Source organism: Bacillus sp. RC251 (genome assembly GCF_044908765.1).
Lineage (GTDB): Bacteria > Bacillota > Bacilli > Bacillales > Bacillaceae_G > Bacillus_A > Bacillus_A wiedmannii.
In genome coordinates, this window is the sequence record NZ_JBIYDP010000010.1 from 113,266 (window position 1) to 162,330 (window position 49,065).

The 49,065-nt window shown below is 35.1% G+C and carries 54 protein-coding genes and 7 pseudogenes (1 of these 61 only partly in view); 47 read left to right on the plus strand and 14 right to left on the minus strand.

The window, feature by feature from the left end; all coding sequences use genetic code 11:
- Together ABH961_RS23395 and ABH961_RS23400 are read left to right on the plus strand one after the other, a co-directional pair.
- Positions 1-682 carry the 3' portion of an amino acid ABC transporter permease gene (locus tag ABH961_RS23395; protein WP_033657688.1) on the plus strand. 17 nt of this gene lie to the left of the window's left edge, so only the last 682 of its 699 coding nucleotides appear in the window; its start codon lies beyond the left edge, outside the window; its stop codon occupies positions 680-682.
- 28 nt (positions 683-710) lie between these two features.
- Positions 711-1,445, plus strand: a complete 735-nt coding sequence (locus ABH961_RS23400) for an amino acid ABC transporter ATP-binding protein (RefSeq protein WP_000623593.1) — start codon at positions 711-713, stop codon at positions 1,443-1,445.
- A gap of 51 nt (positions 1,446-1,496) precedes the next feature.
- Here the strand turns inward: ABH961_RS23400 and sasP are convergent, their stop codons facing one another.
- Positions 1,497-1,700 (minus strand): small acid-soluble spore protein, SasP family, encoded by a 204-nt coding sequence (gene sasP, locus ABH961_RS23405; protein WP_000013339.1) that lies wholly within the window; start codon positions 1,698-1,700, stop codon positions 1,497-1,499.
- Between the two features lie 438 nt (positions 1,701-2,138).
- Here sasP and ABH961_RS23410 point away from each other — a divergent pair, with 438 nt between their 5' ends.
- A complete protein-coding gene (locus tag ABH961_RS23410; RefSeq protein ID WP_151631788.1) occupies positions 2,139-2,384 on the plus strand; it encodes a hypothetical protein in 246 nt (81 codons plus the stop codon).
- A gap of 16 nt (positions 2,385-2,400) precedes the next feature.
- Here ABH961_RS23410 and ABH961_RS23415 read toward each other — a convergent pair whose 3' ends face one another.
- Complete coding sequence (locus ABH961_RS23415) at positions 2,401-3,861, minus strand: YheC/YheD family endospore coat-associated protein (RefSeq protein WP_098079871.1); 1,461 nt, start codon at positions 3,859-3,861, stop codon at positions 2,401-2,403.
- 20 nt (positions 3,862-3,881) lie between these two features.
- The gene (locus ABH961_RS23420) at positions 3,882-4,934 is read right to left on the minus strand and encodes a YheC/YheD family protein (RefSeq protein WP_404520125.1); all 1,053 of its coding nucleotides are present in this window, start codon (positions 4,932-4,934) and stop codon (positions 3,882-3,884) included.
- A 134-nt stretch (positions 4,935-5,068) separates the two neighbouring features.
- On the opposite strand from ABH961_RS23420, the gene ABH961_RS23425 reads away from it, so the two are divergent.
- Both ABH961_RS23425 and ABH961_RS23430 read left to right on the plus strand, forming a co-directional pair.
- Positions 5,069-6,205, plus strand: coding sequence for a DUF445 domain-containing protein (locus ABH961_RS23425; protein WP_142330292.1), 1,137 nt, complete (start codon positions 5,069-5,071; stop codon positions 6,203-6,205).
- 143 nt (positions 6,206-6,348) lie between these two features.
- Entirely contained in the window at positions 6,349-6,705 is a 357-nt protein-coding gene (locus ABH961_RS23430) for a YlbF/YmcA family competence regulator (protein ID WP_000164619.1), read from the plus strand.
- A 41-nt stretch (positions 6,706-6,746) separates the two neighbouring features.
- Here ABH961_RS23430 and ABH961_RS23435 read toward each other — a convergent pair whose 3' ends face one another.
- Together ABH961_RS23435 and ABH961_RS23440 are read right to left on the minus strand one after the other, a co-directional pair.
- Positions 6,747-7,343 carry an NDxxF motif lipoprotein gene (locus ABH961_RS23435; protein ID WP_098079876.1) on the minus strand — a complete coding sequence of 199 codons (597 nt, stop codon included), beginning with the start codon at positions 7,341-7,343 and terminating at the stop codon, positions 6,747-6,749.
- 24 nt (positions 7,344-7,367) lie between these two features.
- On the minus strand, positions 7,368-7,925 hold the full coding sequence (locus tag ABH961_RS23440) for a DUF1700 domain-containing protein (RefSeq protein WP_404520127.1): 558 nt from the start codon (positions 7,923-7,925) through the stop codon (positions 7,368-7,370).
- A 359-nt stretch (positions 7,926-8,284) separates the two neighbouring features.
- On the opposite strand from ABH961_RS23440, the gene alsS reads away from it, so the two are divergent.
- Together alsS and alsD are read left to right on the plus strand one after the other, a co-directional pair.
- Complete coding sequence (alsS, locus tag ABH961_RS23445; protein ID WP_048545630.1) at positions 8,285-9,973, plus strand: acetolactate synthase AlsS; 1,689 nt, start codon at positions 8,285-8,287, stop codon at positions 9,971-9,973.
- Between the two features lie 16 nt (positions 9,974-9,989).
- Positions 9,990-10,748 carry an alpha-acetolactate decarboxylase gene (gene alsD, locus ABH961_RS23450; protein ID WP_098847886.1) on the plus strand — a complete coding sequence of 253 codons (759 nt, stop codon included), beginning with the start codon at positions 9,990-9,992 and terminating at the stop codon, positions 10,746-10,748.
- Between the two features lie 214 nt (positions 10,749-10,962).
- Here the strand turns inward: alsD and ABH961_RS23455 are convergent, their stop codons facing one another.
- On the minus strand, positions 10,963-11,580 hold the full coding sequence (locus ABH961_RS23455) for a DNA-3-methyladenine glycosylase (protein ID WP_098079884.1): 618 nt from the start codon (positions 11,578-11,580) through the stop codon (positions 10,963-10,965).
- A gap of 134 nt (positions 11,581-11,714) precedes the next feature.
- Between ABH961_RS23455 and ABH961_RS23460 the strand changes: the two genes are divergently transcribed.
- The 4 genes from ABH961_RS23460 to ABH961_RS23475 all read left to right on the plus strand — a co-directional run bounded on the left by ABH961_RS23460 (position 11,715) and on the right by ABH961_RS23475 (position 19,752).
- Positions 11,715-12,587, plus strand: a complete 873-nt coding sequence (locus tag ABH961_RS23460) for a Cof-type HAD-IIB family hydrolase (RefSeq protein ID WP_404520130.1) — start codon at positions 11,715-11,717, stop codon at positions 12,585-12,587.
- A 392-nt stretch (positions 12,588-12,979) separates the two neighbouring features.
- Entirely contained in the window at positions 12,980-16,249 is a 3,270-nt protein-coding gene (locus tag ABH961_RS23465; protein WP_404520132.1) for a SpaA isopeptide-forming pilin-related protein, read from the plus strand.
- A gap of 142 nt (positions 16,250-16,391) precedes the next feature.
- Complete coding sequence (locus ABH961_RS23470; protein WP_002007015.1) at positions 16,392-17,882, plus strand: coproporphyrinogen III oxidase; 1,491 nt, start codon at positions 16,392-16,394, stop codon at positions 17,880-17,882.
- A 313-nt stretch (positions 17,883-18,195) separates the two neighbouring features.
- A complete protein-coding gene (locus tag ABH961_RS23475) occupies positions 18,196-19,752 on the plus strand; it encodes a fatty acid--CoA ligase (RefSeq protein WP_404520134.1) in 1,557 nt (518 codons plus the stop codon).
- Between the two features lie 584 nt (positions 19,753-20,336).
- On the opposite strand, the gene ABH961_RS23480 is transcribed toward ABH961_RS23475, so the two are convergent.
- Positions 20,337-20,534 (minus strand): hypothetical protein, encoded by a 198-nt coding sequence (locus ABH961_RS23480; protein ID WP_048545620.1) that lies wholly within the window; start codon positions 20,532-20,534, stop codon positions 20,337-20,339.
- A 479-nt stretch (positions 20,535-21,013) separates the two neighbouring features.
- Complete coding sequence (locus ABH961_RS23485; RefSeq protein WP_048545619.1) at positions 21,014-21,484, minus strand: hypothetical protein; 471 nt, start codon at positions 21,482-21,484, stop codon at positions 21,014-21,016.
- Positions 21,485-21,671: 187 nt separating this feature from the next.
- Between ABH961_RS23485 and ABH961_RS23490 the strand changes: the two genes are divergently transcribed.
- Positions 21,672-23,150, plus strand: a complete 1,479-nt coding sequence (locus ABH961_RS23490; RefSeq protein ID WP_048545617.1) for a SulP family inorganic anion transporter — start codon at positions 21,672-21,674, stop codon at positions 23,148-23,150.
- Positions 23,151-23,406: 256 nt separating this feature from the next.
- Here ABH961_RS23490 and ABH961_RS23495 read toward each other — a convergent pair.
- Positions 23,407-24,018: pseudogene (locus ABH961_RS23495) on the minus strand (O-antigen ligase family protein); the annotation flags it as partial.
- A 242-nt stretch (positions 24,019-24,260) separates the two neighbouring features.
- Here ABH961_RS23495 and ABH961_RS23500 point away from each other — a divergent pair.
- From ABH961_RS23500 to ABH961_RS23525, 6 genes are all read left to right on the plus strand, one after another.
- Complete coding sequence (locus tag ABH961_RS23500) at positions 24,261-25,049, plus strand: enoyl-CoA hydratase (protein ID WP_000454176.1); 789 nt, start codon at positions 24,261-24,263, stop codon at positions 25,047-25,049.
- A 113-nt stretch (positions 25,050-25,162) separates the two neighbouring features.
- Positions 25,163-25,480, plus strand: a complete 318-nt coding sequence (locus ABH961_RS23505) for a hypothetical protein (RefSeq protein WP_048545615.1) — start codon at positions 25,163-25,165, stop codon at positions 25,478-25,480.
- Between the two features lie 17 nt (positions 25,481-25,497).
- Positions 25,498-25,824, plus strand: a complete 327-nt coding sequence (locus ABH961_RS23510; protein WP_048545611.1) for a nucleoside triphosphate pyrophosphohydrolase — start codon at positions 25,498-25,500, stop codon at positions 25,822-25,824.
- A gap of 147 nt (positions 25,825-25,971) precedes the next feature.
- The gene (locus ABH961_RS23515; protein WP_048545609.1) at positions 25,972-27,021 is read left to right on the plus strand and encodes a M42 family metallopeptidase; all 1,050 of its coding nucleotides are present in this window, start codon (positions 25,972-25,974) and stop codon (positions 27,019-27,021) included.
- A gap of 69 nt (positions 27,022-27,090) precedes the next feature.
- Positions 27,091-27,804, plus strand: a complete 714-nt coding sequence (locus ABH961_RS23520) for a hypothetical protein (protein WP_048545607.1) — start codon at positions 27,091-27,093, stop codon at positions 27,802-27,804.
- A gap of 229 nt (positions 27,805-28,033) precedes the next feature.
- The gene (locus ABH961_RS23525; RefSeq protein WP_098069047.1) at positions 28,034-28,987 is read left to right on the plus strand and encodes a TRM11 family SAM-dependent methyltransferase; all 954 of its coding nucleotides are present in this window, start codon (positions 28,034-28,036) and stop codon (positions 28,985-28,987) included.
- Positions 28,988-29,189: 202 nt separating this feature from the next.
- Here the strand turns inward: ABH961_RS23525 and ABH961_RS23530 are convergent.
- Positions 29,190-29,390: pseudogene (locus ABH961_RS23530) on the minus strand (YflJ family protein); the annotation flags it as partial.
- A gap of 131 nt (positions 29,391-29,521) precedes the next feature.
- Between ABH961_RS23530 and ABH961_RS23535 the strand changes: the two are divergent.
- The 9 genes from ABH961_RS23535 (at position 29,522) to ABH961_RS23575 (ending at position 36,336) form a co-directional block, all read left to right on the plus strand.
- On the plus strand, positions 29,522-29,983 hold the full coding sequence (locus ABH961_RS23535; RefSeq protein ID WP_048545603.1) for a VOC family protein: 462 nt from the start codon (positions 29,522-29,524) through the stop codon (positions 29,981-29,983).
- A 186-nt stretch (positions 29,984-30,169) separates the two neighbouring features.
- Entirely contained in the window at positions 30,170-31,222 is a 1,053-nt protein-coding gene (locus ABH961_RS23540; protein ID WP_098069046.1) for a proline racemase family protein, read from the plus strand.
- Between the two features lie 19 nt (positions 31,223-31,241).
- Positions 31,242-32,219 carry an ornithine cyclodeaminase family protein gene (locus ABH961_RS23545; RefSeq protein WP_098079896.1) on the plus strand — a complete coding sequence of 326 codons (978 nt, stop codon included), beginning with the start codon at positions 31,242-31,244 and terminating at the stop codon, positions 32,217-32,219.
- A 179-nt stretch (positions 32,220-32,398) separates the two neighbouring features.
- The gene (locus ABH961_RS23550; RefSeq protein WP_088093062.1) at positions 32,399-33,028 is read left to right on the plus strand and encodes a hypothetical protein; all 630 of its coding nucleotides are present in this window, start codon (positions 32,399-32,401) and stop codon (positions 33,026-33,028) included.
- Positions 33,029-33,222: 194 nt separating this feature from the next.
- Positions 33,223-33,519, plus strand: a complete 297-nt coding sequence (locus tag ABH961_RS23555) for a WXG100 family type VII secretion target (RefSeq protein WP_000918588.1) — start codon at positions 33,223-33,225, stop codon at positions 33,517-33,519.
- A gap of 186 nt (positions 33,520-33,705) precedes the next feature.
- Positions 33,706-33,981 (plus strand): TIGR04197 family type VII secretion effector, encoded by a 276-nt coding sequence (locus ABH961_RS23560; RefSeq protein WP_107134398.1) that lies wholly within the window; start codon positions 33,706-33,708, stop codon positions 33,979-33,981.
- Between the two features lie 41 nt (positions 33,982-34,022).
- Positions 34,023-34,385: a DUF3958 family protein gene (locus ABH961_RS23565; RefSeq protein WP_044440348.1), complete on the plus strand. Its 363-nt coding sequence runs from the start codon at positions 34,023-34,025 to the stop codon at positions 34,383-34,385.
- Complete coding sequence (locus tag ABH961_RS23570; RefSeq protein WP_044440346.1) at positions 34,382-35,932, plus strand: HNH/endonuclease VII fold putative polymorphic toxin; 1,551 nt, start codon at positions 34,382-34,384, stop codon at positions 35,930-35,932. The genes ABH961_RS23565 and ABH961_RS23570 overlap by 4 nt, the downstream gene beginning before the upstream one ends.
- A gap of 11 nt (positions 35,933-35,943) precedes the next feature.
- On the plus strand, positions 35,944-36,336 hold the full coding sequence (locus tag ABH961_RS23575; protein ID WP_000566919.1) for an immunity 50 family protein: 393 nt from the start codon (positions 35,944-35,946) through the stop codon (positions 36,334-36,336).
- A gap of 57 nt (positions 36,337-36,393) precedes the next feature.
- On the opposite strand, the pseudogene ABH961_RS23580 reads toward ABH961_RS23575, so the two are convergent.
- Positions 36,394-36,657, minus strand: a pseudogene (locus tag ABH961_RS23580) (tyrosine-type recombinase/integrase); the annotation flags it as partial.
- 127 nt (positions 36,658-36,784) lie between these two features.
- Here ABH961_RS23580 and ABH961_RS23585 point away from each other — a divergent pair.
- From ABH961_RS23585 to ABH961_RS23670, 18 genes and pseudogenes are all read left to right on the plus strand, one after another.
- Complete coding sequence (locus ABH961_RS23585; RefSeq protein ID WP_098048642.1) at positions 36,785-37,456, plus strand: hypothetical protein; 672 nt, start codon at positions 36,785-36,787, stop codon at positions 37,454-37,456.
- Between the two features lie 253 nt (positions 37,457-37,709).
- On the plus strand, positions 37,710-37,973 hold the full coding sequence (locus ABH961_RS23590; protein ID WP_001160636.1) for a DUF4176 domain-containing protein: 264 nt from the start codon (positions 37,710-37,712) through the stop codon (positions 37,971-37,973).
- 10 nt (positions 37,974-37,983) lie between these two features.
- Positions 37,984-38,192, plus strand: a pseudogene (locus ABH961_RS23595) (ornithine cyclodeaminase family protein); the annotation flags it as partial.
- A 184-nt stretch (positions 38,193-38,376) separates the two neighbouring features.
- The gene (locus tag ABH961_RS23600) at positions 38,377-38,673 is read left to right on the plus strand and encodes a WXG100 family type VII secretion target (protein ID WP_048545585.1); all 297 of its coding nucleotides are present in this window, start codon (positions 38,377-38,379) and stop codon (positions 38,671-38,673) included.
- 159 nt (positions 38,674-38,832) lie between these two features.
- Positions 38,833-39,108 (plus strand): TIGR04197 family type VII secretion effector, encoded by a 276-nt coding sequence (locus ABH961_RS23605; protein WP_404520143.1) that lies wholly within the window; start codon positions 38,833-38,835, stop codon positions 39,106-39,108.
- 40 nt (positions 39,109-39,148) lie between these two features.
- On the plus strand, positions 39,149-39,511 hold the full coding sequence (locus tag ABH961_RS23610) for a DUF3958 family protein (RefSeq protein ID WP_404520137.1): 363 nt from the start codon (positions 39,149-39,151) through the stop codon (positions 39,509-39,511).
- The gene (locus tag ABH961_RS23615) at positions 39,508-41,145 is read left to right on the plus strand and encodes a T7SS effector LXG polymorphic toxin (protein ID WP_404520138.1); all 1,638 of its coding nucleotides are present in this window, start codon (positions 39,508-39,510) and stop codon (positions 41,143-41,145) included. Before ABH961_RS23610 ends, ABH961_RS23615 begins: the two co-directional genes overlap by 4 nt.
- A 27-nt stretch (positions 41,146-41,172) precedes the next feature.
- On the plus strand, positions 41,173-41,625 hold the full coding sequence (locus ABH961_RS23620; RefSeq protein ID WP_098080352.1) for a YrhA family protein: 453 nt from the start codon (positions 41,173-41,175) through the stop codon (positions 41,623-41,625).
- A gap of 18 nt (positions 41,626-41,643) precedes the next feature.
- A complete protein-coding gene (locus ABH961_RS23625) occupies positions 41,644-42,105 on the plus strand; it encodes an SMI1/KNR4 family protein (RefSeq protein WP_098080350.1) in 462 nt (153 codons plus the stop codon).
- Between the two features lie 218 nt (positions 42,106-42,323).
- Positions 42,324-42,674: a CdiA family toxin C-terminal domain-containing protein gene (locus ABH961_RS23630; protein ID WP_098080348.1), complete on the plus strand. Its 351-nt coding sequence runs from the start codon at positions 42,324-42,326 to the stop codon at positions 42,672-42,674.
- A gap of 27 nt (positions 42,675-42,701) precedes the next feature.
- A pseudogene (gene cdiI, locus ABH961_RS23635) lies at positions 42,702-43,081 on the plus strand (ribonuclease toxin immunity protein CdiI).
- 221 nt (positions 43,082-43,302) lie between these two features.
- Complete coding sequence (locus ABH961_RS23640; protein ID WP_048545574.1) at positions 43,303-43,971, plus strand: hypothetical protein; 669 nt, start codon at positions 43,303-43,305, stop codon at positions 43,969-43,971.
- Positions 43,972-43,984: 13 nt separating this feature from the next.
- A pseudogene (locus tag ABH961_RS23645) lies at positions 43,985-44,074 on the plus strand (DUF4176 domain-containing protein); the annotation flags it as partial.
- Positions 44,075-44,088: 14 nt separating this feature from the next.
- Complete coding sequence (locus tag ABH961_RS23650; RefSeq protein ID WP_001147551.1) at positions 44,089-44,280, plus strand: hypothetical protein; 192 nt, start codon at positions 44,089-44,091, stop codon at positions 44,278-44,280.
- A 110-nt stretch (positions 44,281-44,390) separates the two neighbouring features.
- A complete protein-coding gene (locus ABH961_RS23655) occupies positions 44,391-44,525 on the plus strand; it encodes a hypothetical protein (protein WP_255258504.1) in 135 nt (44 codons plus the stop codon).
- Positions 44,526-44,554: 29 nt separating this feature from the next.
- Positions 44,555-45,076: a SecY-interacting protein Syd gene (locus tag ABH961_RS23660; protein WP_404520139.1), complete on the plus strand. Its 522-nt coding sequence runs from the start codon at positions 44,555-44,557 to the stop codon at positions 45,074-45,076.
- Positions 45,077-45,113: 37 nt separating this feature from the next.
- Positions 45,114-45,176 (plus strand): hypothetical protein, encoded by a 63-nt coding sequence (locus tag ABH961_RS23665; RefSeq protein WP_404520144.1) that lies wholly within the window; start codon positions 45,114-45,116, stop codon positions 45,174-45,176.
- 14 nt (positions 45,177-45,190) lie between these two features.
- The gene (locus ABH961_RS23670; protein WP_098080341.1) at positions 45,191-45,646 is read left to right on the plus strand and encodes an SMI1/KNR4 family protein; all 456 of its coding nucleotides are present in this window, start codon (positions 45,191-45,193) and stop codon (positions 45,644-45,646) included.
- Positions 45,647-45,800: 154 nt separating this feature from the next.
- On the opposite strand, the gene ABH961_RS23675 is transcribed toward ABH961_RS23670, so the two are convergent.
- On the minus strand, positions 45,801-46,085 hold the full coding sequence (locus ABH961_RS23675; RefSeq protein ID WP_048545566.1) for a hypothetical protein: 285 nt from the start codon (positions 46,083-46,085) through the stop codon (positions 45,801-45,803).
- Positions 46,085-47,179 (minus strand): annotated as a pseudogene (locus tag ABH961_RS23680) (response regulator aspartate phosphatase). Before ABH961_RS23680 ends, ABH961_RS23675 begins: the two are co-directional and overlap by 1 nt.
- Before the next feature lie 451 nt (positions 47,180-47,630).
- Between ABH961_RS23680 and ABH961_RS23685 the strand changes: the two are divergent.
- Positions 47,631-48,281, plus strand: a complete 651-nt coding sequence (locus tag ABH961_RS23685; protein ID WP_098068699.1) for a Yip1 family protein — start codon at positions 47,631-47,633, stop codon at positions 48,279-48,281.
- Between the two features lie 73 nt (positions 48,282-48,354).
- Positions 48,355-48,501, plus strand: a complete 147-nt coding sequence (locus ABH961_RS23690; protein ID WP_000620647.1) for a hypothetical protein — start codon at positions 48,355-48,357, stop codon at positions 48,499-48,501.
- 88 nt (positions 48,502-48,589) lie between these two features.
- On the opposite strand, the gene ABH961_RS23695 is transcribed toward ABH961_RS23690, so the two are convergent.
- The gene (locus ABH961_RS23695; protein WP_098080337.1) at positions 48,590-48,928 is read right to left on the minus strand and encodes a hypothetical protein; all 339 of its coding nucleotides are present in this window, start codon (positions 48,926-48,928) and stop codon (positions 48,590-48,592) included.
- Between the last annotated feature and the right edge of the window lie 137 nt (positions 48,929-49,065).

A 49,065-nucleotide genomic window follows, 5' to 3' on the forward strand; every position in this document is an offset into this window, starting at 1 on the left:
GTTGGTTTCAGATCGATTGTCTACTTGGATAGATATTATGCAGTCTTCCTTCATGCCTATGCTGAAGGAAGCTGTATTTACGACAATTCCATTAACGCTTATTACATTTATTATCGGGATTATACTTGCGACGTTAACAGCGCTTGCACGTATTTCAGGTAGTCGTATTTTACAATGGATTGCTCGTATCTATGTATCTATCATTCGCGGAACACCACTTCTTGTACAGTTATTTATTATTTTCTATGGTCTTCCAACTCTTAATATTGAAGTTGAGCCATATACAGCAGCAGTTATTGGATTTTCGTTAAATGTTGGTGCGTATGCATCTGAAATTATTCGTGCTTCTATCCTTTCAATCCCGAAAGGACAGTGGGAAGCAGCTTACACAATTGGGATGACATACCCGCAAGCATTAAAACGTGTTATTTTACCGCAAGCAACGCGAGTATCTATTCCGCCGCTTTCGAATACATTTATTAGTTTAGTGAAGGATACTTCATTAGCATCGTTAATTTTAGTAACAGAAATGTTCCGAAAAGCGCAGGAAATTGCGGCAATGAACTATGAGTTTTTAATTGTTTATTTCGAAGCAGGTCTAATTTATTGGGCAATTTGCTTCTTATTATCTATTGTGCAACAAATATTAGAAAAACGTTCAGAACGTTACACTCTAAAATAACCCTTTCATAAAAGGAGTTTTTGTTTTTATGATTTCAATTCAACATTTACAAAAAAGTTTCGGAGATAATACCGTACTAAAACATATAGATTTATCAGTTGAGAAGGGGGAGGTTGTTGTTATTATCGGTCCATCTGGATCTGGTAAAACGACATTCCTGCGTTGCCTCAACGTGTTAGAAACGCCGAACGCTGGTAATATTCGCATCGGTAATAAAGAGCTCGACTTCTCTCAAAAAGTATCGAAGAAAGATATTGTCAATCTTCGTACGCAAACAGGTATGGTATTCCAGCACCATAATCTATTCCCTCATTTAACAGCACTTCAAAATGTAATGGAAGGGCTCGTTACAGTGAAAAAGATGGGGAAAGAAGAAGCGAAGAAAAAAGCAAACTATTTCCTTGAAAAAGTTGGTCTTGCGGATAAAGTAGACTTATATCCGTTCCAATTATCAGGCGGACAACAACAGCGCGTTGGAATTGCTCGCGCGCTTGCGATGGAGCCGGAAGTATTACTATTTGATGAACCGACGTCAGCACTTGATCCTGAACTTGTTCAAGAAGTTCTGAAAGTAATGAAAGAACTTGCTAAAGAAGGCATGACGATGGTCATTGTAACGCACGAAATGCGTTTTGCGCATCAAATTGCGAACCGCGTTATTTTCATGGATGGCGGTGTCGTTGTCGAACAAGGTACACCAGAAGATGTATTTACAAATCCAAAAGAAGAACGTACGAAGAAGTTTTTACAAATGTTGCAATAAATGAAGGAAGGTCTCAAGGCATATGCCTTGAGACCTTTTTGCCATATATATTTATTTTTGGAATCCGCCAAGGCTTTGCTCAGCCATTGCAACTAGACGTTTTGTAATTTCTCCACCAACAGAACCGTTAGCACGAGCCGTAGAATCTGCTCCTAATTGTACACCAAATTCTTGAGCGATTTCGTACTTCATTTGGTCGATTGCAGCTGTTGCTCCTGGTACTACTAATTGATTTGAAGAGTTTTGGTTTGCCATAGGAATATATCCTCCTTAGAGTTATAAAAATTTTTTTTGGTTGGACTAGCTGGATTTGAACCAGATTATCGCCCCGTTTGGCGCTAATCCATCGGTAATTAAGTTTGTACTCATAGTATGGATGTTACCTAGAAAGATATACGAAATAATAATTTGTAAATTTTGTAAAAAAATCTTAGTGATTTCGTAAATTATGAAATAAGAGTAATCGTTGTATTTTTTAGAAAGAAGGCTAAACTAAGAGCGATATGAAATATGTTTTTCTTTTTGTATCCCGCTATTGTGGGGCAAATCATTAACTTCTTATTTATGACTTACTAAAATTAAATCGGTAGCAACTTTATAGTTCTATTTTAAGTAGGGGGACAGGACGCTCCTATGCACGGCTAGATGCTCTCTTCAATCTGCTTGTAAATGATAACGTATGGAGGAATCGTGATGGGAATTTGCCCGCTTTGCAACGCATTAGAATCACAAACATATTCTTGTCAAAATTGCCAAGGTATACTCCAAGATTATGGAAAAACTGTAGATTACATAGACGATTATAGTGCGTATATGGATCAAGAATTATTAAGTGTAGTAGATGGTTTAACACATAGTAATTCACAAGAGTACTGCAATCATGTTTTTTATTGCGGGATGTGTAATGTGGAAACAGAGGTTGTAGTGAAACTTGTGTAAATAGAAAACTTCCACCTTATGAATGGGGTGGAAGTTTTTGTTTTCGTATTTGTGAGTGAATCATAGGGGATGGGATATGTTCGGTGTTTGATGGAGTTCCGGATTTTATTTGAGCCATTTTTTCTTTTGCATCGCGCAAAGAATGTTCAGTTAAGTAGATGGCATATTCGTAAAATAATTGGCGCGTCAGTTCACTTTGTTCTTTTAACTTTTCATCTTGGAATACAGTTCGCCCAGGTTTAGAGTTTGCTTCAAAGAGCCATGGGTTTTCCTGCGTGTCTAAACCGATATCAAAACCAATTTCTCCAATATTTCCGGTTACTTGTTCATCGAGCGCGTAACTGATTTGTAAGGCTGTATGTTTTAATTTATTTTCAATTTGAACTTGTTTCGTTGAATCTGGAAAAAGTTCTTGAAGTAATTTTGTATCGCCACCGCTATTTACATGCGTTGTTAAGCTACCTTTGCCAGCAATTTTTGCAACGATTGCACTGACCATCCATTGGCCGAAATGATTTTTATTTGTATGAATGCGAAAATCAACAGGTTGCCCATCGAAGCGAAGTAAGGAAATACCTTGTTGTACGATAAACTTTTTTAAATCATGTCCTTTTAATACATGGTTCAGAAGCGTTTCTAATGATTGGTACTTTCTTAGTTTATTTTCTTCATTTTCGCGATAACGACAGTAGTAGCAATTCTCTGTTTGAGAGTAAAATATTTGATGAATGTTTCTACCAAAGCTGCCGTGTATCGGTTTCATGTAAACAGATTTATACGTGCCGAGAAATCGTTCTACTTGTTCGAAATGTTGAAAAGCTTCCGTATTTGGTAATAAGGGAATAATGGATTCATCTTTCATAAGAAGTTGATGCACTTCCCATTTATTGAAAAACCCAGGGTTAAACCACGGAATGGAATAGTCATGCTCTAATTTTCTTTTTGCTCTTACGATCGGTTTATAATTTTCGGCTTTCCGATTTGGTAATCGATCATAAATGACATTCGGTAAAGGGACTTTTTTCTTAATCCATTGCCCTTCTTGAAAGAAATATCCTTCAATTGTTTCGTCTGCCCAGTCTATATGTTGCACACCAAAAACGAATACAAATGGTCGCAAGGTGAATGGCGGCGTTAGTAACTCGCTGAGAGAAGTTGAACGGTTTCCTAAAGGATTAGAAGAGTCATCGTTAAAACCAGTTGTGAAAATCCCGATTAACGGTCCGAAAATAATGGTTTCATTTTGCGTGAATGCATGGATAGTAGTGGAATGAGGAAGTAAAAGTTTCTCTGCAATTTGTTTTCCAATAATGATTTCGCGAGTAAAGGAATAATGAATTTTCACCTCTTCACTTGCAACATGGCGTACGCCGAAGGAAAGAGATGCAATTGGTGGTGTAATGGAAAAAATATAAGGTAAAGTAATACTATTTGGATGCTCATCTGAAATGTTTAATGTATATATGTGCTCTTTCAAAATGGTGTTACCTCCTTTCATTATGGTGTGAAGCGACTAAACTTTAGTGGTCCGTGATATATTTTTTCGGCTAGTGCATTACTATGACGAATGTAATGTTCGTACGGGGGAATCGTGTTGACATACATAAGCCAAATTGCCCCTTTTTGATCCATAATGGTGGAAAGCTCTAGCTCGAATAACGAAGAATAAGATTCATCTAATGTTTGAAACACTTCATTTATAATGTCATGTAAAGCGTCTTGTAATAATTGTACACCGGTACTAGATAGTACGTATTTAATTTTTGAAAATGAATGCAGCGAGGAATCATCCGTTGCCGAAAGTAAAAGTTGATTCGGAAATGAGCTTTTTTGTATAAATTGGCCGATAGCAGTCCACTTCTGTTCTTTATTTTTTTGCAAAATGGTTCGAATATGGAGCGGGTATGTTAATTGATTTGGTGGTTGTAGCATTGTATGGGTGATGTAACGTGCTGATCGTATGTTAGATTTGTACCAAGATATAAATTCATCTGTCCGTTTGATTGGAGTAGAAGTATGATAGTCATCATTTATCGTATCGATATGAAACGTTTTGTTTTTATAAGTGATCCGGTACAGACTTTCATTGGAATGTGTGTTAGTAGGCCGTATAATAATATCTTTTGTTTTTAATAACAGTTTGAAAATGTTTTGTATCGTTGCTATTTCAAATTTTGGTATATAAGGAGATAATTTTTTATTCGTGAGAAATAAATCATGAAGTTCGCTTAAGTCAATGAGTGTGTTATTTAAAAAGGTAGTGGTAGGACGGTTGTGTAATGAGTGAATAATTGATTGTGCTTTATTGAAGTCTGTTTCCTCGTTAAAAGAAGAACGATCATAAATATAAGAAGGAATAGGGAATATTTGCTCTTTCCATTTTCCTGTATCTGTATCATAAATCAGACCAGAGACAAGGTCTGTTTTAGGATCAATACCAAATGGCGTAAACTGGGCAACGACATTATGATAAAGCCGAGCGCGTTTAGCGATTTCGGTGTAATACATTTGCTCATAATGAGGGTGAGAAGTTAAAATACCGAGAACCAACGAAATCACTCCTTTACTAACAAAATGTTGGCATAATAGGCAGAGCTATATATTGCAAATACGTTTTTATACCATTATACTTTTGTCCGTATGATGATATGCTATAGTTTTGGAGAAGCGAAAGGTTGATTGTAATGAATATATGGTTAAGTATGTTAACGACGACAGGGCTCGGAGCGATTATTGGAGGATTCACAAATCATTTAGCAATAAAAATGTTATTTCGTCCTCATCGCCCTATTTATATTGGGAAATTTCAAGTTCCATTTACACCAGGGTTAATTCCGAAGCGCCGTGATGAACTTGCTGTTCAATTAGGAAAAATGGTTGTCGAACATTTGTTAACGCCAGAAGGAATCGGAAAGAAATTAACAAATGAAGAGTTTCAAAAAGGTTTAATTCAATGGACACAAGTAGAAGTGGATAAAGTAATTACGAATGAACAGTCGTTACGACATATGTTAGAAAAATGGAATGTAGCGTATGTAGAAAAAGAGGCGACCGGGAAAATCGAACATGTGATTACAGAAAAAATAGAGGCATTTTTAGCAGAGTATTATACATATACATGGGAACAGGCTTTACCTCATTCTGTTCATGAAAAAATAGAGAATATAATCCCAAATGTCTCGGCATTTATTTTAGAGCGAGGAATTAGTTTCTTTGAAAGTGAAGAAGGAAAAGCACGTCTTTCAAAAATGATTGATGATTTCTTTGCTTCTAGGGGAACGCTACTTAACTTAGTCGGAATGTTTTTAGGGAATGTAAGTGTAGTGGATCGTGTGCAGCCAGAAGTCATTAAGTTTTTAGGGCAAGATGGAACAAAGCAGCTTTTAACTGACGTACTGCAAAAAGAGTGGGAAAAGTTAAAAGGAAGAGATGTAAAAGAAGTAGAAACGTTTGTAGAAAAAGAAATGATTGTAAGCTCCATATTGTCAGCGGTTAAAGTTGAAGAAACAGTGAGTAAATTTTTAAATCAATCTGTGCAGCAAGTATGTGAGCCAGTTCGAGAAACAATCAAGGAAAAGCTAGTCCCAAGTGCTGTAACGAAAGGCTTAAAGTGGGGGACAGAAAACGTAGAAAGTATATTAAACAATCTCCACCTTGCGGAAATTGTCCAACAAGAAGTGTCTACATTTTCAACAGAGAGACTAGAAGATTTAGTTCTGTCCATTACAAAAAATGAGCTGAAAATGATTACGTATTTAGGTGCCTTATTAGGCGGAATGATTGGACTCGTGCAAGGGCTATTCCTGTTGTTCCTTATGTAGTAAAGATAAGTACATAGAAATAAAAGTGAAATTTCTTCACATCTCTTGCATAGTTTGATATGGTAAGAAGAGGTGCGTATGTAAATGCACTGAAAAGGCGGTGCGCATGATAAGCGCTAGCCTTCTAAAGGAGGAAAAATAAAATGACAAAAAACATTCATGATGTTGCATATGAATTACAAAAAGCAATCGCTGAAAACGAAGATTTCCAAACATTAAAAGCAAGCTACGCAGCAGTACAAGGTGATGCAAATTCAAAGAACTTATTCGATGAGTTCCGCGCAATGCAACTTGGCCTACAACAAAAAATGATGCAAGGTCAAGAAATCAGTGAAGAAGATAACCAAAAAGCACAAGAAGTTGTAGCTCGCATTCAACAAGATGCTAAAATCACAAAGTTAATGGAAACTGAACAACGCCTAAACATCGTTATCACTGACGTTAACAAAATTATCATGCAGCCACTTGAAGAATTATATAACGCGCAACAACAAGCGTAATGAGAGAAGACGCTCCTGTATAGGGGCGTCTTTTTTGTTTCTTATTTGTGGAAATACTCCGTCTCAATATTCTTTGCCTTCAAAAACTTTTCAATTTCTTTTTGCTTCCTACCATTCACTTTCTCAAAGCGTTTTGTAAAAGAAAAATCAGTTTTGAATAAGTTACCATCTTGCGCGATTTTGTCTAATTCTTGCTCTAGTTCTACTGAAAGTGCCGTAGACGCTGAAATGTAATCATGAATTTCCTTTGAAGGCTGTTTGTAATCATCAGGGATCGTATTGTTACTAATAAAATCATGGAAGTTCGCATCATTTTGTTGCGCTAAATTTACTAGTTGTTTTAATTTCTCTCGGTCGGATTTCGTGACATTCTCGTCAGACATGGCTGACGAAAGTGGAACGATGTTTTCGTATAACTCTCCGCTATAATTTAAATACGTTTTTATATTTTGTTTCATTTCGTCTTCGTTAATAGTTTCATTTTTTTTTGAGGAAGTGAATATAGTTTCTGGAATTTTAATCGTTACATCTTTAATAGATTGTACATCGTTTTCTTCCTTAGGTTGTGCACTGTTTGAACAAGCTGGTAGCAATAAAATTGTAAGTAACATGAGTAGATATAAAGTATACTTCTTCATTTTAATCTCCTTTTATATTCATTATTATCTTTGTAAAATAGCTATATTCCATTTCAAATACTTTACTAAAGTTGCGTATAGATGTTTTACCATTTGGTAAGATATGACGGATATGAGTAAACCGCCGCAAAAAGCGATGAACACATTATAAACATCGGAATAACTAATTTGATGAAATCCTTTGAAAAATCCTAATCCTATTAATAAAATAGGTGAGATGATTAATACTGGAGTGGCAATGATAAGTGCTAGAATAATAGGTAATAAAAAGAGTAGTACGAAAAAGGCGATAATGATAAAGGCAAAGTTTAAAATACTTAAGCTCATAACAGAAAATAGTGCAGTTATCATATTTTTAAAGCTGCGTTTCTTGTCAGCATTGCTTATTGCATAGGAAACAGTAAGTTCTTTAGCGATCGTTTTAGGGTTTCCTAGTTTTCTAGCAATTTCTTCTTCACATTTCCCATCCTGTTTATCACTGATAAAATGAGTTTCATACTCTGAAATAATATCTTTCTTTTCTGCATTAGGCATATTCGACAGGGAAGAATTAAGTTGTTCCAAAAATTCATTTTTGTTCATAACAATCACTTTCCTTTATAAAATGATGAATTACAAAGCGTATTCCAATTGCTGGGTATTCCAATATTTACAAATATATCATTTAGTAGTGTTCTTTGCAAGGTACTGTAATGTTTTTAATACTGTGACTAGATGAAAGTTTTTCGTGCATTTTTAGATGAGATATAAAATTATTATTTTAGGATAAATAAAGGGTTGTAAGCGGATTCTTTAATGGTTGTCAAAAAAATGTCAAATTCATATCGTTGGAAAAATAATGCATTTGTAATATAATGATAGAAGATACTTCACCACGTTAATTAACTAGGTGAAATTAAAAATCTTTATTACACACATTATGAAATAAAGGAATGATTAGTTTGAGTACAGGTGTAAAAGCAAACGACGTGAAGACAAAAACAAAAGGAGCAGATCTTGTTGTTGATTGTTTAATTAAACAAGGTGTTACACATGTTTTCGGTATTCCAGGAGCGAAGATTGACTCTGTATTTGATGTACTGCAAGAAAGAGGACCAGAGTTAATTGTTTGTCGTCATGAACAAAACGCAGCATTTATGGCAGCTGCTATTGGTAGATTAACAGGGAAACCGGGCGTATGTCTTGTAACTTCAGGACCAGGGACATCGAATTTAGCGACAGGTCTTGTTACTGCGAATGCGGAGAGTGATCCCGTTGTTGCTTTAGCTGGTGCAGTTCCGCGTACAGATCGATTAAAACGTACGCATCAATCTATGGATAATGCTGCACTATTCGAACCAATCACAAAATATAGCGTAGAAGTAGAGCATCCTGATAATGTGCCAGAAGCACTATCAAATGCATTCCGAAGTGCGACTTCCACTAATCCAGGAGCTACTTTAGTAAGTCTGCCGCAAGACGTTATGACTGCGGAAACGACTGTAGAGTCTATCGGTGCGCTTTCTAAGCCACAGCTTGGAATCGCTCCCACACATGAAATTACATATGTAGTAGAAAAAATAAAATCGGCGAAATTACCAGTTATTTTACTCGGTATGAGAGCGAGCACAAATGAAGTGACGAAAGCCGTTCGTGAATTAATTGCGGATACAGAACTTCCTGTCGTTGAAACATATCAAGCGGCTGGTGCAATTTCGCGTGAGTTAGAAGATCATTTCTTTGGCCGCGTTGGATTATTCCGTAACCAACCAGGTGATATTTTACTAGAAGAAGCAGACCTTGTTATTTCTATCGGTTATGACCCAATTGAGTATGATCCAAAATTCTGGAATAAACTTGGAGACAGAACGATCATTCATCTTGATGATCATCAAGCGGATATCGACCATGATTACCAACCAGAGCGTGAATTAATTGGTGATATCGCTTTAACAGTAAATAGCATCGCGGAGAAATTACCGAAACTTGTATTAAGTTCGAAATCAGAAGCAGTGTTAGAACGATTACGCGCGAAATTATCAGAACAAGCAGAAGTTCCAAACCGTGCTTCAGAAGGTGTTACGCATCCACTTCAAGTCATTCGTACACTTCGTTCTTTAATTAGTGACGATACAACCGTTACATGTGACATCGGTTCACATTCTATTTGGATGGCAAGATGTTTCCGTTCTTATGAACCACGTAGACTATTATTTAGTAACGGTATGCAGACGTTAGGTGTTGCACTTCCTTGGGCAATTGCCGCTACTTTAGTTGAGCCGGGCAAGAAAGTTGTTTCCGTGTCAGGTGATGGTGGTTTCTTATTCTCTTCGATGGAATTAGAAACAGCGGTACGTTTAAATGCTCCAATTGTACATCTCGTATGGAGAGATGGTACGTACGATATGGTTGCGTTCCAACAAATGATGAAATACGGCAGAACATCAGCTACTGAGTTTGGCGATGTTGATCTTGTGAAATATGCGGAAAGTTTCGGGGCGTTAGGTCTTCGTGTCAATACACCAGATGAATTAGAAGGTGTATTGAGAGAAGCGTTAGAAGCAGAAGGTCCTGTCATTATTGATATTCCAATTGACTACCGTGACAACATTAAATTAAGCGAAAAATTATTACCAAACCAATTAAACTAATGGAGGCATGATTGAGATGACTGTTGCACAATTCATTGATATTGATGCAAAAAGAACGAAAACGAGTAATGAAGTATATCAAACATCTACAATGCTTGCGCTATTAGATGGTATATATGATGGTGTAATTAGCTTTGAGGAATTGAAAGAACGTGGTGATTTCGGCATCGGCACATTTGATCAATTAGATGGTGAAATGATTGCATTTGATAACGAATTTTATCATTTACGTTCAGACGGTTCAGCAGAAAAAGTAGAACCGGAAGAAACAACACCGTTTGCGACTGTAACGTTTTTTGAAAAAGAAATGAGTTATACGGTAGAGCGTCCGATGAATCGTGAAGAAGTTGAGGCATTATTACATGAATTAATGCCAAGTAAAAACTTATTTTACGCTATTAGAATGGACGGTACGTTCCGTGAAGTAAGAACGAGAACTGTTCCAAGACAAGAAAAACCGTATACACCGCTCGTTGAAGTGACGAAATCACAACCAATCTTTTCGTTTAAAGAGACAGAAGGTACGCTTGCTGGATTTTGGACACCAGATTATGCGCAAGGCATTGGTGTAGCTGGTTTCCACTTACATTATATTGATGATGAAAGAAGCGGGGGCGGGCACGTTTTCGATTATGTTGTTGAAAACTGTACGATCCAAATTTGTCAAAAAGCTCATATGCATTTAGCACTTCCAGAAACAGCTGACTTTATGGCGGCTGAATTATCGAGAGAAAACTTAGAGGATAATATAGCGACTGCGGAAGGCGCGGAGTAAAAGGGAGAGACTGTTCCATTGTGGAACAGTCTTCTTTTATTAATATTGCTTGTCGATATCGTTTATCCCGCTTTAATGGGCAGTAAGATCCCCACCTCCAAATTCAGCGAAAGCAAAGAAGTTAGGCGGGGGATCAACTGCCCATAAAAGTCCGATTGGTTCAACTAATAATCAGTGGGGGATGAAGACCCTCCCCACTGATTAAAGTTTCACTTTATTTCTTTGAAACAAACGGATGGCCCTCATAATAAAAACGCCACGGATAATGTACAGCTTCTTCTGCATAGTCGATGTTAATACGAGGTCCTGCTGTTATTTTATATTGTGATGATATGTGTTCTTCTTCTGGGACGAGTTCAATATGTAATGTATCACTTTGTAATGATACACCTCGTTCTTCTAAAGTAATTCCGAGGGCACGGCATAGTTTGCCAGGGCCGTTCGTTAAATTTTTATACTGCGCTTTTGTAATGTCGGTTTTGTTGTATCGCGCAAGTTTTATTTCTTCAATCCCGTCTACTGGCTCAAGGGCTCGAATGAGAACACCTTGCGGGGTGCCAACTGGCGCTGTAATGACGTTAAAACAATGATACATACCGTAAATTAAATATACGTAAGCATGTCCTGGTGCACCAAACATGACTTCTGTACGGTCCGTTCGTCTACCTCCGTAACTATGTGCGGCCTTATCATCGGGACCTTTGTATGCTTCTACTTCTACAATGATTCCGCTTCGTTTTACTCCGTCTACAATATGTACAAGTTTCTGTCCGAGTAATTTCTTTGCGACTTCTAACGTATCGCCTTCATAAAAGGAAGGAGGTGCCTGCATTGTACTATCTCCTTTACTGAGTGTATATGTATATAGTAAACCAAATTTTCAGTAGTAATTCTAACTCGTTCTATTTGCTACATTTATTTCATAAATTATGGATAGAGTACAACAGCGAAGAGGGGGAGTGCGACATGATTTATCGCTTACTAGCTCTTAACATAGATGGGACACTACTATACAACAACGGAAAAATTGCAAAAGGATTAAGAGAAACAATTGAATTTGTGAAAAGAAAAGACGTATACGTTACATTATTTACGAGCCGCAATTTTCAGTCTGCTCATAAAGTAGCAAAGGCGTTAAAATTAGATTCTATATTAGTGACACACGGTGGTGCTTTCGTTTCAGCAACGTTAGATAAGCCGTACGTTCAAAAAAGATTATCTGAAGAGAAGACGTTTAACATTGTGCAAGTGTTAGAGCACTTTGATTGTAACGTCCGCATTTCTCATGAACGGTTTTCAATCGGAAATCGTGAGAGAAATACACCAAACTTAATTGCGCGTACTGTATTATCAAGCGCAGATCCGTTATTTTATCCAGTTCAATTTGTAGACTCGTTAGGTGATGCGCTTCGTGATCATCCAGTAGCTGCTCCGAAAATTGATGTGATTTTCCAAAGTAAAGGTGAAAAAGAACGAGGGCTAAATACATTACGAAAAGCATTCCAAGATATAGAGTATATTGATTGTGATTCAAAACGAATAGAAATTTTGCCGCAAAATGTATCAAAATTACGTGGATTACAATTGCTTGGAGAGCATTTAAATATTTCGCTAAACGAAATGGTTGCGATTGGGGATAGTTTAGAAGATCTAGAAGTAATTGAAAATGTAGGGCTCGGGGTAGCGATGGGGAATGCACCTGTAGAGTTAAAACAAGCAGCAGACTGGATTACACGTTCAAATAGTGAGAACGGTGTAGAGTATATGATTAAAGAACATTTCCGCAAGCAATTCCCGCTTCCGTTTTTGAAGAATCATAAAAATACACCGAAACGATGAAAGAAAAACGTAGCTTTTCAGCTACGTTTTTTATTAGTTTTATTCGAAAAATGAAAACGTTTTACCGGATAAATTGTGTCTGAAATTCATACAATTAACTTGAATCATTTAGAAAACTGTTGTAAAGTGGGTGATGTTGCCAAAATAGTTACACCACATGAAATATTCTTCAGGTTAATTTTATTGAGCTCCTATACGTAAAAATATTTCCGCATGATAGTTTCGTTCACGTAGTATTTCAAAAATGAATTGTAGTAATTTTACTAATTAGTTGTAGAGTGTCTTTGTTTTATTTAAATGGATTATTTTAAGTTAATGTGAGTAAGGCTTGGTACATATGAAATGAGCTTCTTTTCATAAATTTAGGAATCATAAAAGGGGGAATGAATTTTTTGAGGAAATCATTTAATCAAAAAATAAAAAAATTAAGTAGTAGTTTTATAGTTATGTTACTAGTATGTATGAATTTTCTAATCCATTTACCATATAAAGCAGAGGCAGCTACACCAGAATTAAAAGGTTTAGGTGATGTATCTTATTACAATGCAATCATTTTTGGAGATCATAGTGCAACGAGTGCGGATATTGAGGGTGCGATGGCTATTCAAAAAAATATGAACGCATCAAGTTATACAGTCTTAGCGGCTGCAACAGGAGCACATAACTTAGCTGGAGCAACATGGGTAGAGGAAGGATATCCAGCATTATTACTAGGTGGTCAATTTACGAAAGCGGGAACAGGACAAGTAATTATTCAAGATGGAACAGTGGCGATGACAAAAGATGGTGACCCAGAAGGTGCAATGAAATCATCATATGACCGTATCTCTTATAAAGAGCAAGCGGAGATTGATGCTAAATTTAAAGAATTTAGAAAAGACGTTGATAGCGTAATTGAGGATGCGGGCCAATTACATACTGATAAACCAAAATCGGGTATGACCTTTGGAATCGGTGAAGATGTAAATAATCCTAATATTTATGTCTCTTCAGGATTAGAAGGGCAAGAACCATTCAATGTAAAGGATGTTTATCTTCCAAATGTAAGTAACAAAGATTTTATTGTTATTCATTCAGATGCAGAAGAAGTTAACTTTGGTGGCGGTGCAATCCTGTATGATACGACAGATAAGGGCGAGTTCACATTAGTTAATACATCTCAAGCATATGACCCTAATTCCTTTTTTACTGAGTTAGCTAGTAAAGTCATTTGGGTGTTTCCAAATGCTAAAAAGATAACAACTAAAGGATATGGTGTAGTAGGAAGTGTATTTGCACCTAATGCAGTTGTAGATACAAAGGGTGGATCTATTAACGGACAAGCCTATGTTGGTGGATTACACCAAAGAGATGGATTTGAGGTTCATAATTTTAAATTTAACTGGCCAAAGTGGAAAAAGCCGGCAGCTGAAAAAGGAAATTTACAAATTAAAAAAGTTGATGAAAACGATGAAAACATTGTTTTAAAAGACGCAAAATTTGATGTTATAGACAAAGGCAATCATGTTGTGGCTACTGTTACAACAAACGAAAAGGGTATTGCGGAAGTTAAAGATTTACCATTTGGTGATTATTTTGTAAAAGAAATTAGTGCACCAGAGGGATATATAAAAGTTGATACACCAGTAAAAGTAACAATTGATAATACAAACATAATTGAATTTGTTATGAAGAATACGAAAAAAGTAGAAAATGGTCAATTTAAATTATTGAAAAAAGATAGTGAATCTGGTCAACTTTTACCAGGTGCAAAATTTGATGTTATAGATAAAGATGGGAACGTTGTCGAAACAATTATTACAGATGGTAAAGGTGAAGCTTTATCAAAACAACTTCCAGTTGGAACATATACATTACAAGAAGTTGAAGCACCAAAAGGTTACGAACTATCATCTAGTTTAGTTCATGTTGATGTAGCTGCTAATAAAACAGTGACTGTAGATGTGTTGAATAAAAAAATTGTTGAAAAAGCTACAGGTCAATTTGAAATCGTAAAAGTGGATGCAGAAGATAAAGCGAAAGTATTATCAGACGCAGAATTTGAAGTGTACAAAGATGGTAAAAAAGTAGAGACGTTACGAACAGATAAAACTGGTAAAGTAATCTCTCAGAAATTAGAGTCAGGAACATACACATTAAAAGAAACGAAAGCACCACAAGGGTATACATTATTAAAAGAAGAAATTGAAGTCGTTGTGGAAGCAAACAAAGTAGTACAAGTACAAGTAGAAAACGCAAAAGAACTAGGAAGCTTACAAGTAATCAAAAAGGATGCAGAGAGTGGAAAAGTTCTAGAAGACGCAGAATTTAGACTGAAGAACGAAACTGGTCAAGTAGTTGGAGAAGCGAAAACAACGAATAAAGACGGTGTAGTACAATTCGAAAACTTAGTACCAGGGAAATATACGTTAGAAGAAACGAAAGCGCCGGAAGGTTATAAAGCAATAGAAGTAACAGTCGAAGTAAACGTAGTAGCAAATGAAGTAGTAAAACAAGAAGTTATGAATGAAAAAGTGAAAGAAGAAATTACAGGTCAATTAGAAATTATAAAAGTAGATGCTAATGATACAGGTAAAACATTAGCTGGCGCAGTGTTTGAAATTTGGAAAGATGGAACAAAAATAGACACATTAACAACAGATGAAAATGGTAAAGCAACTTCGAAAGAACTAGAGCCAGGAGATTATATTTTAAAAGAAGTTCAGGCACCAGAAGGTTATGAGTTATCTGATAAGGAAATTGAATTTACGATTTCTAATCAAAAAATTGAAGTAGTAAAACTTCAAATTACAAATGAAAAAGAAACAAGCAAAGGTCCAGAGAATCCAGGTGGAGAAACAGAAAAACCAGGTGAAGAGACAGAAAAACCAGGTGAAGAAACAGAAAAGCCAGGTGAAGAGACAGAGAAACCAGGTGAAGAAACAGAGAAACCAGGTGAAGAAACAGAGAAACCAGGTGAAGAAACAGAGAAACCAGGTGAAGAAACAGAAAAACCAGGCGAAGAAACAGAAAAACCAGGCGAAGAAACAGAAAAACCAGGTGAAGAAACAGAGAAACCAGGTGAAGAAACAGAAAAACCAGGCGAAGAAACAGAAAAACCAGGTGAAGAAACAGAGAAACCAGGTGAAGAAACAGAGAAACCAGGTGAAGAAACAGAAAAACCAGGCGAAGAAACAGAGAAACCAGGTGAAGAGACAGAAAAACCAGGTGAAGAAACAGAGAAGCCAGGTGGAGAAACAGAAAAGCCAGGTGAAGAAACAGAAAAGCCAGGTGGAGAAACAGAAAAGCCAGGTGAAGAAACAGAAAAACCAGGTGGAGAAACAGAAAAACCAGGTGGAGAAACAGAAAAACCAGGTGAAGAGACAGGAACACCAGGTGAAGAAACAGGAACACCAGGTGAAGAAACAGAGAAACCAGGTGAAGAAACAGAAAAACCAGGCGAAGAAACAGAGAAACCAGGTGAAGAGACAGAAAAGCCAGGTGAAGAAACAGAGAAGCCGGGTGAAGAAGTAGGAAAGCCTAACTTACCAGAAAAAGAGCAAGGCAGTTCCAATGATCAAAAACTTCCAGCTACAGGGCATAATACAAATTACCTTCCATTTATAGGTGTAATTCTTGTGTTATTAGGAATGCGTTTAAGATTTATGACTAAAAATAGCTAATAGATTTATAAAAGGCAGAAGAGAAATGTCATCTCTTCTGCCTTTAAGTTTTTAAATAGAAGAAATAAGGTAAAACCTTCTGTATTGACCTGCAAACGCCCTTCAAGTAAACTAAAGAGAGTTTGCAAATGAAAAGGTGATAATGTTGTTAATTTCAATTAAAACGCTACAAGATGATCGTTTTTTACGTCCGCTGCAAAATATTGGCGGCTTATTTTTTGAAGATAGTACGATTGGATTTGAACAAGAGGAAGCAAATCTTATTGTTGATATACACATTGAAGAGAATGTGAAAGCATCTGCTCGTTTAACAGATGTTGCTACTGGAAATGTGTATGAAGAAACTTTCGCAAAAGATTTATCTGCTTTCACAGATGAAAAAGAGCGTATGAAGCAAGTGAAGCACGTTGTTTCTTATGTATATCTTTCTGTTCTTCAGCAGTTAACTGGTCTTGAACAAAGCTGGGGCATTTTAACAGGAGTTCGTCCGACGAAACTTCTTCATAAAATGCTTCAAAGTGGTATGTCAAAAGAAGAAGCACACCAAGAACTTCGTGAAAGCTATTTAATTCATGAAGAGAAAATTGAACTTCTTCAGCGTATTGTTGATTGCCAATTAGCGGTAGTTCCGGATTTATACCGTTTGAAAGAGGAAGTAAGTATTTATATCGGTATTCCATTCTGCCCAACAAAATGTGCATATTGTACATTCCCGGCGTATGCAATTAACGGACGCCAAGGCTCTGTTGATTCATTCTTAGGTGGTTTACATTATGAAGTTCGTGAAATTGGTAAGTTTTTAAAAGAAAAAGGTGTAACAGTTACGACGATTTATTACGGCGGCGGTACACCGACAAGTATTACAGCAGAAGAGATGGATATGCTGTATGAAGAAATGTATGAAGCGTTCCCAGATGTGAAAAATGTGCGTGAAGTAACAGTTGAGGCAGGTCGCCCAGATACAATTACGCCAGCAAAACTAGAAGTGTTAAATAAATGGAACATTGACCGTATTAGTATTAATCCGCAGTCATACCATCAAGAGACATTAAAAGCAATTGGGCGTCATCATACTGTAGAAGAAACAATTGAGAAGTATCACTTAGCTCGTGAAATGGGAATGAACAATATTAATATGGATTTAATTATTGGTCTTCCTGGTGAAGGGTTAGATATCTTTAAGCATACGCTAGATGAGACAGAAAAGTTAATGCCAGAATCGTTAACAGTTCATACGTTATCATTCAAACGTGCTTCTGAAATGACGCAAAACAAACGTAAATATAAAGTAGCAGGTCGCGAAGAAATTACAGCGATGATGCACGAAGCAGAAGAGTGGACGCAAAAGCATAATTACGTACCATATTACCTATATCGTCAAAAGAATATTTTAGGTAACTTAGAGAACGTTGGTTATGCAATGCCGACGCAAGAAAGTATTTATAACATTGTTATTATGGAAGAAGTTCAATCGATTATCGGACTTGGTTGTGGTGCATCAAGTAAATTTGTTCATCCGAAGACAGGTGCAATTACGCACTTCGCAAATCCGAAAGATCCAAAATCATATAACGATGGCTTCGTAAAATATACAGAAGACAAACTGAAAATTTTAGAAGAGCTATTTGTATAAGAAGAAAGAGGTTGTTCCATTTGGAACAGCCTCTTTTTTATTTTGTCAGTTTTTGTCGATAAGTTGATATATTCGAAAAATCGCTGATATAAATTGAGTTGCGGTCTATATATTTTAAAAATCGCTGATATATTTCAAGTTGTGTTCGATATATTCGGAAAACCGCCGATATAATTTCACTTACCGCCAAGCGGCACTGATTGTAAAACTATGTCGATAATAATCAGAAAAATTAGTCAAATCATTAGAGGACAATGTCTACTTATAGACGAAATGATAGATTTATGAAAGAGAAAAGGGGGAAATTGTTGGCATGTACATGACGATAGGGAGAATATTTGATTTAGCTGTTGGTAAGTATCCGAATAAAGAGGCGTTAGTAGAGCCGGAAAAAAATATTCGCTGGACATATAAACAGTGGGATAAGCAAATAAATAAAACGGCGCAAGCTCTATTGAAAGAAGGGGTAAGAAAGGGAGATACTGTATCTGTTTACTTATATAATTGCCGTGAATTTGTAAACGTTTACTTAGCTTGTGCGAAAATTGGGGCGATCTTTAACCCGATTAACTTCCGTTTAAAAGCAAAAGAATTATCGTATATCCTTCAAGATGCAGCCTCGAAAGTAGTAGTCTTTGAAAAAGCGGTTGAATCAACTGTTGCTATCATTGAACGAGATTTTCCAAATTCGTCTTTTTGGTACGTAGAAGACGATACACCTTCCTATGCTAGTTCTTACCATGAAAAAGTGAATGCGGCATCTTCTGACAAAGTAGATATCGAAATTGATGAAATGGATTATTGTTCTATGCTGTATACGAGCGGTACGACAGGTCATCCGAAAGGCGTATTGCATCGTCATCGTGAAATGACTGAGCATAGTATGATTTGTACGTATTTCTTAAAATATAATAGAGATAGTGCCGGACTTGTAGTAGCACCTTTATATCATTGCGGCGAGTTAAATGCTGGAATCATTCCGCGTATTCAAGTTGGTGGAAAGAATGTTATTTTACATCACTTTGATACGGATAGAGTATTACATACGATTCAAGAAGAGAAGATTACGACATTTTTTGCAGCACCGACGATGTGGAATATGTTACTGCAAAAAGATTTAACGCAGTACGATTTAACATCGATGAAGATTGGTATATATGGAGGAGCGGCAATGGCTCCAGCATTAGTGAAGGAATGTAAAGAACGTCTTTATATTGATCTCGTACAAATATACGGAATGACAGAAATGGGACCAGTTGTTGCGTTTCTTGTAGAAGAAGATCAAATTACGAAAGCAGGTTCAGCAGGAACACCGTGCTTTAGTCATGAAATCCGCATTGTAAAACCAAATGATGATGCACCAGCAGAACCAGATGAGGTATTACCTCCTTATGAAGTAGGGGAGATTATTTTACGCGGCCCAACTATGATGGCTGGTTATCATAACCGAGAAGAAGCAAATGCAAAATCGATGTATAAAGGATGGTATCACTCTGGTGATTTAGGTTATTTCGATAAAGATGGCTATTTATTCGTCGCAGATCGTGTGGATGATATGGTAATTAGCGGAGGTGTTAATATTTATCCACGTGAGATTGAAGATTTTCTACATAGTCATCCTGGTGTATTAGATGTTGCGGTGCTTGGTGAGCCAGATGAATTATGGGGAGAACGTGTTGTGGCTGTTGTTGTAAAGAAAGATGAAGCGATTACAGAAAATGATTTAGAAATATATTGTAAAGAAAGTGATGAATTAGCAGATTATAAACGTCCACGTCACTATTTATTTGTGGATGAACTTCCTCGTAATGCGAGTGGGAAATTACAGAAGTTTGTGCTGAGAGAGTCGTTGAAAGGTGCGAAAAAATAGAAAGTGTGGGATGCACTATACCTATGTGATTTTCGCCTGTTTTTAAATAGACGAAGCAATATCTTTGTTCTTTTGTAGAGGTGGAGAATTAAGTGAAGGTCAATTGATCTTCACTTAATTCTCGTTTTTTCTTAATGAAGAGTGATTCGTGTATTTGAAGTAAGGTGAAAGAACAAAAGGGATGTAATGTATAAAAGAAAAGACACCCTAAGGTGCCTCTCTCCGACTTGAACCATTTTCATTTCATACGAATCTATCCGTATTACCCCTTTGTTATAAGTGTAAACACATACTATAAAACAGAATCGTCTATATACACTAGATTGTTAGTTCACAAAATATAAGAGATCTGAGATCAGTATCGGAGTAACGCCACATCCCCTATAATGATTGATATGTTACGCCTTTTAAAAGAATCTGCTTTATAGAACGTGTCCACAAGTTATATTTTACTACATGTAATATTCATTTAGTTTATTTTTTGTGAATATGTATAATTACATAAACTTCATGAGAAAAAGAGAGTATACTTTGGTGTTTTGTAATAAAGATAAAGCCCACCTACAAAAAATAGAGGGCTTTTCTTACTTCTTATAGATATCTATTCCAATTATATTATCAGATGAATCTAAACGAACATATACGTCATCTGACAAAAGGTGGGCATTATATATTCTTTGTTTATACGTTGATATCTCGAAGCATTTTCCATTTGATTCACATTCCAAAATAATCATATCTCCATGTTCTTTCCAATTTACTAATCTAGCAGTTGTATTCATTTTTAATCCTCCTCTAGATCATTTTATGTAAATTAATAGAAACAGTGTGAGGAAGGAGTTTATATAGTCAAAAAGAAAGGTGAAGATATTGAAGAGATGGTAACATAGTAACTTTTAAAAAACAAACAATTTAATTATATCTATAATAAGATTAATTAATACAACGTATTAATCTAACAGAAGGGAGGAATAGCCATACAATTAGTTTGTTTTAAAATAGTAAGTGGTCAATATTTCTTATTTGTAGAAGGTATCCAGATTCCTGTACCAATTCCAGCGGCTGCTGCAGCTCTATTAATTGATCTAGGAATAATTCCACTTTGTTCTTAATATAAGGAATTTTAGCTGTTCTACCTTTTAATTGAAAACCCCTCAAGCATATGAATGCTTGAGGGGTTTTTACTGTTATAAAAATTGTTGAATGAAATGGGGTTCGCAACATTGTTTGATGGTCATGTTGGGATGCCCATTTTCTACTTTTATTTACGTGAAAATCCTTCTTCATCAAGGTATTCCGCAGCTTCTGGGTAAGAGTTGAATGTACCGTCTAAGTTTACACCAGCGTACACGTTCCACATATCATCCTCTTGAATAAGAGTTAGGATGTGGCCGTCTTCGTTCTTCCATTCTTCTTCTGCAGCAGGTTCCATTGGTGTAACAATTTCTTCTGGCTCCTGTGATAGACGTTCAATTACTTTTTCAATTAATGAACGCAGTTCTTCTTCTGAAAACTCACGGATGTTAATCATGCCTTTATCATCTGTTTTATAACCTTTAATGAAGCTTGCATATACAAAGCCGTTTCCGTTTGGATGTAAATGATATACAACGTTCTTTTTATCTAAACGACTTTCTTCAAAGTGAAAGTTCACGCGTTTTAATGATACGTTCTTTCTTTCTAATTCAGGGAAAGATTCAATAATCGATAATTTTTCTTCAAAAGTTAGCATAGTGCCTCCAAATATATAATAAAAGATTTAATTTATCTATTATAGCACAGTTACAATGGTTTCCAAAGATGCGGTGTGAGCTTGCAATTGAATACGTTTACGTCACGAGACTGTAAAAAGTGGACTAACGAATATATTCTTTTAGGTGTACAATGGAACATGGACTTTATACAAAGGTGGTTTTTTTATGTTTCAAAAAATAGCAAAGGAATGTTTAGCAGGTTTTACTGTCGCAATTGTTGCGTTGCCACTTGCCATTGCATTTGGTATTGCTGCAACGGGAACGTCTGAAGGAGCACTAGTTGGATTGTATGGTGCAATTTTTGCAGGTTTATTTGCGGCGTTATTTGGTGGTACACCTGGGCAAGTTACTGGGCCAACTGGGCCGATTACTGTTATCGCAACAGGGGTTATTGCGACGCACGGATTAGAGGCGAGTTTTATAGCCTTTATGATGGCGGGACTGTTTCAAATTTTATTCGGTGTATGTAAGCTTGGTTCTTACGTGCGATATATTCCGTATTCTGTCGTTTCAGGATTTATGAACGGAATCGCATTAATTATTATTTTAGGTGAAATGAAGCATGTGCAAAATAGTTTTCTACTCGTCGTATTAACGATTATTGTAATGATTGTTTCTGGAAAATGGATTAAGGCTATTCCGTCTAGTTTAGTTGCATTAGTTGGTGTGACAGCTATGCTTCCTTTCATTTCTTCTGCGTTAGAAGGGCTTACAGTGAAGTTACCGTTTATCGGAAACTTGTCATTAAATAAGGTGATTGAGAAGATTGGAACGATTCCAGAAGCAATGCCGACGCTTCATATTCCATCTTTAAGTGGAACAGGCATCGCAGAACTTATTTTACCAGCGCTTAGTATTGCTTTATTAGGATCGATTGACTCGTTGTTAACATCGGTTGTAATGGATAATGTGACGGGTACACGTCATAAAAGTAATAAAGAACTGGTCGGACAAGGTATCGGTAATATGATGAGCGGATTGTTTGGTGGATTAGCAGGCGCAGGGGCGACTGTACGGTCTATCGTGAATATAAGAAGCGGTGGTAAAACGGCGCTTTCAGCGAGTATGCATAGTGTTATATTATTTATTTTCATTATGGGACTTGGGTCAGTTGTACAATACATTCCGCTTGCTGTATTATCAGGTATTTTAATTTTAACTGGTATTGGCATGTTTGATTGGGAAAGCATGAAGAAAATGCATGTAGCACCAAAAGGTGATGTCATTGTTATGCTTGTAACGATGGTTGTCACAGTGAAGTTTGATTTAATGATTGCTGTTGCGTTCGGTATTATTCTTTCGTTCATGATATACATGGTGAAATGTAAAGACCGTAAAGCTTCTATTGTAAAAGAAAAAGACGCGACATATAAAATTAAAGGCCCACTTTCATTTTTAACAGTGGATCGTGTTTTTCATACTTTACAAGACGTAAAGTCTCCAGTTGTTTTACGTATGAAAGATGTGCGCTATATGGATGTATCAGGAGCGATGGCATTGTTAAACTTTGTTGAGCAGTCGGATAAAGTAGGTGCGAGTGTGACGCTAGAACAAGTGCCTGCTCATATTGAAAATACGTTAGTAACGATGGCGAGTAATGAGCAGAAAGATAAATTACAGTTTGTAAAAGCTGAGGCTATATAAGAAAATGCTCTCGTATGAGAGTGTTTTTTTATTGTATTCAACATCTTTATATCACAATGTTTTGTGGTTATTGAAGTTTGTTAATCTTAGCATTATAGTAACATTCTAGATTAGGAACGTAATATTATAAAAATGTATATGAATTTTGAGAATTCCTTTTTTCAGAAGGAAAAGCTTTAAGCTAGAGGGGAATAATTGATGTACAACAGTTACCACACGGAGTGAAAATTGGGATTGTACGCTCAATTGTTGTTTCTTTTGAGAAAGAAGTTGTTTTATGAACAGAGTATAAGACAACGATTGGGAACATAATTGCAAAAATGGAACTTAAATCATTTCCAGCAAAGAACCATCCTCTTGAACCAATCTTTGAGTTCGGATAGCTTTGGAAATCTGTACCAGTTGCCATAGCCGCGATGATTGAAATACTTAAAATTAACGTTGCATATAAGAAATACGTAATGATTTTATGAAATACATATTCGTTATTTTTTAATTCTTTTAGTGCGATAATATATCCAAACAGTAGTACAATTGGATATACACTTTTCAAAATAAATTTCACTTCTTCTCCAAATGAAACTGGAGATTTGACCATTAAATTATTTATAAGGCCGATTGCGAGTACGATGCCAAAGAGACATAAGTAGAGAATATACTTTTTTGCACCGTGTTGTTTATGATGAAGAAGTAGATAACCTAATGCAAGAAGCATAAAGGCGAAACGGACTACAATTCCGACGGTTGCGCTCATGTGTAATATATAAATTGAAAAAGATGTTAATAGATCTAAAATTGGTTGAAACACAATGAATAGCAGTAGGAAATGCGGGAAGTAGTTATCCATCTGTTTTAACTTAGTAACCATATGTGCCTCCATTTCTTCATTCCTTTATTTCAGCACTTCTATATATAAATGGTAAATAGATGGAAAGTATCGATAAACCGACTTTAATTGCTATATTTTTTAACGGAATTGTATGTTTTATACGAGGCTATATACAAATTACGAGATTATTAGACAGAAAATTAAGAAAAAAGAAGGATTTTTCACCTGCTTTCTATAATTATATAAGTATAATCTTTATGTAGAAAAGAGGGGTATATATAATGGAAGTAACAAGTAAAACAGAATCTGTCATTGTGAAATATGAAGGGCACGTTGCAACAGTTATGGTCAATCGCCCAGAGGTGTTAAATGCATTAGATGAACCAACGTTAAAAGAGCTATTACAAAAACTGAAAGAAGTAGCGGAGAGTTCTGCACACATTGTTGTGTTATGCGGAAACGGCCGTGGTTTTTCTGCGGGTGGAGATATTAAATCGATGCTTTCAAGTAATGATGAAAGCAAGTTTGATGGCATTATGAATACTATTTCTGAAGTTGTTGTAACTTTATATACGATGCCTAAGCTTGTGATTAGTGCGATTCATGGACCGACTGCTGGTCTTGGGTTAAGTATTGCGTTAACAGCTGACTATGTGATGGCAGATATATCATCCGTTATTGCGATGAACTTTATTGGAATCGCTTTAATTCCAGATGGTGGCGGCCATTTCTTCCTTCAAAAGCGCGTCGGTGAAAATATGACGAAGCAAATTATTTGGGAAGGAAAGAAATTATCAGCAACAGAAGCGCTTGATATCGGTTTAATTGATGAAGTAATCGGTGAGGATTTCCAAACGGCTGTGAAGCAAAAAATTAGTGAATGGTCACAAAAGCCGATTAAAGCGATGATTCAAACGAAGCAAATTTTATGTGAAGTAAATCGTTCTAATTTAGAACAAACATTGCAACTTGAAAAGCGCGGCCAATATGCGATGAGACAAACAGCGGATCATAAAGAAGGCATTGCTGCATTTTTAGAAAAACGTTTGCCTGCATTTAAAGGGGAATAAAGTGAAATTTGAATTAATGGTAGTTTTACTGCCGGTTAATTTAAGGTAAAGGGGAGAAAGTGCTAACACATTTTAGTATAATTGTGTTAGCACTTTTTTTTTAGGAGTAATATATGAAGAAAATTATTGGTGTTATTGGCATGGTTGTAATAGCATATTATGCTTTACATAGTACACCATCTATGGCGGTGCGAACTGCATTGTTTTTTGAAGGACATCCAAGCGTTGCGTTTTCTGCCGAGGTGACGAAAGAAAAAGATGTGAAAAAAGAAGCAATTCCAGCTGAGTACCAAACTTTATATAGTAAGGAAGAAGAATCAGAGTACTATTTCTTTCCGCACGTAAGGGCACATGGATCAGGAATTGATATGCTTAGTGCGTGCGTGAAGAAAAAATGGTTTTTCTATAAAGCAGAGCTCGGATGTTATTAAATATGGGAGGTTGAATGATGTCAGCATATAACAAGTTAGTAAGAGATCGTGTTCCAGAGAAGATTTTAAGGTCTGGAAAAACATATACAGCACAAAAATTAACAGGACAAGCATACATACAAGCTTTAGCGAAAATTGGAACGGAAGAAATTCGTGAATTTGCTTCTATGAAAGAGCGTGAACATGCGCTAGATTCACTTGCGGATGCACTGGAAGTAATTATCTCTTTAGCGCGTGCAGAAGGTGCAACAATTGAAGATGTAGAAAGTCTACGAAAGCAAAAAGAAATAGAGCGCGGTGGGTTTGAAAGAGGCATTTATTTATTAGATGTGTCAGAAGAATAGTTTGATAGAAAGCATAGTGTTTATGAATAACGCTATGTTTTTTAAAAAGTGAATTTTAATATAATTTAGAAAATTAAACTATATTAGTAGAGGATTTATAGTAAATTCGGTATACTGAATAGTAGAGAAAATGAGGAGGAAACGACAATGGCACATCATACGAAAGAAACGATGGAACTTATTAAGGAGCTTGTCTCTATTCCGAGTCCGTCTGGAAATACAGAGAAAATCATTCGTTTTATTGAAAACTATGTAAGTGAGTGGAACGTAGAAACGAAGCGTAACAATAAAGGCGCTCTTATTTTAACGGTAAAAGGGAAAAATGATGCACAGCACCGTTTATTAACGGCACACGTTGATACGTTAGGGGCGATGGTGAAAGAAATTAAGCCTGACGGTCGTCTAAGTCTTTCTATGATTGGCGGATTTCGCTGGAACTCTGTAGAGGGGGAATATTGCGAAATTGAAACATCAAGCGGTAAGACTTATACAGGAACGATTTTAATGCATCAAACATCTGTGCATGTATATAAAGATGCAGGTGAAGCGAAACGCGACGAGAAAAATATTGAGGTTCGTATTGATGAGCGTGTCTTTTCAGCTGATGAAGTACGTGAATTAGGAATTGAAGTAGGAGACTTCGTTTCATTCGATCCGCGCGTTCAAATTACAGAGAGTGGATACATAAAATCACGTCATTTAGATGACAAAGTAAGTGTTGCGATTTTATTAAAATTAATTAAGAGATTACAAGACGAAAACGTAACATTACCATATACAACGCATTTCTTAATTTCTAATAATGAAGAGATTGGATACGGTGGTAACTCTAACATTCCAGAAGAAACGGTTGAGTATTTAGCGGTTGATATGGGAGCGTTAGGTGATGGTCAAGCATCTGACGAATATACAGTATCTATTTGTGCAAAAGACTCTAGCGGTCCGTATCATTATGCACTGCGTAAACATTTAGTAGAGCTTGCGAAAACGAACAATATTGAATATAAAGTAGATATTTATCCTTACTATGGATCGGATGCATCAGCTGCGATTCACGCTGGATTTGATGTGAAACATGCATTAATTGGAGCGGGTATTGATTCTTCTCATGCATTTGAGCGTACACATGAAAGTTCGATTGCACATACAGAAGCGTTAGTATATGCATATGTAATGTCTCATTTAATTGAAGAATAATTTCATAGAAAATAGAGAGAGCTGATTAAAAATATTATTTTTAATCAGCTTTTCATTTAGGGGGGCAAGATGAAGAAATTATTGATGGGTAGTATCGTCGTAAGTTTAGCGTTAAGTGGATGTGCTCAAGAAGGTTCAGATGAAAAAGTAGTGACGAAGGTAGAGGATACCGAGGGGAATAAAAAAGAGAGTAGAAAAATACAAGGATCACAAATAAATCCACAAGTGCAAAGTCGCTACACTGTTTCAATGAATTCTACTGAGGGAGAAGCGTATACTTTGCATGTTTTTTCGAATAATGAACAACATGAAACGCAAAAAGAGCCTTGGGTTGGTGCACAAGAAGGGGATCAAATATATAAAGGTGAATATCAGCTTGCCTTACAATCTACAAGCGCGACATTATATTTGCAAGAGGCGAAAATTGGAGAGTTTGTATTTAATACGTCTAGAAAAAATGGATTTGTAAGTAAAGGTACACCAGATTTTTTCGTAGCACTGCAACGTGAGTCTTCTAATTTTTCAACAGCGAAAGCTTTTTACATTCATAAAGGGAAAGTGCTCGAAGTGAAAATTAATGAAGATGATTTTGGTATTGCAGGAACTTGTTTTAAAGCTTTAGATAAAGGGAAGTTTCTTATTGGGAATTATGATAATGGAGAAGGAATGTGGTATTTTTCAACTTTCCAAACCGATCTTGAAACGGGAAAAGCGAAACGGGTTGATCAGAAAAAAATTCCTTTAGAGGAAGGGAATGTATACGTTAAGGACAATTTCAAATGATACATTAGGAGAAGCAACTGATGGTGGTATGCTAGATTACTAGGAAGAACAAGTTCAGAATGTAACTTCTTTCTGTTAATAAAAATAAAGAGATTGCCAATAGGCAGTCTCTTTTATTTATTAACGTTTCTCTTTATTTCCGGCATGTGATATCATTTAATTTTACGTAAAAAAGATATTCGAATAATTGTAATCATAATAATTTTAAACGATAAAGGATGATAATAGATTGAGTAATCATAGTACAACACCTGCATGTATATATACGTATGCATTTCGTGAGGAGGAGCGTGCTTTATGTTATTTGGAAATGCGCTCGTTCTTTGGAATGGAGTCTCACGTTAATATTTTGAAAAGTGATGTCAAAATTGCCCCGAGTAGAAGTGCATTTATTAAAGAGCGCGTTGAGGTTATGTATGAAGGAGACGACTTAGAAAGTATTTTAAAACAAGTGGAACAAATTGATTTGGCGGGAGCGTCGTTTAAAGTTATCTTCGTTAAAATCAATGACCTGGTTGGAGAAAATAAAATTGAATATGGGGAAAGACGTCTCATTGAACGAGACCTCGGCATGCATATTGAAGGAGAAGCGGATGTTCGTAATCCAGAGCGTGTATTCGGGATTGTTCCTCTTGGAGGACGCTGGTACTTCGGACACTATGTAGAAAGTGAACCAGTTTGGTATCATCACATAAAAAAACCGCATAGTTATTCGACATCTCTTAGCACACGTGTTGCGAGATCGGTTGCCAATATCGCTGTACCAAATCCAGATGGAGTAAGAGCAATTGACCCGTGCTGCGGTATTGGAACAGTAGTAGTAGAAGCACTTTCTATGGGAATTAACATCGTTGGTAGAGATATAAACCCACTTGTAGTTCTTGGAACGAGAAAAAATATCGCACACTTCGGATTTGAAGGAACAGTAACAAAAGGCCCAATTGAAGAAATTACTGAGAACTACGACGTTGCAATTATCGATATGCCGTACGACTTATTTACGCATGCAACACCAGAAGACCAGTTCTCTATTCTTTCAAGTGCGCGCCGCATCGCTAAAAAGGTAGTCGTTGTCACGATGGAAACAATGGACGACATGATTCATGAAGCAGGATTTGAAATTACAGATCGCTGTATTACAAGAAAAGGATCATTTACTAGACAAATTCTTGTTTGTGAATAAGAAAGGAAGGTCACCCGTTTGGGTGACCTTTTTTGTTTGATATTGATGTGTGATTGGTTGGTGGAATGGAGGAGTGATTTGACGTAATTTGTCGGTAAGTCGATATATTTAAAAAATCGTTGATATATTGTACTGAATCGCTGATATATTTAAAAAATCGTTGATATATTCCGAGAATCACCGATATCGCTACATTAGCATATTACTGTTCTTTTAATTTCTCTTGTTGTGCAAGTAATAAATTGCGTAATACGTGTCCGCGGTAACTTTCTAGTTTTCGCCCTTCGTGGTAACGCACGCCTAATTTTTTTAGTTCGGCTACGTACCAGCCTTTTGTTCCGTAGTACATTGGATCACTTCCTTTTTGCTTTTGAACAGTATATGTGGCGGGGGGAGAGAATTTTCTATTTTATTCAGCATTAGTGCTACAAATTTGAAAAACATGTAAGAAGAATATGATATCACTTCTATTTTTAGTTTATAAAAATAGGCTTTATAGTAAGAATTTCTAAAAATATAAAGGGGGAATATGCTTTGTTTCCAGGTACTTTATATGAAACACATGTTAAAACAAGAAATTTAGAAGTAGCAAAAGAATTTTATACTAAACTTGGATTATTTCATGCTCGCACAATTGAAGAACGACGTGTAGCATTCTTTTGGTTTGATAAAGATAATAAGAAGGAACAAATGCTGGGCATTTGGGAGGTATCAGAAGAGGAATTCAATAAAAGTCACTTTGCATTCAAGGTTAATTATGAAGAAATCATTCATGCAAGAGAATGGCTTCTTAATAAAGGAATAAAACCAAGAGCCGCTTTCGGTCTTGAACCTTCCGAGCCTATGGTCCAGACGTGGACACCTACTGCGAATCTTTATTTTTATGATCCTGACGGTAATTCTTTAGAGTTTCTATGCTTACTTCCTGAAAAGAAAAACGTAAAACAAGATGTCATGTATTTAAGTGAGTGGGAAAAATTACCGAGTGAAATATAAATTTGATATTGGCTCAAATCCCGCAAAATAATTTAAAAAGGAACCATAACTTTGCTCAAGTAGTGACGTTATGGCTTTTTTGTTTTGTGCTGGTTAATAATCACTAACTGTCTACTGTATAAAAAAATAGACAGTAGTGTATGCTTTTTTTTACAATGTATACAAATTTATACCCTATGCGTTGGCATGATATTTGCAATAAAAATAGTATCAACATATAGGGGAGAGATAGAAATGAAGGTTAGTAAAGTGTACACGACAATTGATGCTCACGTAGCTGGGGAACCGCTTCGAATTATTACAGGCGGCGTGCCAGAAATAAAAGGAGAAACGCAGTTAGAAAGACGCACGTACTGTATGGAGAATTTGGACCATCTTCGCGAGGTTCTTATGTATGAACCAAGAGGACATCACGGTATGTACGGTTGTATCATTACTCCGCCTGCGAGTGATCACGCTGATTTTGGCGTATTATTTATGCACAATGAAGGCTGGAGTACGATGTGTGGTCATGGCATTGTCGCTGTTATTACAGTAGGAATTGAAACAGGTATGTTTGAAGTGACAGGTGAGGAACAAAAGTTCATTATTGATAGCCCTGCTGGGGAAGTGATTGCGTACGCAAAATATATTGGGAGCGAAGTAGAGTCTGTATCATTTGAAAATGTCCCTTCATTTGTATACAAAAAAGATGTTCCTATTAAAATAGATAACTATGAATTTCAAGTAGATATCGCGTTTGGTGGAGCATTCTACGCGGTAGTAGATAGTAAAGAACTTGGTTTGAAGGTTGATTTCAAAGACTTAGCTGCTATTCAAACGTGGGGCGGTAAAATTAAGCACTACATCGAGAGCAAAATGGAAGTAAAGCATCCACTTGAAGAAGGGTTAAAAGGAATATATGGCGTTATTTTCTCAGATGAACCGAAAGAAAAAGATGCAACTTTACGAAATGTAACGATCTTTGCTGATGGGCAAGTAGATCGTTCTCCTTGCGGCACAGGAACTTCCGCAAGAATCGCAACTCTTTTTGAAAAAGATGCTTTACAAAAGGGAGAAATTTTCATCCACGAATGCATTACTGACGGGAAATTCGAGGGGGAAGTATTGTCGGTAACCGCAGTAGATACATATGAAGCTGTCGTTCCGAAAGTAACGGGTCATGCATTTATTACAGGATTTCATCAGTTCGTTGTAGACCCGAGAGATGATTTGAATCGGGGATTTTTGTTAGGATAGAAGGAGGAGGTGGAAAGATATGCTAGTCATAAGCGCGAATGAACAACGAAACTTAGTAAATATGAACGAAGTCATTGAATACGCGGCGCTTGCTTTAAAAGAATTTTCCGCAGAAAGAACGATCACACCAATTCGCGGCTCATTACCGTTTGCGAACGAGAAAAATACGGCATTAATTATGCCTTCAGTAGCGGAGGGACTTGAGGCACTTGGCTTAAAAGTAGTAACAGTAGTCCCCGAGAACAAAAAGATAGGAAAGAAAACGATAAACGGAATTGTGATGCTATCAGACTTTCAAACGGGAGAACCGCTCGCACTTTTAGAAGGATCCTACTTAACGATGATTCGAACAGGGGCTCTATCCGGAGTAGCGACAAAACATTTAGCTCGTCATAACGCAAAAACTTTATGCATAATCGGGACCGGAGAACAGGCGAAGGGAATTGCTGAAGCTGTATTTGCGGTAAGAGATATCGACAAAGTCATTTTATACAATCGAACAGAAGAAAAAGCGTATGCATTTGCGCAATATATACAAGAAAGATTCAATAAACCTGCATATGTTCACACAAATGCAAATGAAGCAATAAACGAAGCAGACATTATCGTCACAACTACGAACGCATCCACACCAGTCTTCTTAAAAAAACTACAAAAAGGCGTCCACATAAACGCCGTCGGCTCATTCAGGCCAAACATGCAAGAATTACCATCTCACGCTATTACGAGCGCAAATAAAGTAGTAGTCGAATCAAAAGAAGCAGCATTAGAAGAGACAGGGGATCTTCTAGTTCCGATAAAAGAAGGTTTATTTGAGGCAAGCAACATTTACGCCGAGCTTGGTCAAATTATAAGTGGTGAAAGAGCTGGTAGAGAGAACGATGAAGAGATTACTGTTTTTAAATCGGTTGGTTTGGCAGTAGTGGATATTATCGTTGCGAAGTATTTGTATGAGAAAGCGGTGGAGTGCGGAGTGGGGAATAGGATTGAGTTTTGAGAGACTGCCTTTTGGTGGTCTTTTTTTGTTTGGGGTTTGGTTGCTAGTTTTTTAACTCATTTCATGTAAAAACAATTGATTATTCTTAATTATTCGACACAATGCAACAATTTAAGATCGTGTTTTTTGCTATGATAAGTAAGAAATTTACATATTGTGTTATTGGGGGATAAAAAGAGATGTTGAAAAAATTTACTACATGTATTTTAGGTGGCGCTTTAGTATTCAATTTATCTGGTTGCGGCAATACATCTGACAAAACTTCTTCAGAATCTAAAGAAACCAATTCTAAACAAGAAGAAAAGAAAGTGCAAACAACTGATGAGGCGAAAACGAAAGAGAATACAAAGCAGAAAAATACAGAACAAACAAAAGAGAAATCAAAAATAAAAGAAAAAGAGTATGCTGTAAACAAGGATTTTCATACACCTAAATTTGATGTAACTGTAAAAAGAGTTGTAGAAAGAGATAAGGTTGGTAAAGAGAGTATAGGATTCCAAAAACCTGAAGATGGACATGTCTTTATTGTTGTAGAAGCAGAAGGGAAAAATATCACAAACGAACCGATGAAATTAGCCGTTTTACCATCAGTGGATTTAGTGGATGAAAATGATAATGCTTACCAAAGTGATGTGTGGGCAGCTAGTAGTTATGAGGTTGAAAAAGGTGAGACCTCTAGTATTACTAAGGAATTAAAACCAGGGGAGGTAAGGAGAGAAAATAAAGTTTACGTGATTAATAAAGAAAAGTTTGATACAGGAAAATGGTATGTAATTGTTAACCGTGAGTATAAGGAACAAATTAAATAGTGTTTATTTATTAAGAGGAGGTGGCTCCTCTTTTTTTGCATGAAATTTTGTAAAGCAAGAAAAATAGAATGTTAATATTCTAATATTCAATAGAAAGATAAAATGTTTAAAAGTTCAGAATAATACTTTATAATATATTTAGTAAAATTAACCAAAATATATTTTGCTTATTATGTATTAAAGGGGAAATGAAAATGGCTGGACAAATTCGCATGTCACCAGAGGAGCTTAAATCGAAAGCTGCTCGATATGGACAAGGTGCAAATCAAATTGAGGACATTTTAAGTCAACTACAAAACTTACAAAATGAATTAAGAGGAGAATGGGAAGGCCGTGCTTTTGAAGGTTTTGACCAACAGTTCAATGAATTAAAGCCAAAAGTACAAAACTTCGCACAGCTATTGCAAGAAATTAATATGCAGCTGAATAAAACTGCAGAGGCTGTTGCTTCTCATGATGAAGAATTATCACGTAATTTCGGTTTGAAATAAAAATTGCTTTACTCTATATAACAAGCATTTCAAATGAGCCATACAGCTTATATTGTATGGCTCATTTGATTGCGTGCCCAGCTTAGCTGGACACACGTTTAAAAAGAGTGATATTGATAGAGAAATTTCATATATTTATTGGGATTTCTTTGGCATGTTCTGAAAATTAGAGAAAGGATTTGAGTGATGGGACAATTTCAAAGTAATTTTCAAAAGGCACAACAAATTGCTACGCAGATGAGAACAGCTTCGGATATAATCCAAAGTGCAACAAATCGTCCTATAACAAAGGCGACGCGTACAACACTATCTGTTAACTTCAAAGCACAAGAAGCGAATCAACAAATGTTAGATTTTACGAAACAATTTTCCACTGCCTTTCAACAAGCGGTCGATAATATTCATTCAGTAGCCCAAGAGTTTGAGAGAATGGATAACGAACTTCACAACACTTTTCGCTAATGTGACAACCTACGTAAAGGTAAAATGGTAGGAGGAATATGATGAGTCAAGATATTGAAAAACAAATTAATCAAGTAAATCAAAAGTTAAGAAGTGTATTTGAAGAACAAGACCGAAATCAATCCGCGATTCACATTCATGAGCAAGCGGAAGCAGATTTTTATGAATGGAGAGGTCGAAACCATCGTTTGTTTGATCGAATTTTAGGAACTTGGCATGGTGATAGAGAAATGTCTCAGTTTTTTATGAATACATATCAAGAGGCACAACATATTGAACGAAAAGTCACATTTGAATTGGAAAACCAAAAAGAAACGTTGCTTAAAGAAAGACGAAACCTTAGTGATTTAGAAAACGACCTTTCCTATCAACAACAACAATTAGCGAGGGAGGTCAATGCATGAGTTTAAATATGTATTTAGGAGAAGTACAAGGCCAAACTCAAAGCATGAATGCTGTATGTAACGCTACTATTCAAGGCATGGAACAAGCGATTCAGTCGATTGATGCTTTTGCAGTTGATACTGTTTTACAAGGGCAAACATATAGTAGTGCAAAATCATTTTTTGTACAAACCTTTCGTCCTTTAGCGCAAGGAATCATTTATTTATGTGAAGAATTAATCCGTCAGAATGATGCCTTTCCAAGTCAATTTCAATCACAGGTAGCTTCAACTGATGTTATTGAACAAGAATTATTGGAACAAATTCGAGAAATTGACCGAATGAAAACAAGTATGGAAGCTATCAATCAAGCTATGCCAATCCCTGGTATGGATGCTATGGTAAATCTTTTTACTGTCATGAGGAAAAAACTGCAAGAAAAATTAGAACATCTATATGAATTTAATTATACTTCTAGTAGTAATTATGATACGGCACTCCAACTAGCCGCTAGCATTGCGACGGGTTTGGCGGAAGTTCAAAGTGGAAAAGGCTTTAGTCCTGCAAGTGGTACATTTAGTACGCAAGGGTTGAATATGGAGTGGACAACTTCTATTCAGGCGATTGGAGAAGAGAGGGCACGTCAAGTTGCCAATTCAATTGAAGAAGGTGCAATGTGTGGTAAGCCACCTGAAAAATCTACTTTCCGAAAAGTGGTTGACGGTACTATAGAAGGTGCAGGACAGGCAGTTGAAGATACTATAGAAGGATTTAAGGCACTTGGTAAATGGGAAACATGGGAAAACATGGGGAATGCTGCGTTGCATCCTATTGATACCCTCAGTACGATGTATAATGTATTGTCAGATTCATTTATTAATGATGTAATAAATGGAGATGCTGAAAGTCGTGCTAAATGGGGAAGTTATGCTTTAACACAAGTTGGATTAGGACTTATTGGTGATAAAGGATTAAGTAAAGCAAGTAAATTAGGTCAAGCGGGTAAAGTGACCAAACTAGCAAAAAACGAGATTCCGCAAACTTTTTCGCATATTACAAGTAATTTACAAATGGGAGATCGCTTTGCTTTTGCAGGTATGGGTACATTCAAAAATGAATTGCCTAAAGTTGAAGATTTATTTGTATATGCAAGTAGAGAAAAAAGTAAAGGATTAAATGATAATATAAATCAAACCTTTGGAGTTAAGAAGATTGAGGGGAAAAATTCTCATGAATCTAGGGGAGCTAGTTTAAAAGAAATTAAAAGACAATTAAATATACCTAGATTTCAACACCCGATTAGTCAAAAAATGGTACCATTAACAGATAGTAATGGTAAAAGGATATTAAATGATAATAAACAGCCTATTATGACTCGAGAATTAACATATGAAGTAAAAGGTCAAAAAATTATAATTCAAGATCATTCAGAGGGTCATAAGTTTGGAGAAGGTGGAATTGGAGATCAGCCACCGCATCATAATGTAAGACCTGAATACAATACACGAACAGGACAGGTAGATGGTATGGAGGATCATTATTATTTTGAGAAGAGAAATAAAAAATAGGGAGTATAAAAATGATTGATCAATTTAAATTTTTAAATCCACAAGCGTTAATTAGTATTTTTGGGAAAATACCAAAGTTTGAAGAATCAGAGTTATTAGATGTGCGTCTTAAAAGAGATGGTCCTACTTTAGTTATTCAATTGATGACAAAGGAAAATGTTGAAAACAAGCCAAAACGATGGAATAAGTGGGATGTAATTTATGTAGAGATATCTTTCTTTACTATTCATAATTTAACAATAAAAGGTTTAGGAACAGAAAATATAATTGATTATTTTGAAATAAATACGATAGAAGAAGAAGGTTTATTAAAAATTAAGTGTAAGAATCAAATGTTAGTTGAGTGCTCGTTTGAATGGGCAAAGGTAGAAGGGGTAACCCCAGGCTTAATAGGATTACCATAATTTTGATGGGAAGTAGATAGTTAATTTTTATAGTATTCATATTTTAATATTTTTGGATTAAATAAGGAATGTATCAAGGACATTATCTTTTTCTTCTTTATTGATACCAATGTATTTAAGTGTAATTTGTGGTGTGCTGTGATTGAGTATGTCTTGCAACATGTATACATCTTTAGTTTGTTTATAGAACCAATAGCCGAAGATTTTGCTCATGGTGTGAGTCCCAATAGATTCGATACCAGCAAAATCTTTGGCTTTTTGAAATTTTTGATAAGCCTAGATCTTATTAATGGGTTGATCTTCTTTTCGAGAAGGGAATAATATTTCACAGAAGGTGTAAAATGGGATGTTGATTTAGATGGTGATGGTGAAGATGATAGTATTAAGGATATGGTGAAAACGGGTGCGAAAAAAACTTGGTCAACAGTAGCGGGGTGGTTTAATTAATATGAAAAAAATTATAGATTTTAATAAGAGAGCTTTTGCACATTATATGGCTCTTTATCCTGTAAATGAAATAAGATTCCAAATAATTGCCCTTGTTCTTGTGGGAGCGGACATATTTATTCTGTTGCCCGCTTTTGCGAATCCTTTTCGATTACTCTATGTATATATAGTAACTCCTCCAGTTGTTTTTTTAAATTTGTGGGCGATATGGATTGCTATCAATCCTCGGAAACGACAATTACAATACACCCTATTCCGAGGAGTATATGGCGCCATATGTTCAGTCGGATTATTGGTTATAACTCAAAAATATGCTTATGAAGTGTTACAATTGCAAACTCCCATCTATTTTATTCTTTCATTTGGTTTGTATGGCTTTGCTTTGTATTATTTTTATAAAAATCATATTGAAAAACTTCAGGAACCAAGAAAAAAATCAAAATCATCGAAAGGAACTGGTGGTGTAAAAGTAGCAGCTATTGCAGCGGGATCGGGGCAGTTAATTGCTAATATAATTCTTAGCATTGCAACACAACAGATGGGGGCAATTGTATTTATGTCTGCATGCACAGTGTTTTCGTTTGTTTTGTTTTATATGATTATAGAACTCCATAAGTATTATTATTTACGGAAGCATATAGAAGATGGAGGGAAAATACGTATAGGCTTTTAAAGAGGATTTGTTGCATTTCAAGTATATAATCGCATTCTTCTTATAGTTGGTTAAAGGATAGAAAAAATAGGAGGGAGAGTTAATCTCATGAATGTGGAATTACATTTAGATAGCAGAGATATCTTTTTTCTATTTTGGGTGATAGGGATAAATAATACTTAATCGAAAACGGCAGGATGGTGCAAGTGAGATTCTGCGCTATTCAAATAATCTTTGAAAAATATATAAGCCGTATAAGAAAGGGCGGAGAATTATGCAATTTTCTAAAGAAAAGCTGTTACCAAATGGCTCTATTGTTCTGTTAAAAGGTGGGACAAAAAAGGTTGTAATTTACGGAAGAAAACAACTACTTATGGTTGAAGAACCGGTTATGTATGACTACATAGGCTGTTTTTATCCAGAAGGATATATTGATCCTGATTATACATTTGTATTTAATCATGATGCTATTGAAGAAATTATATTTGTAGGTTTTATAGATGAGGAAGAAGAGGCATTTGTAGGATTGCTTAATTGAATGTGATCTAGAAACAGGTGACCTCCAAATTCCGATAAAACTAGCAATCTCCACGCCGAACTTGGTTAAATTATAAGTGGAGAAAAAGCCGGCCGCGAAAACGACGAAGAGATTACTATTTTCAAATCAGTTGGTTTGGCAGTAGTAGATATTATCGTTGGGAAGTATTTGTATGAGAAAGCGGTGGAGCGCGGGGTAGGGAATAGGATTGAGTTTTGAGGGACTGCCTTTTGGTGGTCTTTTTTGCATGAAATTTTGTAAAGCAAGGAAAATTGAATATCAATATTCTAATATTCAATAGAAAGATAAAGTGTTTAAAAATTCATAATAAAATATTATAATTTTATTTAGTAAAAATAACCAATTTATATGTTGCTCATTATGTATTAAAGGGGAAATGAAAATGGCTGGACAAATTCGTATGTCACCAGAGGAGCTTAAATCAAAAGCGACTCGATATGGACAAGGTGCAAATCAAATTGAGGACATTTTAAGTCAATTACAAAACTTACAAAATGAATTAAGAGGAGAATGGGAAGGTCGTGCTTTCGATGGTTTTGATCAACAGTTCAATCAATTAAAGCCAAAAGTACAAAACTTCGCACAGTTATTACAAGAAATTAATATGCAGCTTAATAAAACTGCAGAGGCTGTTGCTTCTCATGATGAAGAATTATCACGTAATTTCGGTTTGAATTAAAAACGCTTTATTCTATATAACAAGCATTTCAAATGAGCCATACAGATTATATTGTATGGCTCATTTGATTGCATGCCCAGCGAGTGATATTGATAGGGATATATATTTATTGAGGTTTCTTTGATGCGTTTGGAAAATTTAATGAAAGGGTTTGAAAGAATGGGACAATTTCAAAGTAATTTACAAACAGCAACGCAAATTGCTACGAAAATGGGATTAGCCTCTGATAGGATTCAAAGTGCAACCAGTCATTCTATAACAAAGGCGACGCGTACAACGTTGTCTGTTAATTTCAAATCACAAGAAGCGAATCAGCAAGTTTTAGACTTGACGAAACAATTTTCCGCTGCCTTTCAACGAGCGGTTGATAATATTCATTTGGTATCTAATGAATTTGAGAGAATAGATAACGAACTTCACAATACTTTTCGCTAATGTGACAACCTACGTAAAGTAAAATAGTAGGAGGAAAAAGATGGATCGAGATATTGAAAACCAAATTAAAGAGTTAAATTTAAAGTTACGAAATGTATTTGAAGAACAGGACCGAAATCAATTCGCAATTCAAGCTCAAGAACAAGCGGAAGCAGATTTTTATGAATGTAGAAGTCGAAATCGTCGTTTGTTTGATCGAATTTTAGGAACTTGGCATGGTGATAGAGAAATGTCTCAGTTTTTTATGAATACGTATCAAGATGCACAACATATTGAACGAAAAGTCACATTTGAATTGGAAAACAAAAAAGAAACGTTGCTTAAAGAAAGACGAGAACTTAGTGATTTAGAAAACGACCTTTCCTTTCAACAACAACAATTAACAAGGGAGGTCAATGCATGAGTTTAAATATGTATTTGGGAGAAGTACAAAACCAAACTCAAATTATGAATGCTGTATGTACGGCCACCATTCAAGGTATGGAACAAGCAATTCAGTCGATTGACGCTTTTGCAACTGATACTGTGTTACAGGGGCAAACATATAGCAGTGCAAAAGCATTTTTTGTACAAACCTCTCGACCTTTGGCACAAGGAATCATTTATTTGTGTGAAGAATTAATCCGTCAGAATAATGCCTTTCCAAGTGACTTTCAATCACAAGTAGCTTCGACAGATGTAATTGAACATGAGATATTAGAACAAATTCGAGAAATTGACCGAATGAAAACAAGTATGGAAGCTATCAATCAAGCTATGCCAATGCCGGGTATGGATGCTATGGCGAATCTTTTTATTGTTATGAGGCAAAAACTGCAAGAAAAGCTGGATCATTTGTATCAATTCAATCAGACCTCTAGTAATAATTATAGTACAGCAATTCAATTAGCAACTAGTATTGCTGCAGGTCTTGCGGAAGTTCAAAGTGGGAAAGGGTTTAGTCCGGTAAGTGGTACGTTTAGTACACAAGGTTTGAATATGGAATGGACAACTTCAATTCAAGCGATTACAGAAGAGAGGGCACGACAAGCTGCCAATTCAATTGAAGAAGGTGAAATGTGTGGTAAGCTACCGGAAAAATCTACTGGTGAAAAAATTTGGGACGGTATTGTAGATGGTACGGGACAAGCAGTTAGCGATACAATAGACGGAATAAAAGCTTTAGGAGATTGGGAAACGTGGGAAAACATGGGGAACGCTGCTTTGCACCCTATTGATACCCTTAGTACCATGTATAATGCATTGTCAGATTCATTTATTAATGATGTAATAAATGGAGATGCTGAAAGTCGTGCTAAATGGGGAAGTTATGCTTTAACACAAGTTGGATTAGGACTTATTGGTGATAAAGGATTAAGTAAAGTATCGAAGGTAGCAACTACTGCAAATCTAACAAAAGGTATGTCCAGAGTAACTAATTCTGCTAAATATAGAAATGCAATAAACGTATTAAATAATTTTAATTTAAACATTGGAAACCGTTTTGCTTATGCTGGTATTGGGGGAAGTTCTTTAAAATCTAGCTTTATTGATACTTATCAAACAGCTAAGGATAAGCTATCACCTTATCAATATACTAAGAGGACTACGGATGGTGACATTTTTGTTGGTAAATTATATGGAGAAGATGTAATTCTTAAAGATGTTAAAGTTGATGAAATTACTTACTCTAAGAGAACTCGAGAAGAAGCTGAACAACTTCGGAAGGAATTTGATAGGAGTGTGAGAAAAGATTTTCTTAATGCATTGGTAAATGATCCTGTTAAACTGAAAGAACTCAAAAAAGCGGGAATAACAGATGCTGATATAGAAAGGATGAAAAGAGGAAACAATCCAAAAGGGTGGCAAGTACATCATAACCTCCCTTTAGATGATGGAGGAACAAACGACTTTGGAAATTTAACATTAATACAAAATCATCCATATCATAAAGCTATAACTAATACACAACGTACGTTAACTAGACACTTACAAGATGGAGATAGTGTAGACGTAAGCTGGCCTATACCAAAATATAACATCTACCCTAAGGGATAATAAATAAACTTAGAAAGGGATTTTTATATGTGGAAAAATCTGATTTTAGAAATTGAAAAAATAGAGAAAAGTTTTAATGATAAACTGAATACACCAGCAACAGATAGTGAAGTTAAGAAATTAAGAGAACGCATGAAAAAGAGTTTTAATGTTGACCTACCGAGTGAATATGAGGAGTTTCTTAAAACTGTAAATGGATTAGATTTTAACGGGCTAGTACTTTATGGAGTTGACTCTTATTTGTTGGATACAGAAAGGGACGAATCAATTTGCGGGTTTATAGAAACCAATGAGATTTGGTATGAAAATGAATTTCAAAAAGAGTATCTTTTCCTTGGAGATTCCAATATAGCATGGTTCTGTAAAAACTTATCTGATGGTACTTATTTAGAACTTGATAAACCATCTGGTACAGTGATGAATACATATAATGATTGCAACACAATGCTTGAGGAAGCATTGAAAACTGCCCTTCTTTAATAGGAGGTATTAAAAATTATGTTTAATTTTTTGAAAGAATATGTTGTAGCAGACAGAAGTGTCCGTTCTAAACAGAAACCTATTTTCTATCCTATATATCAAGATGAGATAGATGAGGCAGAAAGTTTATTACAAATGGAACTCCCAAAAGAACTAAAACGCTTTTATCAAGAAATAGGTTGTGGGTTTTTAAAGTCTGATAAAAGAACGTTTTTCAACAGATTTATGGACCCGATTTCAGTTGCAGATTTCTGTTTAAGGCAAGATATTTATGAATATAATCCAAACCTAGATGATGTAGATGATGATGATGATTCATTAGTGTTTTTTGAAGTAACAGAACTTAACTTTTTAACAATTAAATTTAAAGAGGAAAATGAATTAGGTCAATGTCCTACTTACTCTGAAGATGAGAAAATAGCGGATTCTCTAGAAGAATTTTTAATTAAAATGGATGAAAATCCTGACTATTATATTTAATCTTTTTAAGACTTGCATTAAGGTGTAGCATTTGAAAAATATCTAATCATGAGTAAAAAAGCTTATGTATAACCTGCATAAGCTTTTTTAATGTCCATAATAGGTAAAAAGTATCAAAAACATTCACCATTAAATCACTTGAAAGTTTAAAGCGACTCCTAAATTAGAAAATCATATTAAAGATATAGATCCCTCTGTTCCAAGAAGGAGAGGTATTGATGGAGCACACAACAGTGAAGAGTTCTTTAAAAACGATATTAAAAATAGTCAGTGAATCACCTTCAAAAATTCTAGGTGTAAAAACAGTAGAATACAATATGCCTAAGTTAAATATGGATGGCACCCCTACAGGAGAGTATGGAAATAAAGTATTCACAAACAACATTTATGATCCTAAAATTATAAGTGATAAGGAATTTATTAACCGTGGAATTGAAGCAGCTAATGACGCTAAATTAAAAACTAGTGATGGAGTTCTTTCAAGAGAATGGACAGGTGTTGACAGTAAAGAGATAACTTGGAGAGGATACCATAAAGATGGAGAAATTTCTTCTTTTTTTCCAGAATAAATTAAAGATATACGAGGAGAGATATGTATGCAAAGAGAATTTAGATTAAAAGATGAGGATTTACTAGATTTAACTCATTTCCCTATACAAGCAGTGTTTAATATGGTAGATGATGAAAGATTTTTAAAGGTAATCAATTCAGTTTGTGAAGGAGTAGGATTTGGAGAGGAATATGGCGCATGTACTTTTCCAGGAGATTTGGATGAGTATGATATTGCCAATGGAGATTCATTTGAAGGTGTAGAATTTGCATTATACAGTGGTGATGAGGTAATAATTGATTATCAAACACTTTATCATTATTTAAAAAAATGTGTGAGGATTATTCAAAAAAGTATCCAAACACAATTAAGAGGTTAGAAGACAGTCTTAACAAATTTATTGAATTATACAATATTAATAGGTAGAGACTATTTATAACTTACCCAAAATCATTATAAAAGGTAGAATGTTTCATGATTAGAATTGATTATATGCTAATATTCAATAGAAAGATTTGATGTTTGAAAATTCGCAACAAAATCGCATAATATGTTTAGTGAAATTAACCGATTCATATTTTACTCATTATGTATTAAAGGGGAAATGAAAAAAACTTGGTCAACAGTAGCAGGGTGGTTTAATTAACATGAAAAAAAATACAGATTTTAATAAAAAAGTTTTTGAATATTATATGGCTCTTTATGCTGTAAATGATATAAGATCGACTATAATTACTCTTGTGATTGGGATAGCAGATATATTTGTGCTTTTGCCTGCTTTTGCGAATCCTGTTCAACCGATATATATGTACATAATAGTTCCACCAATTGCTTTTTTAAATGTATGGGCAATATGGATTGTTATAAATCCTAGGAAGCGGCAATTACAATACACTCTATTTCGTGGGGTATTTGGCATCGTATGTTCAGTAGGATTATTAGTTATAACCCAAAAGTTTGCATATGAAATGTTAGGATTACAAACTCCCATCTATTTTGTTTTTTCAGTTGGTTTGTATATTTTTGCTTTGAATCATTATTATAAAAATCATATTAAAAAACTTCAGGAACCAATCAAAAAATCAAAATCATCGAAAAAAAACTCTGGTTTCGGAGTAGTGGCTTTTGTAGGATTGGGTCAACTCGTTGCTAATATCAGTCTTGGTTTTGCAACACAAAAGATGGTAGCAATTGTATTAATGTGTGTATACTCCATGCTTTCATTTATTCTGTTTCATTTCATTATGGAACTCCATAGGTATTATTATTTAAGGAAGCATATAGAAGATGGAGGTAGAACACATGAAACCTTTTAAAGAGGTTTATTGAATTGTAAGTATTGTGATTTATGGAAGGAAACAAAAACTTATGGTTAAAGAACCTGTGATATATGACTATATTGGCTGTTTTTATCCAGAAAGAGGAAAGCTGATATGCAAGCATTTAAAGTTGGGAAATTAGTCACATTCGTTGCAATTATAATACTTCTTGTGGTTGCTATTTTATCTCCTTACAACTTATTTAAAAAGATTTATTTTATTATTGGTGTTCTTATTATTGGCGCAATTTCACTTGGTGCAAATAAATTCTTTGAACTGATACACAGTAAATTTGATAAGAAATGATATTACTTATGTGATATGGAAATTCCCCTCTAAATCATTAAGGATTTAGAGGGGAATTTCCATAATATGATTTTACCGGATTACGTGGAACTAAATTAGTTCATCACTATATTGGTGGTGGTCAAGCTGTTGGTGTTCCGCTGCCACTACATCCTGGTCTTGGAGGGATTCATAACGCAGAAAAAGCGATTGGAGCATGGGAGAAAAGATGCAGTATATGTAGAAATGCTTCAGAAATGTATTGAACATCATACATTAGGCGGTAAATAAAAAAATGAAAAATGAAATGGAAAATTGTTTTGATAAAATAATTAGAGAGTGGAAAGAGTGTAATAATTCATTGCCAAAATCTTTATGGATAGAAGAAGCAGAGACTTTTATCTATGAAGGAGAACCAGATATAGAGGGGTATGTATTCTGGAAACCTTTAGAAAAAAATATAATTCATGATTTTTCTAATATAGAAAAAGATTTGAGGATACAATTACATAATTCAATTAAAGAATATTATAATTCTTATTGGTTTTTAGACTTAGGAGGTAATTATTTAGGTTATGATTTTGAATTAAATCCTGTTATACCAGGAATTGAACTGCATGATTTCTATGTATCTTTACAAGGATACCAAGGCGCACATGATAATCAACTGAATAATATTCCTATTGGTATGAAATTTAATGGTCTCTTGGTAGTTGTAGATAATGAAAATGGACAAGTAAAGTTAGAAGGTTATGAAAGCGGAAGCTTCGAAGTGATCTGTGATAGTTTAGCAGAATTAATTTTAAATCTTTCATAATCAGGAACCTGGTCGAATACAACTTGTAGATTATCAGATACATCACGATACTGGTCATACAGTTGGATATAAAATTTGGGGAAAAGATAGTGATAAATAGGGAGGTTTATAATTATGAACAACATTACATGGATTAATGTAAGTGAGAAAAAAGTTACAGATGAACAAATTGAACAATTAGAAGAGTACTTTGGTATTAAATTTCCTAATGATTTTATTGAGTGTGTAAAGAAATATGATGGTGGCTATCCTACTCCAGATACATTCAATATTCCTAATCAGGATGAAGATTCACTTAATAATCTTTTAACCTTAGACTCTGAGAGAAAAATTTCTATGCTGCAAACATATAATGGTATAAAAGATAGATTGGTAGATAAAGTATATCCTTTTGCTAGAGACCCGTTTGGTAACCTTCTATGCTTTGATTACCGAAATAATCCTCAGTCACCAACAGTCGTATTTTGGGACCATGAGGAAGAAGAAATGGAAGAATCAATCTATCCTGTTTGTTCATCTTTTGCAGAATTACTTGATAGCTTATATGAGTTTGAAGACGAGGACGAATAATTATGAGTAACAAAAGTAAGACTTATGTGAATTACGCATAAGTCTTTTTAATATTATCCCCAAGTTAAGAAGAAGTTTTTATTGTTTTTATAGTAATTAAAATGTACTGTATGAAATGTAAGGGACCATTAGTATGACTTTCTTTATGAAACAATTAAGCTTTTGGCGCAGGCGATCTTCCGTGGTCGTAAGCAGGTGCACCAGTATTACCATCAGCTATACCCCAAGGCTCCCCGTGTGTGTAAGATGAAGACCACCCTTCTCCATGTGTATATTCTGGAGAAGTACCAATATGCCCATCACTAAATACTAAATCAGGTCTTTGTGGTGCAGGTGTGTCACCTTTGTTTAATGCCGAAAATTCTAAGTTGTTACTTATACCAAAAGTCATAATTCCAGCTAACGTTAAACCTGCTATTGTTAATCTAAACTTTTTCATTACTTTAACGCCCCTTTAGCTAATAGTTTTTTCTTTGCTTCATTACTCATATAAAAATATTTACTAGCCTTCACATGATGTTCCTCTGCATAAAATTTATTCGCTAATCGTTCTGCATATTCTTCAATGCAATCCCATAACTCTTCTTTTTTAAAGTATGAAACTCCTGCTAATAAAACAGTTTCTAATTCTGTAGTGTTAGACGTGTTGTTCAATTTTTCTAAGATTTTAAAGCGATATTGATATTCTTTATTTGCTAATTCATTGCAAATGTTTAAGCCTTTTTCGATGAGTTGAGATGCTACTGCCGTTTCGCCTAATTTTAAATTTTCATCTGCTTGTAAATATAGGGCTTTAAAGTGATTTGGTATATTTTCTGTAACCTCTGATAAGTGACGAATTGCTAAAGAGGATAGATTTTGATTTGCATATAATAGTCCGATGTTATTTCTAACACGTAGTAACAATGTTCTTTCATTTTTACTTTTTAGAATATCTATGGCAGTGTTAAAACTTTCTTCGGCTTGTTCAAATTGCCTTAAATCTATACAAGCTAATCCAAAAACATTGTCACATAATGCTACATTAATTTTATAGCCTGTGTGTTTAGAGAAAATATCTTTAGCTATTCGTATGTAATCAATAGCTAAAAGCGGTTTATAGATTTGATAATAAAATGAAGCTAAACGGTAATTAAATTCAGCTCCTTCTACTTCATTCATTGCGTACATTAAAAGTTTTTTCGCCTTCTCAAAATATTCTTTTGCTTCATTATAGTCTGCAAGAATTGTGCTGTGAATAGCTTTGAAGAAGTGATAATAATAGGATAAAAAACTACTATCAGGTATATCAAAGGAGTTAATTTCATTAAAGCTATCTTTTGTAATGTTAAGTCCATCGGTTAGTACTTTATATCTAAAATCTAACAATGAATAGTATAATAATAAATTTTTATCTTCTTTTATACTGGAAAGCCTATCTTCAACTTTTTGTTTTAAGTTTGTTGCTTGTACATTTTAATGTTGTAGTATAGCTTGATACCAGTCATTAAATAATTTTGAAATCTGTTCATTCTCCTTCACTGGAACACGCATATAATCCCTTCCTTTTCTGAATAGTCTTACATTAAATGATAGCAAGAATAGAATATAATGGAAATTAAATTTTGATATTTCTCAACATTTGTTTAACAATTTTATTTTAAAAGAAGAAATTCATTAATGCTTTGTGTTTAGTAAATTCAAACATTCGGCACAGTGGGGGATGAAGAACCCCCCCCACTGATTAAAGTTTCACTTTATCCAATGTATTAAAGAATGTGAGGTGCTCAAAAATGAAAGTAACTACTCAGCCCATAGTTAAAAATGCAAGACAATATAGAGGTAATTGCTAAGAAGCACTCCCCTTAAGTTTCAGATGAAATTAAATGATTGAATATTTATATTTAAATAATCGACTATTTATGCTTTAATATTTATATGTACATAATTGGGATAATTAGGGATTTATATTTAATATGTTTTAAGAAAGGGGAATGTTTTTTATATGGAAACTCCAGAAAATCAATTTAAACGTGCGCTTAATCCTTGGTTCTCCATTTGGACAAAACCACGTGATACAATGAAAGAAATTTTTATATCCAAACCTAAGAATGTGTTTTTACTCATTTTACTAGGCTCATTCGTACAGACTTTAGATCGAGCATCTTCTAAAAATATGGCGGATTCAATAAGTAGTCCAGTTTCAATAATCTCAATGGTTATATTCGGTACCTTCGTTGCTTTCTTAATTTATTATTTTTTGCTACCAGCGTTATTTAATTGGGTGGCAAAAAAACTTGGTGGACAAGGTACCTTTGAAAAAACACGTTACTCAGTTGCCTATTCTTATATCCCTTACGTTTATTCTCTTATATTAGTTTGGGTGCCTTCATTTTTCTTGTTTGGGATAGAAAACTTTACGAGTGAGACACCGGAAATGGATAATAGCATAACTTTAACGATTTTGTTTCTTATTTTTGCCATAATTGATATAGTTATTGGAATTTGGACAATCATTATTTCCTTAAAATGTTTAGGAGAAGCACACCAATTTTCAGCATGGAAAGCATTATTAACAATAATAATATCCTTTATGATTATCATTCTTCCTTTAGTAATAATAGTATTTCTTATAGTAGGGGTTACAATCTTTTAATAATTTATTTGCTTTTTATTTATCCAAACGTTTTCTACTTGCTGTTAGTAATTGTTACAGGGTGAACAATCACATGATTCGGATGTTCCACTTGGCGAAGCGTATGACCTTTATGATCAAATTGATCGCCCGTTACGGCCTGTTTTTCTTATTATCAGTGTTAACAGGAATTTGTGAAGGCAAACTTGAAAATCAAAATATTAAACCATTAAAATCTTAGGGTAGCTGAGTAGATTGTCCTTGTTTGTCCCTTATTTTCCAATTGGAGAATAAGGGACAAATTTTTATGGAGGAGTAAATGCAGCTTTTTACCATTCCCGCCATTCTTCAGTTATATCTTCTTCAGATTCTAAGCCAGCTAATCGTGCTGCTGTATCGATAAATTCATAGAGATCTTCTCTTTCCATTGTTTCGATAAAATGGTCATGTTCGATATTTAGTTCATTTATTTTAATAACTACCTCTTTAACAACTTGCATTACTTCGACTTCGGTTGGATTCTCACCTAATCGCTCTAAATGGTTAATGTAAGTGTCAAGAACTGTATTTGCTGCACTTATATTTTCTTCAGTGAAAAATTCCCCATCTTCATCATACTCAACCCATGAGGTTGTTGGTTTGTTTTTTTTCAATTCATCAAATGTCATGATAACCTCCTAAATGTGTTTTTTGACTTTAATTTCATTCTACATTTTCGATTTGTTTTTCTATCTTTTTAATTTCTCCCATAAAATCGATCATATAATTATCCCCTTATTTAATTTGAAAATTTGATGCTAATTGG

Bases quoted from the DNA above. Each gene is read 5' to 3' on its own strand.
- ABH961_RS23400 (WP_000623593.1), top strand. From the start codon at position 711: ATGATTTCAATTCAACATTTACAAAAAAGTTTCGGAGATAATACCGTA.
- sasP (WP_000013339.1), bottom strand. From the start codon at position 1,700: ATGGCAAACCAAAACTCTTCAAATCAATTAGTAGTACCAGGAGCAACA.
- ABH961_RS23410 (WP_151631788.1), top strand. From the start codon at position 2,139: ATGGGAATTTGCCCGCTTTGCAACGCATTAGAATCACAAACATATTCT.
- ABH961_RS23425 (WP_142330292.1), top strand. From the start codon at position 5,069: ATGAATATATGGTTAAGTATGTTAACGACGACAGGGCTCGGAGCGATT.
- ABH961_RS23430 (WP_000164619.1), top strand. From the start codon at position 6,349: ATGACAAAAAACATTCATGATGTTGCATATGAATTACAAAAAGCAATC.
- ABH961_RS23435 (WP_098079876.1), bottom strand. From the start codon at position 7,343: ATGAAGAAGTATACTTTATATCTACTCATGTTACTTACAATTTTATTG.
- ABH961_RS23440 (WP_404520127.1), bottom strand. From the start codon at position 7,925: ATGAACAAAAATGAATTTTTGGAACAACTTAATTCTTCCCTGTCGAAT.
- alsD (WP_098847886.1), top strand. From the start codon at position 9,990: ATGACTGTTGCACAATTCATTGATATTGATGCAAAAAGAACGAAAACG.
- ABH961_RS23455 (WP_098079884.1), bottom strand. From the start codon at position 11,580: ATGCAGGCACCTCCTTCCTTTTATGAAGGCGATACGTTAGAAGTCGCA.
- ABH961_RS23460 (WP_404520130.1), top strand. From the start codon at position 11,715: ATGATTTATCGCTTACTAGCTCTTAACATAGATGGGACACTACTATAC.
- ABH961_RS23470 (WP_002007015.1), top strand. From the start codon at position 16,392: ATGTTGTTAATTTCAATTAAAACGCTACAAGATGATCGTTTTTTACGT.
- ABH961_RS23475 (WP_404520134.1), top strand. From the start codon at position 18,196: ATGTACATGACGATAGGGAGAATATTTGATTTAGCTGTTGGTAAGTAT.
- ABH961_RS23480 (WP_048545620.1), bottom strand. From the start codon at position 20,534: ATGAATACAACTGCTAGATTAGTAAATTGGAAAGAACATGGAGATATG.
- ABH961_RS23485 (WP_048545619.1), bottom strand. From the start codon at position 21,484: ATGCTAACTTTTGAAGAAAAATTATCGATTATTGAATCTTTCCCTGAA.
- ABH961_RS23490 (WP_048545617.1), top strand. From the start codon at position 21,672: ATGTTTCAAAAAATAGCAAAGGAATGTTTAGCAGGTTTTACTGTCGCA.
- ABH961_RS23500 (WP_000454176.1), top strand. From the start codon at position 24,261: ATGGAAGTAACAAGTAAAACAGAATCTGTCATTGTGAAATATGAAGGG.
- ABH961_RS23505 (WP_048545615.1), top strand. From the start codon at position 25,163: ATGAAGAAAATTATTGGTGTTATTGGCATGGTTGTAATAGCATATTAT.
- ABH961_RS23510 (WP_048545611.1), top strand. From the start codon at position 25,498: ATGTCAGCATATAACAAGTTAGTAAGAGATCGTGTTCCAGAGAAGATT.
- ABH961_RS23515 (WP_048545609.1), top strand. From the start codon at position 25,972: ATGGCACATCATACGAAAGAAACGATGGAACTTATTAAGGAGCTTGTC.
- ABH961_RS23520 (WP_048545607.1), top strand. From the start codon at position 27,091: ATGAAGAAATTATTGATGGGTAGTATCGTCGTAAGTTTAGCGTTAAGT.
- ABH961_RS23540 (WP_098069046.1), top strand. From the start codon at position 30,170: ATGATATTTGCAATAAAAATAGTATCAACATATAGGGGAGAGATAGAA.
- ABH961_RS23545 (WP_098079896.1), top strand. From the start codon at position 31,242: ATGCTAGTCATAAGCGCGAATGAACAACGAAACTTAGTAAATATGAAC.
- ABH961_RS23550 (WP_088093062.1), top strand. From the start codon at position 32,399: ATGTTGAAAAAATTTACTACATGTATTTTAGGTGGCGCTTTAGTATTC.
- ABH961_RS23555 (WP_000918588.1), top strand. From the start codon at position 33,223: ATGGCTGGACAAATTCGCATGTCACCAGAGGAGCTTAAATCGAAAGCT.
- ABH961_RS23560 (WP_107134398.1), top strand. From the start codon at position 33,706: ATGGGACAATTTCAAAGTAATTTTCAAAAGGCACAACAAATTGCTACG.
- ABH961_RS23565 (WP_044440348.1), top strand. From the start codon at position 34,023: ATGAGTCAAGATATTGAAAAACAAATTAATCAAGTAAATCAAAAGTTA.
- ABH961_RS23570 (WP_044440346.1), top strand. From the start codon at position 34,382: ATGAGTTTAAATATGTATTTAGGAGAAGTACAAGGCCAAACTCAAAGC.
- ABH961_RS23575 (WP_000566919.1), top strand. From the start codon at position 35,944: ATGATTGATCAATTTAAATTTTTAAATCCACAAGCGTTAATTAGTATT.
- ABH961_RS23585 (WP_098048642.1), top strand. From the start codon at position 36,785: ATGAAAAAAATTATAGATTTTAATAAGAGAGCTTTTGCACATTATATG.
- ABH961_RS23590 (WP_001160636.1), top strand. From the start codon at position 37,710: ATGCAATTTTCTAAAGAAAAGCTGTTACCAAATGGCTCTATTGTTCTG.
- ABH961_RS23600 (WP_048545585.1), top strand. From the start codon at position 38,377: ATGGCTGGACAAATTCGTATGTCACCAGAGGAGCTTAAATCAAAAGCG.
- ABH961_RS23605 (WP_404520143.1), top strand. From the start codon at position 38,833: ATGGGACAATTTCAAAGTAATTTACAAACAGCAACGCAAATTGCTACG.
- ABH961_RS23610 (WP_404520137.1), top strand. From the start codon at position 39,149: ATGGATCGAGATATTGAAAACCAAATTAAAGAGTTAAATTTAAAGTTA.
- ABH961_RS23615 (WP_404520138.1), top strand. From the start codon at position 39,508: ATGAGTTTAAATATGTATTTGGGAGAAGTACAAAACCAAACTCAAATT.
- ABH961_RS23620 (WP_098080352.1), top strand. From the start codon at position 41,173: ATGTGGAAAAATCTGATTTTAGAAATTGAAAAAATAGAGAAAAGTTTT.
- ABH961_RS23625 (WP_098080350.1), top strand. From the start codon at position 41,644: ATGTTTAATTTTTTGAAAGAATATGTTGTAGCAGACAGAAGTGTCCGT.
- ABH961_RS23630 (WP_098080348.1), top strand. From the start codon at position 42,324: ATGGAGCACACAACAGTGAAGAGTTCTTTAAAAACGATATTAAAAATA.
- ABH961_RS23640 (WP_048545574.1), top strand. From the start codon at position 43,303: ATGAAAAAAAATACAGATTTTAATAAAAAAGTTTTTGAATATTATATG.
- ABH961_RS23650 (WP_001147551.1), top strand. From the start codon at position 44,089: ATGCAAGCATTTAAAGTTGGGAAATTAGTCACATTCGTTGCAATTATA.
- ABH961_RS23660 (WP_404520139.1), top strand. From the start codon at position 44,555: ATGAAAAATGAAATGGAAAATTGTTTTGATAAAATAATTAGAGAGTGG.
- ABH961_RS23670 (WP_098080341.1), top strand. From the start codon at position 45,191: ATGAACAACATTACATGGATTAATGTAAGTGAGAAAAAAGTTACAGAT.
- ABH961_RS23675 (WP_048545566.1), bottom strand. From the start codon at position 46,085: ATGAAAAAGTTTAGATTAACAATAGCAGGTTTAACGTTAGCTGGAATT.
- ABH961_RS23685 (WP_098068699.1), top strand. From the start codon at position 47,631: ATGGAAACTCCAGAAAATCAATTTAAACGTGCGCTTAATCCTTGGTTC.
- ABH961_RS23690 (WP_000620647.1), top strand. From the start codon at position 48,355: ATGATTCGGATGTTCCACTTGGCGAAGCGTATGACCTTTATGATCAAA.
- ABH961_RS23695 (WP_098080337.1), bottom strand. From the start codon at position 48,928: ATGACATTTGATGAATTGAAAAAAAACAAACCAACAACCTCATGGGTT.